General features: G+C 32.9%; 55 protein-coding genes (2 of these 55 cut by a window edge). 34 read left to right on the forward strand and 21 right to left on the reverse strand.

Annotated elements, in window-relative coordinates; genetic code table 11:
* A protein-coding gene (locus QO190_RS03195; RefSeq protein ID WP_371461150.1) for a DUF2891 domain-containing protein crosses the window boundary here: on the forward strand, window positions 1-472 show its end. The gene continues 593 nt to the left of window position 1, outside the view; 472 of the gene's 1,065 nt are visible here — the last part of the coding sequence; its start codon lies off the left edge, out of view; the stop codon is at window positions 470-472.
* A 487-nt stretch (window positions 473-959) separates the two neighbouring features.
* Here QO190_RS03195 and QO190_RS03200 read toward each other — a convergent pair whose 3' ends face one another.
* Together QO190_RS03200 and QO190_RS03205 are read right to left on the reverse strand one after the other, a co-directional pair.
* Window positions 960-2,126, reverse strand: a complete 1,167-nt coding sequence (locus tag QO190_RS03200) for a DUF4349 domain-containing protein (protein ID WP_371461149.1) — start codon at window positions 2,124-2,126, stop codon at window positions 960-962.
* A gap of 182 nt (window positions 2,127-2,308) precedes the next feature.
* Complete coding sequence (locus QO190_RS03205) at window positions 2,309-3,904, reverse strand: peptide chain release factor 3 (RefSeq protein WP_371461148.1); 1,596 nt, start codon at window positions 3,902-3,904, stop codon at window positions 2,309-2,311.
* Between the two features lie 196 nt (window positions 3,905-4,100).
* Here QO190_RS03205 and QO190_RS03210 point away from each other — a divergent pair, with 196 nt between their 5' ends.
* The 4 genes from QO190_RS03210 (at window position 4,101) to QO190_RS03225 (ending at window position 7,475) form a co-directional block, all read left to right on the forward strand.
* Window positions 4,101-4,940, forward strand: coding sequence for a lysostaphin resistance A-like protein (locus QO190_RS03210; protein ID WP_371461147.1), 840 nt, complete (start codon window positions 4,101-4,103; stop codon window positions 4,938-4,940).
* Window positions 4,941-4,986: 46 nt separating this feature from the next.
* Window positions 4,987-5,556, forward strand: a complete 570-nt coding sequence (rdgB, locus tag QO190_RS03215) for an RdgB/HAM1 family non-canonical purine NTP pyrophosphatase (protein WP_371461145.1) — start codon at window positions 4,987-4,989, stop codon at window positions 5,554-5,556.
* Between the two features lie 132 nt (window positions 5,557-5,688).
* Window positions 5,689-6,603, forward strand: coding sequence for a ribonuclease Z (locus QO190_RS03220; RefSeq protein WP_371461143.1), 915 nt, complete (start codon window positions 5,689-5,691; stop codon window positions 6,601-6,603).
* 104 nt (window positions 6,604-6,707) lie between these two features.
* Window positions 6,708-7,475, forward strand: coding sequence for a TIGR02757 family protein (locus QO190_RS03225; RefSeq protein ID WP_371461427.1), 768 nt, complete (start codon window positions 6,708-6,710; stop codon window positions 7,473-7,475).
* 9 nt (window positions 7,476-7,484) lie between these two features.
* Here the strand turns inward: QO190_RS03225 and mgtE are convergent, their stop codons facing one another.
* Entirely contained in the window at window positions 7,485-8,834 is a 1,350-nt protein-coding gene (gene mgtE / locus QO190_RS03230; RefSeq protein ID WP_371461142.1) for a magnesium transporter, read from the reverse strand.
* Between the two features lie 133 nt (window positions 8,835-8,967).
* On the opposite strand from mgtE, the gene QO190_RS03235 reads away from it, so the two are divergent.
* Window positions 8,968-9,495 (forward strand): coiled-coil domain-containing protein, encoded by a 528-nt coding sequence (locus QO190_RS03235; RefSeq protein WP_371461141.1) that lies wholly within the window; start codon window positions 8,968-8,970, stop codon window positions 9,493-9,495.
* Here QO190_RS03235 and rsmA read toward each other — a convergent pair.
* Window positions 9,492-10,265: a 16S rRNA (adenine(1518)-N(6)/adenine(1519)-N(6))-dimethyltransferase RsmA gene (rsmA, locus tag QO190_RS03240; protein WP_371461139.1), complete on the reverse strand. Its 774-nt coding sequence runs from the start codon at window positions 10,263-10,265 to the stop codon at window positions 9,492-9,494. The genes QO190_RS03235 and rsmA overlap by 4 nt on opposite strands.
* An 89-nt stretch (window positions 10,266-10,354) precedes the next feature.
* On the opposite strand from rsmA, the gene QO190_RS03245 reads away from it, so the two are divergent.
* The 6 genes from QO190_RS03245 (at window position 10,355) to rluF (ending at window position 14,447) form a co-directional block, all read left to right on the forward strand.
* Window positions 10,355-11,254 carry a cell division protein FtsX gene (locus QO190_RS03245; RefSeq protein ID WP_371461138.1) on the forward strand — a complete coding sequence of 300 codons (900 nt, stop codon included), beginning with the start codon at window positions 10,355-10,357 and terminating at the stop codon, window positions 11,252-11,254.
* Between the two features lie 12 nt (window positions 11,255-11,266).
* On the forward strand, window positions 11,267-11,542 hold the full coding sequence (locus QO190_RS03250; RefSeq protein ID WP_371461137.1) for a DUF3098 domain-containing protein: 276 nt from the start codon (window positions 11,267-11,269) through the stop codon (window positions 11,540-11,542).
* Window positions 11,543-11,620: 78 nt separating this feature from the next.
* Entirely contained in the window at window positions 11,621-12,436 is an 816-nt protein-coding gene (locus tag QO190_RS03255) for an undecaprenyl-diphosphate phosphatase (RefSeq protein WP_371461136.1), read from the forward strand.
* Window positions 12,437-12,457: 21 nt separating this feature from the next.
* Window positions 12,458-13,156, forward strand: a complete 699-nt coding sequence (truB, locus tag QO190_RS03260) for a tRNA pseudouridine(55) synthase TruB (RefSeq protein ID WP_371461135.1) — start codon at window positions 12,458-12,460, stop codon at window positions 13,154-13,156.
* 2 nt (window positions 13,157-13,158) lie between these two features.
* Window positions 13,159-13,713, forward strand: a complete 555-nt coding sequence (locus QO190_RS03265) for a hypothetical protein (RefSeq protein ID WP_371461134.1) — start codon at window positions 13,159-13,161, stop codon at window positions 13,711-13,713.
* A gap of 14 nt (window positions 13,714-13,727) precedes the next feature.
* On the forward strand, window positions 13,728-14,447 hold the full coding sequence (gene rluF / locus QO190_RS03270) for a 23S rRNA pseudouridine(2604) synthase RluF (RefSeq protein ID WP_371461133.1): 720 nt from the start codon (window positions 13,728-13,730) through the stop codon (window positions 14,445-14,447).
* Between the two features lie 2 nt (window positions 14,448-14,449).
* Here rluF and QO190_RS03275 read toward each other — a convergent pair whose 3' ends face one another.
* The 3 genes from QO190_RS03275 to QO190_RS03285 all read right to left on the reverse strand — a co-directional run bounded on the left by QO190_RS03275 (window position 14,450) and on the right by QO190_RS03285 (window position 19,347).
* Window positions 14,450-16,498: a M48 family metalloprotease gene (locus tag QO190_RS03275; protein WP_371461132.1), complete on the reverse strand. Its 2,049-nt coding sequence runs from the start codon at window positions 16,496-16,498 to the stop codon at window positions 14,450-14,452.
* A gap of 892 nt (window positions 16,499-17,390) precedes the next feature.
* Window positions 17,391-17,765, reverse strand: a complete 375-nt coding sequence (locus QO190_RS03280; protein WP_371461130.1) for a DUF779 domain-containing protein — start codon at window positions 17,763-17,765, stop codon at window positions 17,391-17,393.
* Between the two features lie 76 nt (window positions 17,766-17,841).
* Entirely contained in the window at window positions 17,842-19,347 is a 1,506-nt protein-coding gene (locus QO190_RS03285) for an aldehyde dehydrogenase family protein (RefSeq protein WP_371461129.1), read from the reverse strand.
* Window positions 19,348-19,542: 195 nt separating this feature from the next.
* Between QO190_RS03285 and QO190_RS03290 the strand changes: the two genes are divergently transcribed.
* Window positions 19,543-20,487: a helix-turn-helix domain-containing protein gene (locus QO190_RS03290; protein WP_371461128.1), complete on the forward strand. Its 945-nt coding sequence runs from the start codon at window positions 19,543-19,545 to the stop codon at window positions 20,485-20,487.
* A 63-nt stretch (window positions 20,488-20,550) separates the two neighbouring features.
* Here the strand turns inward: QO190_RS03290 and QO190_RS03295 are convergent, their stop codons facing one another.
* The 9 genes from QO190_RS03295 to QO190_RS03335 all read right to left on the reverse strand — a co-directional run bounded on the left by QO190_RS03295 (window position 20,551) and on the right by QO190_RS03335 (window position 30,259).
* Window positions 20,551-22,326, reverse strand: coding sequence for an acyl-CoA dehydrogenase family protein (locus QO190_RS03295; protein WP_371461127.1), 1,776 nt, complete (start codon window positions 22,324-22,326; stop codon window positions 20,551-20,553).
* 59 nt (window positions 22,327-22,385) lie between these two features.
* Window positions 22,386-22,742, reverse strand: coding sequence for a four helix bundle protein (locus QO190_RS03300; RefSeq protein WP_371461125.1), 357 nt, complete (start codon window positions 22,740-22,742; stop codon window positions 22,386-22,388).
* Between the two features lie 34 nt (window positions 22,743-22,776).
* Window positions 22,777-23,961: an acetyl-CoA C-acyltransferase gene (locus QO190_RS03305; protein WP_213189153.1), complete on the reverse strand. Its 1,185-nt coding sequence runs from the start codon at window positions 23,959-23,961 to the stop codon at window positions 22,777-22,779.
* Window positions 23,962-24,092: 131 nt separating this feature from the next.
* Window positions 24,093-26,486, reverse strand: coding sequence for a 3-hydroxyacyl-CoA dehydrogenase/enoyl-CoA hydratase family protein (locus QO190_RS03310; RefSeq protein WP_371461123.1), 2,394 nt, complete (start codon window positions 26,484-26,486; stop codon window positions 24,093-24,095).
* Window positions 26,487-26,499: 13 nt separating this feature from the next.
* On the reverse strand, window positions 26,500-26,952 hold the full coding sequence (locus tag QO190_RS03315; RefSeq protein ID WP_069798987.1) for a MarR family winged helix-turn-helix transcriptional regulator: 453 nt from the start codon (window positions 26,950-26,952) through the stop codon (window positions 26,500-26,502).
* Between the two features lie 165 nt (window positions 26,953-27,117).
* Window positions 27,118-28,041, reverse strand: a complete 924-nt coding sequence (locus QO190_RS03320; RefSeq protein WP_371461121.1) for an ABC transporter ATP-binding protein — start codon at window positions 28,039-28,041, stop codon at window positions 27,118-27,120.
* 81 nt (window positions 28,042-28,122) lie between these two features.
* Window positions 28,123-28,500, reverse strand: coding sequence for a GxxExxY protein (locus QO190_RS03325; protein ID WP_371461119.1), 378 nt, complete (start codon window positions 28,498-28,500; stop codon window positions 28,123-28,125).
* 92 nt (window positions 28,501-28,592) lie between these two features.
* The gene (locus tag QO190_RS03330) at window positions 28,593-29,567 is read right to left on the reverse strand and encodes an iron chelate uptake ABC transporter family permease subunit (protein ID WP_371461118.1); all 975 of its coding nucleotides are present in this window, start codon (window positions 29,565-29,567) and stop codon (window positions 28,593-28,595) included.
* 137 nt (window positions 29,568-29,704) lie between these two features.
* A complete protein-coding gene (locus QO190_RS03335; protein WP_371461117.1) occupies window positions 29,705-30,259 on the reverse strand; it encodes a TlpA family protein disulfide reductase in 555 nt (184 codons plus the stop codon).
* A 180-nt stretch (window positions 30,260-30,439) separates the two neighbouring features.
* On the opposite strand from QO190_RS03335, the gene QO190_RS03340 reads away from it, so the two are divergent.
* The 17 genes from QO190_RS03340 (at window position 30,440) to QO190_RS03420 (ending at window position 47,843) form a co-directional block, all read left to right on the forward strand.
* On the forward strand, window positions 30,440-31,012 hold the full coding sequence (locus tag QO190_RS03340) for a vancomycin high temperature exclusion protein (protein ID WP_104794104.1): 573 nt from the start codon (window positions 30,440-30,442) through the stop codon (window positions 31,010-31,012).
* 78 nt (window positions 31,013-31,090) lie between these two features.
* Window positions 31,091-31,708 carry a uridine kinase gene (gene udk, locus QO190_RS03345; protein WP_213189146.1) on the forward strand — a complete coding sequence of 206 codons (618 nt, stop codon included), beginning with the start codon at window positions 31,091-31,093 and terminating at the stop codon, window positions 31,706-31,708.
* Window positions 31,708-32,067, forward strand: coding sequence for a septum formation initiator family protein (locus QO190_RS03350; protein ID WP_069798999.1), 360 nt, complete (start codon window positions 31,708-31,710; stop codon window positions 32,065-32,067). The genes udk and QO190_RS03350 overlap by 1 nt, the downstream gene beginning before the upstream one ends.
* 63 nt (window positions 32,068-32,130) lie before the next feature.
* Window positions 32,131-33,288 carry a methylmalonyl-CoA mutase family protein gene (locus QO190_RS03355; protein ID WP_371461114.1) on the forward strand — a complete coding sequence of 386 codons (1,158 nt, stop codon included), beginning with the start codon at window positions 32,131-32,133 and terminating at the stop codon, window positions 33,286-33,288.
* A 142-nt stretch (window positions 33,289-33,430) separates the two neighbouring features.
* On the forward strand, window positions 33,431-33,697 hold the full coding sequence (locus QO190_RS03360) for a hypothetical protein (protein ID WP_371461113.1): 267 nt from the start codon (window positions 33,431-33,433) through the stop codon (window positions 33,695-33,697).
* A complete protein-coding gene (locus QO190_RS03365; protein WP_371461112.1) occupies window positions 33,694-34,845 on the forward strand; it encodes an RsmD family RNA methyltransferase in 1,152 nt (383 codons plus the stop codon). Before QO190_RS03360 ends, QO190_RS03365 begins: the two co-directional genes overlap by 4 nt.
* A 77-nt stretch (window positions 34,846-34,922) precedes the next feature.
* Window positions 34,923-35,141, forward strand: a complete 219-nt coding sequence (locus QO190_RS03370; RefSeq protein WP_371461111.1) for a hypothetical protein — start codon at window positions 34,923-34,925, stop codon at window positions 35,139-35,141.
* A 72-nt stretch (window positions 35,142-35,213) separates the two neighbouring features.
* Window positions 35,214-36,596: a dipeptidase gene (locus QO190_RS03375; protein WP_371461110.1), complete on the forward strand. Its 1,383-nt coding sequence runs from the start codon at window positions 35,214-35,216 to the stop codon at window positions 36,594-36,596.
* Between the two features lie 364 nt (window positions 36,597-36,960).
* Entirely contained in the window at window positions 36,961-37,707 is a 747-nt protein-coding gene (locus QO190_RS03380) for an electron transfer flavoprotein beta subunit/FixA family protein (protein WP_371461108.1), read from the forward strand.
* Window positions 37,708-37,745: 38 nt separating this feature from the next.
* On the forward strand, window positions 37,746-38,693 hold the full coding sequence (locus QO190_RS03385) for an electron transfer flavoprotein subunit alpha/FixB family protein (RefSeq protein WP_371461106.1): 948 nt from the start codon (window positions 37,746-37,748) through the stop codon (window positions 38,691-38,693).
* Window positions 38,694-38,920: 227 nt separating this feature from the next.
* Window positions 38,921-39,520, forward strand: coding sequence for a bifunctional nuclease family protein (locus tag QO190_RS03390; protein WP_069799021.1), 600 nt, complete (start codon window positions 38,921-38,923; stop codon window positions 39,518-39,520).
* A 79-nt stretch (window positions 39,521-39,599) separates the two neighbouring features.
* Window positions 39,600-40,973, forward strand: coding sequence for a nucleoside permease (locus tag QO190_RS03395; protein WP_371461105.1), 1,374 nt, complete (start codon window positions 39,600-39,602; stop codon window positions 40,971-40,973).
* 103 nt (window positions 40,974-41,076) lie between these two features.
* A complete protein-coding gene (locus tag QO190_RS03400; protein ID WP_371461104.1) occupies window positions 41,077-42,255 on the forward strand; it encodes an acetyl-CoA C-acyltransferase in 1,179 nt (392 codons plus the stop codon).
* Window positions 42,256-42,362: 107 nt separating this feature from the next.
* The gene (locus QO190_RS03405) at window positions 42,363-43,886 is read left to right on the forward strand and encodes an MFS transporter (protein WP_371461102.1); all 1,524 of its coding nucleotides are present in this window, start codon (window positions 42,363-42,365) and stop codon (window positions 43,884-43,886) included.
* Between the two features lie 136 nt (window positions 43,887-44,022).
* Window positions 44,023-46,854: an excinuclease ABC subunit UvrA gene (gene uvrA / locus QO190_RS03410; protein WP_371461101.1), complete on the forward strand. Its 2,832-nt coding sequence runs from the start codon at window positions 44,023-44,025 to the stop codon at window positions 46,852-46,854.
* Window positions 46,855-46,897: 43 nt separating this feature from the next.
* On the forward strand, window positions 46,898-47,389 hold the full coding sequence (locus QO190_RS03415) for an N-acetyltransferase family protein (RefSeq protein ID WP_371461100.1): 492 nt from the start codon (window positions 46,898-46,900) through the stop codon (window positions 47,387-47,389).
* A gap of 82 nt (window positions 47,390-47,471) precedes the next feature.
* A complete protein-coding gene (locus QO190_RS03420; protein ID WP_371461098.1) occupies window positions 47,472-47,843 on the forward strand; it encodes a hypothetical protein in 372 nt (123 codons plus the stop codon).
* A 48-nt stretch (window positions 47,844-47,891) separates the two neighbouring features.
* Here the strand turns inward: QO190_RS03420 and QO190_RS03425 are convergent, their stop codons facing one another.
* From QO190_RS03425 to QO190_RS03435, 3 genes are all read right to left on the reverse strand, one after another.
* Window positions 47,892-48,371: a methylglyoxal synthase gene (locus QO190_RS03425; RefSeq protein WP_371481250.1), complete on the reverse strand. Its 480-nt coding sequence runs from the start codon at window positions 48,369-48,371 to the stop codon at window positions 47,892-47,894.
* Window positions 48,372-48,443: 72 nt separating this feature from the next.
* Window positions 48,444-49,076 carry a peroxiredoxin gene (locus tag QO190_RS03430; protein ID WP_213195948.1) on the reverse strand — a complete coding sequence of 211 codons (633 nt, stop codon included), beginning with the start codon at window positions 49,074-49,076 and terminating at the stop codon, window positions 48,444-48,446.
* Between the two features lie 157 nt (window positions 49,077-49,233).
* A complete protein-coding gene (locus QO190_RS03435; RefSeq protein WP_371481252.1) occupies window positions 49,234-50,433 on the reverse strand; it encodes a pyridoxal phosphate-dependent aminotransferase in 1,200 nt (399 codons plus the stop codon).
* Between the two features lie 94 nt (window positions 50,434-50,527).
* On the opposite strand from QO190_RS03435, the gene rsmG reads away from it, so the two are divergent.
* The 4 genes from rsmG to QO190_RS03455 all read left to right on the forward strand — a co-directional run bounded on the left by rsmG (window position 50,528) and on the right by QO190_RS03455 (window position 54,826).
* Window positions 50,528-51,163, forward strand: coding sequence for a 16S rRNA (guanine(527)-N(7))-methyltransferase RsmG (gene rsmG / locus QO190_RS03440; RefSeq protein WP_371461095.1), 636 nt, complete (start codon window positions 50,528-50,530; stop codon window positions 51,161-51,163).
* 12 nt (window positions 51,164-51,175) lie between these two features.
* Window positions 51,176-51,592 carry a hypothetical protein gene (locus tag QO190_RS03445; RefSeq protein ID WP_371461094.1) on the forward strand — a complete coding sequence of 139 codons (417 nt, stop codon included), beginning with the start codon at window positions 51,176-51,178 and terminating at the stop codon, window positions 51,590-51,592.
* A gap of 121 nt (window positions 51,593-51,713) precedes the next feature.
* Window positions 51,714-52,130: a DUF922 domain-containing protein gene (locus QO190_RS03450; protein ID WP_213195945.1), complete on the forward strand. Its 417-nt coding sequence runs from the start codon at window positions 51,714-51,716 to the stop codon at window positions 52,128-52,130.
* Window positions 52,130-54,826: a PD-(D/E)XK nuclease family protein gene (locus QO190_RS03455; RefSeq protein ID WP_371461092.1), complete on the forward strand. Its 2,697-nt coding sequence runs from the start codon at window positions 52,130-52,132 to the stop codon at window positions 54,824-54,826. The genes QO190_RS03450 and QO190_RS03455 overlap by 1 nt, the downstream gene beginning before the upstream one ends.
* 34 nt (window positions 54,827-54,860) lie before the next feature.
* Here the strand turns inward: QO190_RS03455 and QO190_RS03460 are convergent, their stop codons facing one another.
* Both QO190_RS03460 and QO190_RS03465 read right to left on the reverse strand, forming a co-directional pair.
* Window positions 54,861-56,135: a dihydrolipoamide acetyltransferase family protein gene (locus tag QO190_RS03460; protein ID WP_371461091.1), complete on the reverse strand. Its 1,275-nt coding sequence runs from the start codon at window positions 56,133-56,135 to the stop codon at window positions 54,861-54,863.
* A 504-nt stretch (window positions 56,136-56,639) separates the two neighbouring features.
* On the reverse strand, window positions 56,640-57,671 hold the 3' portion of the coding sequence (locus tag QO190_RS03465; RefSeq protein WP_371461090.1) for an acyl-CoA dehydrogenase family protein. The gene runs 150 nt beyond the window's last position; 1,032 of the gene's 1,182 nt are visible here — the last part of the coding sequence; the start codon falls outside the window, past its right edge; it ends in the stop codon at window positions 56,640-56,642.

Below are 57,671 nucleotides of genomic sequence, written 5' to 3' on the forward strand. Positions count from 1 at the left end.
TTGGGCAAGAACGGTTGGCGAAAAAGATTTTGAAAACCAACTCATCGAAAAAGCAAAATATTTCTATCTAAAAGACGAAAAAACGCCTGCATATCTGGAACCAGACGGAAGTGATTTCTTCTCGCCAAGTTTAGAAATCGCTGATTTGATGACCAGAATTCTTCCGCAAGATGAATATGTAAAATGGTTTAATAAATTCTACGAAAAGAGAAGTATTGAGAATATTTCACAGATTCCTGTAATTTCGGATATTAATGATTATCAAACCGTTCATTTGGTTGGTTTAAGTTTTACTAGAAGTTGGTGTATGAAAAATATTGCTCAAGTTTTACCTAAAAATCACCGACACAAAAAGCATTTCGAGGAAACTTCCGCTAAATTTTTAGAAAATGCTTTACCATTGGTTTTTAAAGGAAATTATGGTGGCGACCATTGGTTGGCTAGTTTTGCGGTGTATGCTTTGAGTAAGTAATTTAATTTTAAAATAATGAATAAATCTATCTTTAATAATGAATATTTTTATAAAGGAATTTTATTAATTCCGATTTTTATATATTTTATTCTGAGAAAACATCTCACAATAGAAATAATATTTCCATTATTTATTATTTCTTCAATTATCAGCTCTTTTTTTGCTTATAAAAAAGGCAAAGGTGAGTTTTATCTCTCTTTATTTCCTCTAGCCGTAATTATTGTGGTTTATATTATGATACTTATTAACTAAAAAACCCTTCAGAACATTCTGGAGGATTTTGTTATAAATTTTTAGAGGGTATAAGATAAATTCATGTAAAATTTAAATCTGCTAATCAAAAAATTTAAAAAATACACACATAGTTTGTCATGCTGGAAGCATCTCAACAAAGAAAATTTAGATTCCTTCGGAATGACAAACTTTATGTTTAATTGGGATTACATAAATGTGAAAATATGTAAATAAATTGTGAACTCAATAAATTTTACTCTTTCGGCATATATTTAGAAATATCGTCATCGTTTTTATTTTCCTCAGCATTTGTTGGTTGTGCATTTTGAGGCGTTTCTGCTGATGGTTTTAATGCTTCCGCTGCTTTTATTTTTTCTCTTTCTAAAGCCAATTGTCTTTGGAATTCTTCTTCGCGTTTTTTCTTATTTCTTTTTACCACGAAATACCAAACAATCCCGCCGATTAAAAATATTGGCCAAAACGGAATAAGCGCTAAAAATAATCCACTCAAAACCGCAAATCCTTTCATAAATGCATTAGAAGATTTATCCCCGAAAGTTTCGTCTTTTTGTTCATCATTCAGAATGTTTAAATCCTCAGCATTATTGGTTTCTGGAGTATTGTCTACCAAAGTGAGTTCCACATCACACATTTGGCTTCCTACATAATCATTGCCTTGCACTTCTGTATTTTTAGATTCTACATTTCCCAGACTGCTCATTTTATTCACCAATTCATTAAAATTACTCAATGGTACTTTTACGGTCAAATATTGTTTGGCAATTCCTTCGTTTTCGGTATAATTTTCTGTGATAATATCTGCATTGTAAGTGCTCAATTCTTGATTTAACAGGGCTTTTGCAGCAGCCAAATCTTCTACCGAAACTTGCAATCTCGTTGTTTTCGCAATAGGGTAGAGTTCACGTTGAGGAATAGGTTGATTCTGAACTTGATTTTGATTTTGAACCTCTGGTTCAGATTGGTTTTGTGTATTATTTTTAGAAGTTTGTTTCAAAATTTTATTGGCCGTTTCAGCAATAACTACAGCAGCGTTGTCACCGCTTTTTATGGCATTATTTGCCGAATCAATCGCTTTTCTAATGTCTTGTGCTTGTTGGCTTTTGTTATCTAATTTTTTAAATTCCTTGTTGAGGGAATCTATGTTTACATTTCCTTTTTTAATGGCGTCTTCTATGATTTCTTTATGCTTATTGATTTCTGGAAGGATTATTTTTCCTACCGTACTGTTAGAATCATTGACGATTTTAGAAATAGAATCGAGGGTTTGATAACTTTCTTTTGCTTGGTTAAAAAGGCTATCTGCAGTTTTAAAGGAGTCAGCCGTTTGTTGAATATCGGTTTTATTACAAGCCACCAATAATAGAGTAGCGGTAAAAAGACTAAAAATTGTTTTCTTCATTTTAATAGTTTTGTTGATGCCAAACTTAATACAAAAAATGTTCCCTAAAAATAGGTAAAAAATCGTATTTGTATTAAAATTTTGAAAATCAATGAATTGTAAAATAATTTTCAAAATTTTTACAAAAAAAATCTCCAAGTTTCCTTGAAGATCATTTATAATCTAAAATTTATAATTTAAAATTATTTCGCGTGATTCCATTCACTGATGAAGTGTAATTTTACATTCGGGAATTTTTCTTGAGTCATGTGAATCGTGAAAGCAGAATCTGCTAAAAACACCAACTGACCATGATTATCTCTCGCCATAAAACGCTGTTTTAATCTTGCAAATTCTTTGAATTCATCAGATTTTTCATCGGCTTCTATCCAACACGCTTTATGAATTCCAATCGGTTCATACGTACATTTTGCGCCGTATTCATGCTCCAATCTGTATTGAATAACTTCGTACTGAAGCGCACCCACTGTTCCAATAATTTTTCTGCCGTTCATTTCCAATGTGAACAATTGCGCCACACCTTCATCCATTAATTGGTCAATACCTTTCGCTAATTGTTTTGCTTTTAATGGATCATCATTATTGATATAACGGAAATGTTCTGGTGAGAAACTCGGGATTCCTTTGAACTGTAATTTTTCACCAGCAGTTAAAGTATCTCCAATTCTGAAACTTCCAGTATCGTGTAAACCTACAATATCTCCAGGGAAACTTTCGTCTACCACTTCTTTTTTATCTGCAAAGAAAGCATTCGGCGAGGAAAACTTCATTTTTTTACCTTCTCTTACGAGAAGATAGTTTTCATTTCTCTTAAAAGTTCCAGAAACAATTTTCACGAAAGCCAATCTATCACGATGTTTTGGATCCATATTGGCGTGAATTTTAAAGACAAATCCTGTAAAATTTTTCTCTTCTGGTTTTACCAATCTAAGGTCAGATTCTTTGGGTTGAGGCATTGGTGCAATTTCTACAAACGCATCTAGCAATTCTCTTACCCCAAAATTATTCAAAGCTGAACCAAAAAACACGGGTTGCTGTTCACCAGTAAGATATTGTTCTCTGTCAAATTCTGGATAAACTGATTCTATAAGTTCTAGTTCATCTCTTAAAGTAGCTGCAGCTTTTTCACCGATGATTTCATCTACTGAACTGTCATTAATATCATTGATAACGATGCTTTCGCCTACTTTTTGTTTCTTTTCTTCAAGAAACAACTGAATGTTTTTCTCCCAAATATTATAAATTCCTTGGAAATCACTTCCCATACCAATCGGAAGTGAAAGCGGAACTACTTTTAAGCCTAATTTTTGTTCAACTTCATCCAGCAAATCAAATGCATCTTTTCCTTCACGGTCTAATTTATTGATGAAGACCAACATTGGGATTTTACGCATCCTACAAACTTCTACCAATTTTTCAGTTTGCTCTTCCACACCTTTTGCTACGTCTATTACTACAATTACAGAATCTACCGCAGTAAGCGTTCTATAAGTATCTTCCGCAAAATCTTTGTGACCAGGTGTATCGAGAATGTTGATTTTCTTTCCTTTATATTCAAATGCTAAAACCGAAGTCGCCACCGAAATCCCTCTTTGTCTTTCGATTTCCATAAAATCGGAAGTTGCTCCTTTTTTAATTTTATTCGATTTTACAGCACCTGCTTCCTGAATTGCTCCCCCGAAAAGAAGTAATTTCTCCGTCAAAGTAGTTTTTCCAGCATCTGGGTGAGAGATAATCCCGAAAGTTTTACGTTTTGATATTTCTTGTAATAAACTCATTTGTAAATTTTGAAGTTGCAAAAATCGTTATTTTTATCGAGATTTGAAAATGATAGATGTATTTCAACGCAAAGGCGCAAAAATCTTCCAGCTTCTGACATCTAGCTTCCCGCATTTTTCTATCTTTGAAAAAAAATAAGTTTTTAGAAATTTTTCTTTAGATTTTTTTTGAACACCCATCAACTTATCATCCTTTATGAGTATAGACAATACAAAATACAGAAATTACATATTTGATTTCAAAGCGGCGGCAGCTTTATTTGCTGGACTATTTATTGGAATCATGGTCTTAGGGTTATATACGCTTTTTGCTTATTTTATTCTTAAACAAGGCTATGCAGAAATCCAAAGCAGTATGGTATTTTTCATCGTGAGCTATCTCTGTACAGTGCTTTTTCCGATTATAGGTTTTGATGTTTTTGTGATGAAAAGTCAAGGAAAAAAGCTCAATTTTAACATGCAAACCAGACCTTTTCATGTTTATCTTATGATTTTTCCTATGATGCTGGGAATGATGTTGGTTTCTGAGTTTTTAGTTTCAAGAATTCCTATTGAAGGAGAGTTTTTTGGCCCTTTGTACGATCAAATGTCTGATGCTTTTAGCACCATCGCTACAGATACTGCGGGAATTTATCTTCTTACGGTGCTTTTTGCGCCCTTTTTAGAAGAAATCCTCTTTAGAGGCATCATTCAAAAAGGATTGATTAATAAAGGTGTAAAACCAGCAAAAGCGATTATTTTTTCAGCTTTAGCCTTTGGAATTTTTCATCTTAATCCTTGGCAAACAGTCAATGCATTTTTATTAGGATTGGTTTTAGGCGTAGTTTATTACAAGACTAAATCCTTATTAATGCCCATTTTATTACATGCTTTTAATAATTTTATTTCTGCCTATTTATTACTGAATGGCAATTCAGAAAGCGTGACTGAAAACTTACATCTTTCTGAATATTACGGCCTTATAGTAGGAATTGTACTTTTATCTGTTTCTTATTATTTATTCATGTACCGAAATAGAATTTATTACAGAGAATAAGCGCTAAAAATTTAAAAATTATAAATCTTATATTTAATATTACATAATGGAAATCCTCGTTGCCACGCACAACTTACACAAGAAAGAAGAAATTCAACAGATTTTAGGCGAAAAATACCACATTACTTCACTTACTGATTATCATATTCACGACGAAATTATAGAAGACGGAAATTCTTTCCACGAAAACGCTTTCATTAAAGCCAAATTCTGCTTCGAAAAAACTGGAAAACCCAGTTTAGGAGACGATTCTGGATTGGTGGTTCCTGCACTTGATGGAAGACCGGGAATCTATTCTGCACGTTATGCAGGGAATCATGATTTTGATAAAAACATGACCAAAGTTCTTGAAGAAATGCAAGACAAAAATGATAGAGAAGCTTATTTCATCACCGTTTTATGCTTGTATAATGAACATGGAGTAGAATACTTTGAAGGTAGAGTTTATGGAGATTTAAGCACCGAAAGAAGTGGAAACAAAGGTTTCGGTTATGACCCGATTTTCATTCCCAAAAATCATGAAATTTCTTTTGCAGATATGCCTGCAGAACAAAAAAATGCCATGAGTCACCGCAAAAATGCTTTAGATAAATTTCTTGCATTTTTAGAAAAATAATTTTTTTATAAAAAATATCCCACAGATTCCACAGATTTCACAGATTAATAAATAGTTTTCTACTTTTGATATTAGAATAATTTTCACGAAATTTGCAGACTTTAAACCTCTAAAAATCATCATTTAAGCATTTTGAGCACCTATTTAACAATTCTCGGCTATAACTCAGCAATTCCTACCGTGAAATCTGCACCTACTGCGCAATTTCTAGAAATGGAAGAGCGTTGTTTCCTCATCGATTGCGGCGAAGGAACACAAGTTCAATTGAGAAAAGCTAAAGCCAAATTTTCTAAAATTAATCACATTTTTATCTCGCACCTTCATGGTGACCATGTTTTTGGTTTGCCGGGATTGATTTCTAGTTTTAGACTTTTGGGTAGAGAAACTCCACTTCATGTGTACGGTCCGAAAGGAATTAAAGAAATGATGGAAACTATTTTTAGAATTACCGAAACGCACCAAGGCTTCGAAGTGGTTTTCCATGAACTTTCTTCTAAAAAATCAGAAAAAGTTTTTGAGGATAATCGAGTAGAGGTTTTCACTATTCCGTTAGACCATAGAATTTACTGTAACGGCTATCTTTTTAAGGAAAAACCAAAAGAAAGACACCTCAATATGCAGGAAATTTCTAAATATCCTGAAATTGAAATCTGTGATTATCACAATTTAAAACGTGGCAAAAATATTCAGTTGAGCGATGGTTATATTCTCAAAAATGAAAATTTAACGAAACCTGCAGAACCTTCTGTTTCTTATGCTTTTTGTAGTGATACTCGATATTTAGAGAGCATTATTCCTATTATTAAAAATGTAGATGTTTTGTATCACGAAGCAACTTTTTTACATGATTTAAAGAAAATGGCAGATTATACCGGTCATTCTACTGCTCTAGAAGCTGCTAAAATTGCCAGAAAAGCCAATGTTAAAAAATTGATTTTAGGTCATTTTTCTAATCGCTACAATGATTTGTCGGTTTTTCTCAATGAAGCGTGTGAAATTTTCCCTGAAACTTATCTTCCGAAGCAATTGGAAGCCGTTAAAATTTAAGATTTACGATTTTTGATTTATCATTTTTATTTCGCAGTTAGAACTTCAGTCTAGTCAGCCAGTAAAATTTAAAACATCAAACATCCATCATCCCACAAATTATGATGAACGAGCAAGAAATCTTTGAATTTCTAAACCAAAAAGCCGAACAATACAATCATGTAGATTTTATTGAATTAGACCCTATTTCTATTCCGCATCAGTTTTCTTTGAAACAAGACATAGAAATTTCAGGATTTTTCGCGGCTACAATCGCTTGGGGAAATAGAAAATCCATCATTACATCTGCTCAAAAAATCATTCAATTCATGGGAAATTCTCCGTATGATTTTGTAATGAATGCGAGCCAAAAAGATTTCAAAAAATTAGAAAATAAAGCCGTTCACAGAACTTTTTCAGCCGAAGATTTTCAACAGTTCATTTTAAATTTAAAAAGCGTTTACACTGAATTTGAAAGTTTAGAAAACTTATTTCTTTTAAAAGAAAACGAAAAAAATTATTACCATGCCATCGAAAGATTTAGAACTCGTTTTTTAGGAGAAATTCCGCACAGAAGCCATAAACATGTGAGTTCGCCTTATAAAAATTCTGCTTCAAAAAGATTGGTCATGTTTCTGCGATGGATGGTTCGCCAAGATAAAAAAGGCGTAGATTTTGGCATTTGGAAAAACCTTTCTCCTCAATATTTATCCATTCCATTGGATGTTCACACTGCGAATATTTCCAGAAAATTAGGGATTCTCACCAGAACTCAAAACGATTGGAAAGCCGTAGAAGAACTCGACCAAATCATCAGAAAATACAATCCAGAAGATCCTGCTGTATACGATTATGCGCTTTTTGGGATTGGTGTTTCTAAAGAATTATTATAGAAAACTTTTCTAAATGTGGAGGAGTGCTTTTGCGATGGCAAAGTAGATTAACACACCTAAAATATCATTAGAAGTCGTGATAAACGGACCTGTAGCAATTGCGGGGTCTATTTTATTTTTCTCCAGAACAATAGGAACAATGGTTCCAATAATCGCCGCTACCATAATTACTGCTAAAAGAGAAATAGAGATGGTCACAGAAACCATCAAATCATTATGGTTAATCAATAAATTGAATCCAAAAATAATTAAAGAAAGTATCATTCCTGAAGCTGCAGAAACGCTTACTTCTTTGAATAAAGTTTTAAAAGTATCTTTTCCTAAAGTGTTATTTGCTAAACCTTGTACGATAATCGCCGAAGCTTGAACTCCAATATTTCCCGCAGTTGCCGCAATCAGCGGCACGAAAAACATCAATGCAGGAATGTCGTGCATCGCATTTTGATTGCTTTGCAAAACTCTAGAACCAATTAAACCACCTACCATTCCAATGAATAGCCAAGGTAATCTCGCTTTGGTTAAATGAAAAATGGTGTCACTAGAGTCAACGTCTTGAGAAATCCCCGATGCTAACTGGTAATCTTTTTCTGCTTCTTCGGTAATAAAGTCGATAACATCATCCACGGTAATTCTTCCGACTAATTTTCCTAATTTATCTACAACAGGAACTTCGAACAAGTCATATTTTTGCATGAAACGCGCTACTTCTTCAGCAGATTCTGTATCTTTAACATATTGAATTTTAGAGTTATAAACATCAGAAACTCGAGTAGAAGATGAAGTAGTTAATAATTTTTTGAGACTTAACAACCCGAGTAATTTTTCGGAATCATCTACTACATAAATAGAGTAAACTTCTTCCATTTCTTCGGCTTGTTTACGCATCTCTTTGACCGCAGAAATGATAGAAAGATTTTGATTCACTTTTACCAATTCGGTTGCCATCAAACCACCTGCAACATCTTCATCATAACGCAAAAGTTCTACAATATTCTGTGCGTGTTCCTCGTCATTTAAGTGCTGAATAATTTCATCTTGTTGATATTCAGGTAATTCTGCAATAATATCTGCCGCATCATCGGAATCAATTTCGTTGATGATATTATCTGCAATCTCTTTGGTAGAGAAGTTTTTTAGGAATTTTTTACGCTCGTCTTCGTCTATGTAGAGTAGTACTTCTGCAGAGCGCTCATTATCCATAATTTCGTAAAGAAATTTTTGATCTTCTTCTTCTAGAATTTCAAAAATATTGGCAATATCTACCGCTTCCACTTCCGAAATAGCTTCAGAAACAGCTTTTACATTTCTTTCTTCGATGAGAAATTGTAAGGTGTGAGATATTTTTTGCTCTTCAATCACAGAAATTAATAGGGATAAAAAGTTAGAATTTTTGCAAAAATACAAAATAAGAGTTCAAAAATTCGCATTAATAATCATTAAAGTCAAATTTTAGTCGATTTTTAATCGTAATTTTGTCAAAAAATTAAGCAAAATGAAGTTTAGAGAACTTAAAACAGAAAATATTACGATGCTCGATAAAATGGCAGACAGCGTTATCAGTTGGATTGGTTCTACCTCTTCATTGGTCTTTCACACTTTGCTATTTATCACCAGTTTTTTACTTCCGTTATTTAAAGTGGTGGAATTCGAAGAAATGCTTTTGGTTCTCACTACCATTGTTTCTTTGGAAGCCATTTACTTGTCGATTTTCATTCAAATGTCTGTGAACAAGAGCAATAAACACATCGAAGTGATTAAAGAAGATGTAAACGAAATTCAGGAAGACATTGATGAAATCCAAGAAGACATCGATGAAATTCAGGAAGATATTGACGAAATTCAGGAAGACATCGACGAGATTGCTGATGATGAAGACGAAGATGAACACAAAGAAAAAGCTCAAAAAGTAATTCTCAAGAGCAATGTTTCTAATAACAAGCAAGAAATCAAGGAATTAAAAGCGAAAATTCACGATTTACAAGCAAAACTTGAAGATTTAATTCAGAAAGATTTTAATTAATTTTTTGCAGCTTTCCATTCTTTCGTGAAGTTGATGAAATCTTCTACACTCAGTTCTTCTGCACGTTTATCCATAAATGCATGAGATTTTAACACTTCTGGAATATCTAGAGATTTCAGTGCATTACTCAGTTTTTTTCTTCTTTGGCCAAAACCCGTTTTTACAATCTGTTTGAAAAGAACTTCATTACCTTCTAAACCTTCTTTTCTGTTTCTGGTAAGTTTGATGACTCCAGATTTTACTTTTGGAGGTGGATTAAAAACGTTTTCGTGAACGGTAAACAGATATTTTACATCATAATACGCTTGAACCAAAACCGACAAAATTCCATAATCTTTGGTTCTAGGAACCGCAGCTGTACGTTCTGCCACTTCCTTTTGGAACATTCCCACCATTTCTGGAATCTGCTGATAATTTTCTATAATCTTAAAAAGAATCTGAGACGAAATATTGTAAGGAAAATTGCCAATTACCGCCACTTCTCCAGAGAAAACATCACTTAAATTAATTTTGAGAAAATCACCTGTAAAATGTTTATTTTCAAGTTTTTGATAATGTAATTTTAGGTATTCTATGGATTCTGTGTCTATTTCTGCAACGTAAGTTTCCGTAGGTTTTTCGAGGAGATATTTGGTTAAAACACCAGTTCCAGGACCTACTTCTAATACATATTGATATGGTTGAAAGTCAAGACCTTCTACAATTTTTTTGGCAATATTTTCGTCAGTTAAAAAATGCTGACCAAGATGTTTTTTTGCTTTTACGTTCAAAATTTTTAAGATTTTTTAACACAGTTTTGTGTTTGTTCAGGGGCAAATTTCGGAGTTTTTTTTCTATTTTAGCAGAAAATTTTTTATTGATGGCAAAATTAGCAGAAGATTTAAACAAGAAAAGGCTCCGTTCTAGCAACATTACCGTATCCATTAGTATTGCATTGGTATTATTTTTAGTAGGACTTTTTGGGTTGATATTGATAAATGCTCAAAAATATTCGGATTATATCAAAGAGCAATTGGTGGTAGAAGCTTATTTTGATGACTATATAGACCCTAGAGATTCTGCCAAAGCAGAGCAGTTGCAAAAATTAACTTACGAAAGAATAAAATTACAGCCTTTTGTGAAAAAAGCTAAATTTATTTCTAAGCAAGAAGCTACTGAACTTGCCAAAAAACAATTGGGTATAGAAACAGATGCTCTTTTTGAAGGAGATATTTTTCCTCCATCTGTGGAAGTTACTTTGAAACCAGAATACGTAGATCCTGCAAAAATAAGTGACGTTGTAAAAAAACTGAATGAAGTAGAAGGCGTAAAAGAAGTGAAAAACGATAGTAAATTAACGATTGAAGTTTACAATAACCTCAATAGAATTTTGACTTGGATTTTGGCATTTTCTATCTTATTCTTAATCGTAGCAATGGTGTTGATTAACAATTCTATCCGTTTAAAAATATTCTCTAAACGTTTCATTATCAAGACTATGCAATTGGTAGGTGCAAAACGCAGATTCATCTTAAAACCATTTGTAAAAGAAGCGGTAATTTTAGGAATTATAGGTGCTATTATTGGCTTAACTGCCTTATTTACAGGTTGGTATTTCTTTACCAGCGAAATCGGGACTCCATTTGTACAAGACACCAATCAATACATTTGGTTAGTTGCAATCGTTTTTGGAGTGGGAATTCTTATTACCGTCATCAGTACAGTTTTTGCAACTTGGAGATTCTTAGCATCTAGCGTAGATGATTTATATTACTCATAGAAAATTTTAAAAATGTCTAAAAAACAAACTATAGAAAAGTCTGAATCACAGCACAATCCTTTTTATTTTGGCAAAAAAAACTATCAACTGATGTTGGTGGGATTGGCTTTAATTTTAGCAGGATTTCTTTTAATGCTCGGTCCAGATGCAAATACAGTCGACGGAAAACTAGATCCTAATGCTTGGAATGAAGACATTTTTTCCATCAGAAGAATCAGAATAGCGCCGTTATTGGTGATTTCTGGATTTGTAGTTCAGGTTTTCGCGATTCTTAAAAGAAACAAATAAAAACATTTTAAAAACTAAAGAATTAAAAGATTTGAATTGGTATTTGAATCTTTTAATTTTTTTATCACAATACAGTTTATGGATTTAATCAGAGCAATTATCATTGCAATCGTAGAAGGACTTACCGAATATTTACCCGTTTCTTCTACCGCACACATGATTTTCACGAGTTCATTTTTTGGAATTCAAGAAGATGAATTTGTTAAAATGTTTCAAGTTTCTATTCAGTTTGGAGCTATTTTGGCGGTAGTATTTTTGTATTGGAAGAAATTTTTTGATTTTAAAAACATCAAATTCTATTTAAAATTGGCAGTTGCCGTTTTACCAGCTTTGGTTCTAGGAAAATTATTTGATGATAAAATAGAAACAGTATTAGAAAAACCAATTCCCATTGCAGTTGTTCTGATTGTAGGTGGTATTATTTTACTTTTTATCGACCAGATTTTCACCAAACATACGATAGATGATGAAAAAGATATTACTTTCAAAAAAGCATTAACGATTGGTTTTTGGCAATGTCTTGCGATGATGCCAGGAACGAGTAGAAGTGCGGCTTCTATTATTGGTGGAATGCAACAAAACCTTACCAGAAAAGCTGCCGCAGAGTTTTCATTCTTTTTGGCAGTTCCTACTATGTTAGCGGTTACCTTTTATTCGATTTTTGTAAAAGATTGGAATCATAATGGAGTGGAGCAAAAAGGTTACGAAATGATATTTGCGACTCCAGAAAACACGATGAGTTTTTTCGTGGGGAATTTGGTAGCCTTTGTAGTAGCAGTTATTGCGATTAAGTTTTTCATTGGTGTTTTGACCAAATACGGCTTCAAACCTTGGGGTTGGTATAGAATTATCGCAGGGATTTTATTGCTGATTTATTTTGGTTGGGTGAAGTAATTTCATATTATACTTTTTACTTTGAACGCAGAAGATTTTTTAAACGGACAAGTACTTTTGGTGGACAAGCCTTTGGATTGGACCAGTTTTCAGGCTGTTAATAAATTGAAGTACAAACTCAAAAGAGAGTTCCATCTTCCTAAAAAATTTAAAATCGGTCATGCTGGAACTCTTGATCCTAGAGCAACAGGCTTATTGATTGTATGCACCGGAAAATTCACCAAGAAAATTCCGGAAATTCAAGATGCGCCAAAAGAATACATCGCCGAAATAAAAATTGGCGTACAAACCGAATCTTATGATACCGAAAAACCAGAAATACTTAATACCGATTATTCACACATTACAGAAGATTTCATCCAAGAAACTTTGGCAAAATTTGTAGGAGAAATTGAGCAAAAACCGCCTGTTTTTTCAGCCATAAAAATAGATGGAAACCGCGCTTATGATTTAGCAAGAGCTGGTCAAGAAGTAGAAATGAAATCTAGAAAAACGACTATTCATTATCTCAATAACATCGAAATTCATATTCCTCTTGTTACTTTTACCGTAGGTTGCAGCAAAGGAACGTACATCAGAAGTTTAGCGCATGATATTGGTCAAAGTTTAGGAGTTGGTGCTTATCTTACTCAACTCAGAAGAACCAAAATAGGAGAGTACCATGTAGAAAATGCACATGCAGAAATTTTGGAAAATGAGTTTAGATTTGAAAATTTCTAACCATGAAAAACTATTACTTTTTATTCATTTTTATTAGTTTTTTAGGATATTCACAACAAAAAGAAAATCTTAATCAAGGAATTTATTGGAGCACAGATGCGCAAGTTGCCTATGGATTAGCAAAAGCAGTTGCAGATATCGTGAATGAAGATAATAATGTAGATTTTAATGTCAATGCAGGAATCACTTCTGTTATTGGTTTTCAACCGATTCATAAAATAGGTTTAGGCGCTGGTTTTCGATACAATTACATTTATGATAATATCCATAATTTGTATTTCTTGGTTCAGCCAAAAATTTATTTAGACAATGCCGCAGATTCTGGATACATTTATCTCAATGCTGGATTTGCCCTTACTAAAAGTGATGTGAAAAAAGCCAGAGTATATACTTTAGGCATTGGTGACCAAAACCCAATTAATGTGAGAATGAATTATTATTACTCCTTTTTTCTGGAAAATCACAGCATGAATTTCGGAGATGGACTAAAGAGTAACTTTTATATTGGGTTAAATCTTGGAATTACTTTTCACTCCAATAAAGTGAGAGAAGAATAAAAAAAATAAAATTTGTGGAAACGCGTATCAATAAATATTTATCAGAAGTAGGTTTTTGTTCGAGAAGAGAAGCTGATAAACTTTTGGAACAAGGAAGAATTACCATCAATGGCAAAAAGCCAGAATTAGGAACTAAAGTTTCTGATGCTGATGAAATTTGCGTAGATGGCAAAAACATCAAAAAAACAGAAAAAAAACACGTTTATATCGCCTTTAACAAACCCATCGGAATTGTTTGTACCACAGATACCAAGCGTGAGAAAAATAACATCATAGATTACATCAATCACCCGAAAAGAATTTTCCCCATCGGTAGACTTGATAAACCTAGTGAAGGATTGATTTTATTGACTTCTGACGGTGATATTGTGAATAAAATTTTACGCGCAAGAAACAACCACGAAAAAGAATACATTGTACGTGTAGACAAACCCATTACACCCAAATTTCTAGAAAAAATGCGCAATGGTGTTCCGATTTTAGACACTGTAACCAAAAAATGTGAAGTAGAACAAATTGATACTTTGCAATTTAGAATTGTTCTTACCCAAGGTTTAAACCGCCAAATTCGTAGAATGTGCGAATACCTAGGTTACGAAGTAAAAAAACTGAAGCGCATTAGAATCATGAACATCAAACTGGATCTACCCATAGGAAAATGGAGAGATTTAACCGATGCTGAAATGAAAGAACTGGCTCAACTTCTCCAAGATTCTAGTAAAACGGTGGATTAAAATTATTCTAAAATTTCTACCATGAGTTCTAATAATTCTTTTTTCAATTTGAAATAAGATTTGCTCATGGTTTCTTGGTATTTCCCTAGAGCTTTGTCTAAAATCTGTATTTCTGAATCGTTATACTTATTGTTTTCGAAGTAGATAAAATCTGCATCCACATATTCTCTTAGCACTTCTTGGTCTTCTTCTTCCATATACATGGCAAAAGTAGAAGATAAAAGCTCTGTAACTTTCTTTTTGAAAATCTTTTCTTTAGAAACCATAATGTTTCTGTTTCTCATAATCGTTTCGAAATCAAGCCTTTGAGACATGAAATTGATATATGGAACAAACTCTTGGAAAGCATTGTAATACTCATCAAAATCTTTATCTGTCTGTGTAAAACGGTTAGCCAATTCAGAAAATTTTTCTTTCTGTTCATGCGAAGCTTTATGCAAAAGATACTTTAAAATAGCATCATCATTTTCTTTGATTTTTTGGTCAACTTGTTCTTCTCTTTGTTTTAGAATTTTCAGGACTTTTGGTGTTTGACTTTTGGTGAATTTTGCACCGTCATAATCAAAGGTTTTCAATTTATACGTTCCATTTTGAATCATTTCTAAGACTTTAGCATCGTTTTCTAATGCATTTTTTTCAAAGACAAGGCTTACTTTTTCGTCTGAGAAAAAATCTTGAGCTATGACATCATCTACAGTAGAAGTTTCATTTTCAATATTTTCGAAAATTGGATTTTTAAAATCATAATAAGAATTAAAAATCTTATGGAAGGACTTTTCATTCACTATGCTTTTATATTGCTCTCTGAATTCTTCCTCGGAAAGAAATTCTTCTGTATGCGTAAGCATATTATACTCGAAGAGTTTATTGGTAAATTTCTCTGCGTATTTATCAAAATGCTTCAAAATGTTTTTAGAAATCCTATTGTCTACCTTTTCAGAAGGAATATTGAGTTTTTTGATGGCTTCAATTCTTTGTTTTATGGTTGGGTGAGAAGCCCATTGATCTTCAATTTGAAGCTTAGATTTATTATACCTTTCTATTTCATTTATATTGATATACGGCAAATCATTTTTAATTTCATGGTTATTTTCTTGAGCAAAATAATGCAACAAGGTAGTCTGATTTTGGTAGATATTTTTGGTGTCGGCTTTTACATTTTTGTCAAGGTAAAAATTCATCGCATTAGAAAGCGCCGATTCTGAAAGGTCTAATCTTAGAAGAGCAGAGGTTTTAACATCGGCACCTACCACATACGTAGCGATTGCATCTGCATTAAATTCCATCTGTCTGCTTAGCGACATGTGTTTCAGATATAAAAAATCATAAAACTTAGTCAACACCCATTGAATTCCTTCAATAATCCACGCTGCCAATCTTGTAAAAAGTGCAATGATAGCATGAGTACTCGCAAAACTTTCCATAGAATCTGCAAAACCTTTGTTATTGTACAGCATGTCGTAAATCATTTTATTGGCTTGATTTACATAGCTTCCTACCTTCATGCTTTTTTGAGAAAAATGTCCAAATTCGTGTGCAAGAATCGCTTTTAATTCACTTACCGTAGTGGTATTGATTAAACCCATTCCTATAGTAAGATTTTTTCTTACTGGGAAAAACATGCTCCAAAAAGGAGAGTTGTAGTTTACAAAAGCATTTACATCATCAGATAAAAACAGCTTTTTAGGTTGATCTGTTCCTACTTCTTGAACTACTTCATCTATTAATTTAAAAAGTTCGGGTTCTTGATTTCTTTTGATTTCGATAAATGCGCTGGTATCATTTTTCTGAAAATTAAAAATAAATTTAACCAAGAAAATCAATATAAAAACCGCCATTCCTATTAGACCACCAGAAAGCAAAATAACCAAATAATTGAATCTAAAATTTGCAATGATTTCAAATACTAAATAGCCAATAGCAGCGACTAATATTAGTGCCAAAGTGATTAATACTAAATAAACTAAAAAGAATAAAATGATGTAGAGAATAGCCTTGGTTACTTGTTTTTTATACTCCGAAGAGATAGGAGGTAATGTTTTTTTAGACATTGGTTTAATGATTATTTTTTTGTTTTTTTACTAAAGGAACATAAAATCAAATTCTAGAAAAGATTTTTTTGAAAAAAGAGTAGAGTACTCTGAGGAATTATGTGGTATTTCCCATTTTTAAAAATTTTTAAGAAATCTTAAAAATAAGAAAGGAGAATTTCTAAGATCTCATGGTTATTGTTTTACAGAGTAAAAATAATAAAAAAGTGGAAAATAAAAAAGACTGATGGCAAAACTTCTTTGCTTTTCTCAAAGCATTGTCGTTTCTGTCATCAGTCCGGAAACATTGCCTCTGCAATCTTTATTGCTTCAACTCCCGAAAAATGTTTAATTGCATCTTTTTAAATTCTATCCGCAGATATTTCTAAAAATTTTGCCATTTTTCATTAAAACATATTCCATTGCTCGGGCAATTTTATCAACTTGAATTTGGGTTGAGCTATTTTCTTGTCAAACACTTCTGTATTCTTCTGAAAAACAACCAAAGTCTACGTTGACTATTTTTAAGTCTTACTTTAAGAATCTAAGTTTCTTTATCTCTTTGTTTCAAAATTCTTGTGAGAAAATTTTAAAAACTATTTATTAATAAATTAAACTTTGTTCTTTTTTTGGTATTAAAATCAAGTTTGAAGAAACTTCACAACTTTCAATTTTCAACCTAAAAGTTTGACTTGTTTATTGATGTAAAGATAGCGTAGAAATTTACTTTTTATAGACTAATTTGCTTTCTGTTTACTCACTTTAAGATATGATTTATGCACAATCCTTTTCCTCTAAAAGTCTTTATTGATGGAAGGTTACAATTTTATTCACAAAATAAACACTTAGGAAGCCTCATAAAAATGTATTAGTTTTTAATTTTCAATAGATTGAAAAGTTATCAATTACCAGATTACTCCATTCTTTTTACAGGCTCTAGATGTTTTAATTCCTCTTCAGTAAAAAGTCTGTAAATAATTTTAAAAGTTATTCCTAATGGTGTTTCCAGAGAAAAACCGCCTGGTCCGAAACCGTCTGTAACATCTAACGTGAAATGTGAAAATTTCCAGTATTCAAATAAATCTCTATCAATCCAAAATTCAAAACCATCTACCAAACCAATCATAGCATCATTGGTTCTTACGTAGAAACCTCCTTTTTCAAAACATTGAGGCTGGGTTCCTTCGCAGCAACCCCCAGCTTGGTAAAACATTAAATCACCGTGTTTTTCTTTTAGCGTTTTAATGACTTCCAACGCTTTTGCTGTTACGTCTAACCTTTTTACCATTTCTAAAATTTTTTTATAAAATTAAAAAAAGGAATGCTGATGAACAACATTCCTTAAAGTTTAAAACACAATTGATTTAGAAAAATCCTAGTTTATTTTTGTTATAAGAAATCAACATGTTTTTTGATTGTCTGTAATGATCAAGCATCATTTTGTGGTTTTCTCTACCAATACCAGATTGTTTGTAACCTCCAAAAGGTGCGCCAGCTGGATATGCGTGATATTGGTTTACCCAAACTCTACCTGCTTTTATCGCTCTAGGAACTCTGTATAATTCATGTGCATCTCTAGTCCAAACTCCAGCCCCAAGTCCATACATAGTATCGTTCGCTATTTCTATCGCTTCTTCTGTAGATTTAAAAGTAGTTACTGCTAACACTGGCCCGAAAATCTCTTCTTGGAAGATTCTCATCTTGTTGTGCCCTTTAAAAATGGTTGGCTGAATGTAATATCCACCTTCTAAATCTCCACCTAGATGATTCACTTCTCCTCCGCAAAGCAATTCCGCACCTTCTTCTTTGCCTAATTTGATGTAAGAAAGGATTTTATCTTTTTGAATTTGTGAAGCTTGAGCACCCATCATTACGGTTGGGTCAAGAGGATTTCCTGTTTTGATGGCTTTAGTTCTTTCTACCACTCTTTCTAAGAATTTATCAGCAATAGATTCATGAACCAATAATCTAGAAGGACAAGTACAAATTTCACCTTGATTTAAAGCAAATAATACCGCTCCTTCAATGGCTTTGTCAAAAAATTCGTCATCTGCATCCATCACAGAAGGGAAGAAGATGTTTGGAGACTTACCTCCCAATTCTAAAGTCACTGGAATAATATTTTCTGTAGCATATTGCATTACCATTCTACCTGTAGCTGTAGAACCTGTAAACGCTGCTTTAGACACTTTTGGATTGGTCACTAAAGTTCTTCCTAACTCCGCGCCAAAACCATTGACAATATTCACCACACCTGCAGGAAGTAAATCTTCAATTAGCTCCATTAAAACCATAATAGAAACAGGCGTACTTTCTGCTGGTTTCAAAACTACGCAGTTTCCTGCAGCTAGAGCAGGAGCTAGTTTCCAAACTGCCATTAGAATAGGGAAGTTCCAAGGAATAATTTGTGCAATTACGCCGATAGGTTCGTGTACAATGATAGAAACGGTGTCTTTGTCTAATTCAGAAATAGTACCTTCTTCAGCTCTTATTACACTTGCAAAATATCTAAAATGATCTACTGCCAAAGGTAAATCTGCCGCCATAGTTTCTCTAATTGCTTTACCATTATCTACGGTTTCTACAGCAGCTATATAAGGTAGATTTTCCTCAATTCTATCTGCAATTTTATTCAAAATAATGCTGCGTTCTGTAGCAGAAGTTTCGCTCCATGTTTTGAAAGCTTCAGAAGCAGCATCTACAGCCATTTCTATGTCTTGTTTCGCAGAGTGTGCAGCTTTTGCCATAACTTTTCCATCAAGTGGAGATAGCACTTCGAAATACTGTCCTGTAGAAGGAGCAGTCCATTTTCCGTTAATGTAATTGTCGTATTTTTCTTTTAAAACCGGACGATTGATGTGTGTTGACATAATTTGTTGAATTTTTAATTTTCAGCCAAATTATCTTAAACATGACAAATGTCATGGTAAAATCGTCTCAAATGATAGTATAATAGTGTTTTGAAAATATTGATTATAATACTTTAATATAAATCTTGTTTGATTGAAAAATTATTATATATTTAGCCAAATTGATTATTTTATCAAAAATATCATTCATAGTTTATGATACGAGAAGACAAACATTTGCTCTATACGCCTGAATTAACGGGACATGAGCAATTACAAAATATAATAGAAAACAAGACTACTTTCACCTTAAATAATTGTGAATTTTCTTTGTATGAAACGCACAAGAAGACAGAAGATGTTAAACTAAAGTTTAATGATTTGACATTTACAGCGATGTTACGAGGGAAAAAGCACATGAAATTGGAAAATAAATCTGAGTATTTTGATTATTTTCCTGGTGAAACGGTTTTAGTTTCTCCCGGCGAAACAATGGTCATCGATTTTCCAGAGGCAGACGAAACTCCTTCACAATGTATTGCACTAAGTTTCAGTCCAGATTTTGTAGAAGAATCTTTGCATTATCTCAATACCAAATTGATGAAAGTAGATGAAAGCACTTACTGGAGAATTTCTAGCGAACAATTTTATCTGTTTAACAGTTTACCACTGGCTTCTGCAACCAATAATCTGATGAGAATTGCCATGGAAGATAACATGAATAAGGATATTATGGCAGATTTGGCGTTGAAAGAATTATTGGTAAGATTGATGCAAACTCAAGCAGGAAAACTCATTGAAAACGATTACAAAACCCTGAAAACTTCAAACCGATTGGCTTTTATCATAGATTATATTAAAAACAATCTGCATCAAAAATTAAGTATTGAACATTTGGCCAAATTGGCTTTCGTAAGTAAATCTAATTTTTTTAAACTCTTTAAATACGAACTCGGAACATCACCCAATGAATATATTCTTCAGCAAAGAATAAAACGTGCAAAAGAACTCCTCAAAGAAAACCAAAGCATCAAAGAAGTAGCTTTTGCGACTGGTTTTTCTGACACCAATCACCTCATCAAAACCTTTAAAACTTTTGAAGGTATTACTCCGAAAAATTATCAACGAAATTTATTTTCAGAATATAAAATCGTTTCTTAAATAAATAAAAACCGCCTCAATAATTTGAAGCGGTTTTTTTGAATATAATTGAATTAACAAATTTTAGTAAGAATTTTTCTCTACAAAATGCTTAGCAATTTTCTCAGTTAACGCGATTACGTTTGGCTGATTGGTATATTTTGTAAATCTTCTAAGACCAGAAAGCATCATTCTTTGCTCATCTCCATCTGCAAAAGAAACAATTCCTTCTTTAGCAGCTGCAATTACAGCTTCTACCGCTTTGTAAAGGTTTAATTGTGCCATTGCTGCTTCTATAGAATCTGGACCGAAGTTTTTCTCAACTCTTAGAATTGCAGATTCTGCCATATAGATTTGGTTCAAGATTTCTGAAGCATTGATTAACAAGTGTTGTTGTTTTTCAATTTCCATCATGTATTTCTGAAGAGCAGCACCAGAAACCATTAAGAATACTTTCTTAAGATTAGCGATGATTGCTTTTTCTTCTGACATAAATTCTGAATAATCAGGCGTTTCAAAAGAAGGAATGCCCATTAATTCTTTACCAACTGCCATTGCAGGAGACATTAAATCGATTTCGCCTTTGAAAGCTCTCTTCACCAACATTCCTACAGAAAGAAGTCTGTTGATTTCGTTAGTACCTTCATAAATTCTAGAAATTCTAGCATCTCTCCACGCTGCTTCCATTGGTGTGTCTTCAGAGAATCCCATACCTCCAAAAATCTGAATTCCTTCATCAGCTGCTTTTTGAGCGATGTCTGAAACATATACTTTAAGGATAGAACATTCTACCGCGAATTCTTCTACACCTTTTAACTCAGCTTCTTGATGAGACATTCCACCTGCAACAAGTGCATCAATTTTATCTTGAATATCTTGAGCAGCTCTATAAGATCCAGCTTCTGAAACGAAAGTAGCAGTAGCCATTTCCGCTAATTTTTTTCTAATGGCTCCGAAAGTAGAAATAGGAGTGTTGAATTGTTTTCTTTCGTTTGAATATTGAACAGAAAGGTTGAAAATTCTTCTTTGTGCATCTAAACAAGCAGCAGCCAATTTAATTCTACCAACGTTTAATGCATTTAAAGCGATTTTGAAACCATTGTTTCTTTCACCCAAAAGACATTCTACAGGAACTTTCATATCATTGAAGAAAACCTGACGAGTAGAAGAAGCTCTAATCCCTAATTTGTGCTCTTCTTCACCGAAAGTAAGGCTTTCAGGATTTTCTAATTCACTTCTGTTTACTACGAAACCAGTGATGTTTTTATCATCATCAATTTTAGCAAAGAATGTGAATGTATCTGCAAAGCCTGCGTTAGAAATCCACATTTTTTGTCCGTTAATGATGTAATGTTTACCATCTTCAGACAATTTAGCTCTTGTTTTTCCAGAGTTTGCATCAGAACCAGCATCAGGCTCAGTTAAACAGTATGCTCCGAATTTAGTTCCAGCTGCTAAATCCGGTAAATATTTTTGCTTTTGAGCTTCAGTTCCGTATAATAGGATAGGAAGTGTACCAATACCTGTATGCGCTCCATAAGCAGTTGCCAATGAACCAGTTGCGCCAGAAATGTAATCACAAGCAATCATAGTAGATACAAAACCAAGACCAAGACCACCGTAATTTTCAGGAACTGCGATTCCTAAGAATCCCATTTCACCGATTTGTTTCATACACTCTTCAGTAAATGCGTAGTCTTTTTTCTCGAAACGCTCTTTGTTAGGAACTACAACTTTGTCAATAAATTCTCTTGCAGAGTCGCGAAGCATTTTTTGTTCCTCAGAAAAATCTTCCATCGTGAAGATATTCTTAGCTTCTATTTCTTTTATTAGGAATTCTCCTCCTTTTAATGTGCTCATATTATTATTTTTTTAATTTTAAATTTTAGATTATAAATTTTAAATTTTTTGATTCTCAACTATAAATTTTCAGATGATGTTTTGATGATTTTAGTCAAAATATTGATAATACTTTCAATCTCTTTTAAATATAGTTCAACATCTACTTGAACGAGATTAGAAGATTGATATAGCTTTAACCAATATTTTGTTTCTCTTGCTTCTTTATTCGCAATAGAAAGTTTTGAAATAAAATCTTTTTTAGATTGAGCAGCAATTGCTTCTTCTACGTTTGCACCAATTGAAGTACCACAACGAAGAATTTGTTTAGATAATATAAATTCATTTTGAGACTTACAATCTGAATAAAATTGTATAATTTTTAGGGCAAAATCAAAAGTCTTTTTCTGAATTAAATTATCTTCTTTGAAACTCATTTCATCTAAAATTTATAATTTAAAATCTATAATTTTAAAGAAGTTCAATTACAGAAGCAGCGCCTTGTCCTGTTCCTACACACATAGAAACCATTCCGTATTTCACACCTCTTAATTTCATTTCGTCAAGAAGCTGAACCGTTAATTTTGTACCTGTACAACCTAGAGGGTGACCAAGAGCAATTGCTCCACCATTTACATTTAAAATTTCTGGGTTTAAATCCAATTCTTTTTTAATGGCAACTGACTGAGAAGCAAAGGCTTCGTTCAATTCAATTAAACCAATATCTTGAAGAGAAAGCCCAGCTTGTTTTAACGCTTTTGGAATGGCGTAAATTGGTCCAACTCCCATAATTCTTGGCTCTAAACCAACAGCTGCATAAGAAACTAATCTTGCAATAGGCTCAAGGTTTAATTCTTTTACCATTTCTTCTGACATTACTACTACGAAAGCAGCACCATCAGACATTTGAGAAGAGTTTCCTGCGGTAACTGAACCTCCAGCTGCAAAAACTGGTCTTAATTTTGCCAAACCTTCAACAGAAGTGTCTGCTCTAGGACCTTCGTCTACAGAGAAATCAAATTTTTTGGTTTGAACTTTTTGATTTTCGTCTAAGAAATTATATTCTACAGGAATTGGAACGATTTGTTTTGCAAATTTTCCTTCAGCAATAGCTTTCAAAGCTTTTTGATGAGATTCAAAAGCAAATTGATCTTGTTCTTCTCTTGTAATTTTATATTGCTTAGCAACTTCTTCAGCAGTATAACCCATTCCCCAATAATAATCTGGGTTAGATTTTGCGTAATGACTTTCCGGAACTGGTTTATAACCGCCCATTGGAATGAAAGACATACTTTCTGCACCTCCTGCAATAATACAATCTGCCATTCCTGCCTGAATTTTAGCAGATGCAATCGCAATCGCTTCAGAACCAGATGCACAATATCTGTTTACGGTAACTCCTGGAACTTTATCGGTATTTAATCCCATTAAAGAAATCAAACGTGCCACGTTTAAGCCTTGTTCTGCTTCTGGCATTGCATTACCAACGATTAAATCGTCGATTCTATCTTTATCTAATTGTGGCAAATCTGCCATCAATTTTTCTATCACTTTTGCAGCCATTACATCTGGTCTGGTAAATCTTAAACTTCCTTTCGGAGCTTTACCCACCGCTGTTCTGTAACCTGCTACTATATATGCTGTTTTATTTGACATATTTTTTAAATTTTAAATTTTGATTTCGCCACTTCGTGGCTTTTTTATTTATGGCTTTTAATTTCATCGGGCTTTACCCGATGCTATTTTATTTCGCCACTTCGTGGCTCAAAACTTGATTTTTAATATTTTTAGTTTCTTAGCGGTTTACCTTTTTGTAACATGAACTGAATTCTCTCTAGTGTTTTTCTTTCACCACATAATTGTAAGAAAGCTTCTCTTTCAAGATTCAATAAATATTGTTCTGTAACTACAGTTGGCTCAGAAAGATTACCACCTACCATTACATAAGCTAATTTATCTGCAATTTTCTTGTCGTGTTCAGAAATGTAATTTCCAGTTAACATTTGGTCAGTTCCTACATAGAACATACCTAATGCACCTTGACCCAAAACTTTCACTTTTTGCTGAATTGGTTGAGTATAACCTTGTTCTGCCATTAATTTAGCTACTTTCTTCGCTTCAGCAATCTGACGGTTTTTGTTTACCACCACGATGTCTTTATGATTTTGAAGAATTCCCATATCATAAGCTTCGTGAGCAGAAGTTGCAACTTTACCCATTGCGATATTCATGAAAGCTTCACGCATTCTGTTGTTTTTAACGTCATCAGCAGCGAATTCTTTAGAAGTTCTCAAAGCGAATTCTTTAGTACCACCACCACCAGGAATTACACCAACTCCAGTTTCTACTAAACCGATGTAAGTTTCTGCAGCAGCAACTACTTTATCAGCGTGCATGGTCATTTCGCAACCACCACCCAAAGTTAATCCGTGAGGAGCAACTACAACAGGAACAGAAGAGTAGCGAACTCTCATCATCGATTTTTGGAAATAAGCAATTGCCATGTTCAGATCATCCCAATCTTGTTCGATAGCCATCATCAAAATCATCGCTAAATTAGCTCCAACAGAGAAATTAGCACCTTGATTTCCGATTACTAAACCGTCGTATTCTTTTTCTGCTAAATCAATCGCTCTGTTTAAACCATCTAAAACTTCACCACCTAGAGAATTCATTTTTGAACGAATCTCGAAGTTGATGATTCCGTCTCCTAAATCTTGGATTGCAGAACCAGAATTGCTCCACAATGTTTTATTTTTTCTAATATTGTCAAGAATAATGAAAGCTTCTTGACCAGGAATATTATTGTAATTTCCGGAATTTTTGTCGAAGAAAATGCTTTGACCTTCTTCATTTACTTTGTAGAAAGATTCTACTGATTTTACCCATTCTGAAACAGTGAAACCTGCTTCTGTAGCCAATTCAATACCTTTTTGAATACCTACAGCATCCCAAATTTCGAAAGGACCGTTTTCCCAACCGAAACCAGCTTTCATCGCATCGTCTACTTTGTAAAGCTCGTCTGAAATTTCAGGAATTTTGTGAGAAACATAAGCGAAAAGAGCTCCAAGAGATTTTCTGTATAATTCTCCTGCTTTGTCTTTCCCACCAATTAAAACTTTGAATCTATCAATTGGTTTATCGATATTTTTAGTGAGTTCAAGCGTTGCAAAATTTGCTTTTCCTTGATTTTCGTATTGATAAGAATCTAAATTAAGACCGTGAATTTCTGATTTCCCATCAGCATTTTTCACTTTTTTGTAGAAACCTTGTTCCGTTTTAGAACCTAACCATTTGTTTTCCATCATCATATTGATGTAATCTGGAAGAACAAAAGTTCCTTTGAATTGTTCATCTTCTACACCAGAAGCGTGAACTCCGTTTGCTACGTGAACCAAAGTATCTAAACCTACCACATCAGCAGTTCTGAAAGTTGCAGATTTTGGACGACCAATAACTGGACCAGTTAATTTATCTACTTCAGTTACATTAAGACCAATAGATTTTACATTGTGAAGTAAATTCATCATCGAGAAAACTCCAATTCTGTTTGCGATGAACGCTGGAGTATCTTTTGCTAAAACCGTAGTTTTTCCTAAGAATTTAGCGCCATATTCCATGTAGAATTTCACGATTTCAGCATCGGTATCATTGGTAGGAATAATTTCTAAAAGCGGTAAATATCTTACCGGGTTAAAGAAGTGCGTTCCTGCAAAATATTTTTTGAAATCATCACTTCTTCCTTCTACCAACATATTAATTGGAATACCAGAAGTATTAGAAGATACCAAAGTTCCAGGTTTACGGAATTGTACGATTTTTTCGTAAACAGACTTTTTAATGTCTAATCTTTCTACTACCACCTCGATAATCCAATCTGTATTTTTGATTTTCTGCAAATCGTCATCAAAATTTCCTACAGAGATTCTTTCTGCAAACTCCTTTTTATAAAGTAGAGCAGGGCTGGCTTTTACTAATTTAGCCAAACTTTCTGTAGCAATTCTGTTTCGTACTGCTTTGTCTTCTTTGGTAAGACCTTTTTTCTGTTCAGCTTCTGTTAATTCAAACGGAACAATATCAAGAAGGAGAACTTCTACGCCAATGTTTGCAAAGTGCGCAGCAATTCCGCTTCCCATAATTCCTGAACCAAGAACTGTAACGTGTTTAATTCGTCTTTTCATTATAAATATAGGTTTATTTTTTATTGTTCATATCATTAGCAATTTTCAAAATATCTCCCATGACTTCTTTGAAAACAGCGAATTTCTCTGGGTCTATTTTTTCAACCACTTTTTTATTAAATCCTACAACTACCTCTTTTGAAAGGTTTCTAGATTTAAGTCCTTTGTCTGTCAATTTAATAATTACTTCTCTTTTATCAGAAGTTGTTTTTTCTTTGTAGATATAACCATTATCTTCTAAAAGCTTAATTATTCTCGTCAAAGAAGTGGGTTCAATAGCCATTTTAGGACCAAGATTAGTACTTCTTGTTCCTTCTTTAGGATCGATTTTAAGTAGTGTTAAAGCTTGTACAGCCGTAGAATTATGCATAGAAGCTTGTTCGGAGTACATTTTACTCACTGCCAACCAAACTGATTTAAGCATTAAGTCTACATTTTCTACTTTTTCTTTAGTCTTAGTTTCCATTTTTAAAAAATGTTATGCGTGCATAGCAAATATAAAAAAAATACTATGCGTGCATAGTATTTTTTATTACAAACAGATAACTGATTGATATTCTGACAATTATTTATTATGTAAAGAATAAGAGAAAGAAATTGAAAATGAGAAATTTCAAACGAAAAACGCTGATTATAAGCAATTTCTAATTGATAACAGTATTTCGTCAATAGATTGACAAGAAAACCTATTATTTTGGTAAAAAATCTCCCAAAATGCACCCTGAAATTCTATTTTAAAACCAGAAAGGTCTCTTTTAAAGTTTTTTTGCAAAGCAGAGTACAACATTTCTTTTTCTAAAAAAGGAGCTGTAATTTCAGGTGAAACAAACTCTTCATTGATGGTAAAAAGTCGAGGATTAGTCAATAAATCATTCTTCAAGAGAATGTCTTCCGCTAAACCTTCTTGGAGATTTTGGTCATTAATAAACCAAATTTTATCAGCAAATTCTTTAGCCAATCGCCAATCATGAGAAGAAAAAAGAATGATTTTATTGTGGTTTTTAGCCAAATCTCTCAACAATTTTAAGATGATAATTTTATTTTCTTCGTCTAAATGAGTTGTAGGTTCATCTAAAATAATCATAGGAGAATTCTGTGCTAAAGCTCTTCCAATAAAGGCTTTTTGAAGATTGCCGTCTGACAATTTCTGCAACTGAATATTTCTATATTCTTCCAGCTTTAACTGTGAAATAATGCTGTTGACATGTTCTATATCTTCATTTTCTAACTGATAATAAAAAGGCAAATGAATGAATTTTCCAAGGGAAATTAAATCTTCTGTGGTGTAATTTGCGGGAATTTGAGATTTTGCAAAAACCACTGCTATTTGTTCTGCAATTTCTTTATCTGTAAGTTTTTCTATATTTTTTTGATGTATCAAAATCTCACCATTTAATGTGGAAATTTGATGAAGAATACTTTTAATCAGTGTAGTTTTACCAACGCCGTTATTACCAATCAACAAACAAACATCACCGTAATCCAATGACGCATTAACCTCTGAAATAAGAGGTTTTTGGTAACCAATTGTTGTATTTTTTATTTGTAAAAACATTTTTTTTAACGCAAAGGCGCAATTCAATTTTTTATAAGTGTTACGTTTTTAAGGCGCAAGAAAATCAAAGATTTTCATTTTTTATAAACCATTAACAACTCTTTTTACTCCGTCTTTAAATATATCTGTTCTAAAATTAAGAATTAATCCTAATTTGCAATTTGTCAATTTTAAATAAGTCAATATCTGTGCTTTATGAACATCATTTATGAAGTCAACCGTTTTTATTTCTAGTATAAGTTTATCCTCAATAATAATATCAATTCTATAGGCATTTTCAATTCTTAATTCTTCATAGATGATGGGAAGTATTTTTTGTTTTTCTACCTTTAATCCAGTTTTTTTCAATTCATAAAACAAACATTCTTCATAAACATTTTCAAATAATCCTGCTCCAAATCTCCTGTGAATTTTTAATCCTAAATCAAAAACAATTTTTGATAATTCATTTTCTGTCATAGTTTTGTTATTAGTTTTTATTGAATTGTCATCTTAGATGACTTGCGTCTTAAATGCGCTTTGCAGATAAAACTTATTTTGCGCCTTTGCGTTTAATTTTTATTTTTAAGGATCATCATCAAAATTACAGGTACTCCAAACAAACTCGTAATGACATTTATAGGAAATTGTGAAAGTTCTGAAATTACAGAAAAAAATTCCATGATGAAAACTCCCAAAATCATGTTCAAAATCCACTGTTGCCACAATTTCGCTGGCGAATAAATCATTCTGCTAAAATGAGGAACTACAATTCCTATAAACAAAATTGGGCCTAAAAATGCTGTAACAGAAGCAGAAAGTAGGGAAGAAGCAATGATGACAAAATATTTCAGTTGCTCTAAATTTACACCTAAACTTTTAGCATATTGATTTCCTAAACTATTCCCGATGAGCGGTTTTATGCTTTTAAAACTTAAAAACAATCCAATTAATACTACAATAAATAGCACCCAAAGTTGATTTCTGGTCACTTGATTATTCGCACCAAAACTCCATAAAATATAGTTTTTCAGACTTTGATTTTCTGCATATAACTGTAGAATAGAAACCACTGCTCCTGCTAAAGCAGAAACCAAGAAACCAAAAATAATCAGATATGATTTATCTTGAAATTTTCTAGAAAAAACCAATAAAATAGTCATTAAAAGTAGGCTTCCAAGAATTGCAGAAATACTGATGAAACCATTTTGCAAAAACTCTGGCAAAATAAAATCTTGAGAAAAAAATATGTAAAAAGCAACACTTAAACTCGCAACAGAAGTAATCCCAAGAACCGAAGGTCCAGCTAAAGGATTTTGAAAATATTCTTGCAAAAGAAAACCAGAAGTAGGAATAGAAACGCCTGCTAGAAACATCGCTAAAACACGATTCATTCTGAGTTCTGCAATTTGTGAGTTCTGAGCATTTGCGTCAATAAAATCTGCTAAACCTAGTTTTATAAAGCCTATATTTAAATTGATGAGAATCGTAATCACCACCAATGAAAACAGGAAAATTAGAATGGTTTTGAAGGTTTTATTGTTCACAGATTTTATTTAAAAACTTCACAAATTTAATTTAAAAAAATCTATGAAAAAGAAAACTCTCGCTGATTTTGCAAATTTTGCAGATTTTTTTGAGTCTATACATCTGCTTAATCAGCCCCATCTGCGAGAGAAATATTTTATTTAAAAGAATTCAGTTTTGCGTCTAAATCTTCTTTGCTCATCATTCCTACTGTTTCTATTTCTTTATCACCTTTTTTAATCACGGTAAAAGGAATAGAACCACCGTCCCAAGTCTTGGTAATCGTAGTAAAATAATCTGGTGCAATCATAGAAGCATCAAAAAGAACTACATTTTTTCTGATATCATATTCATCTGCAAAATCACTTACCGCGGTGTTCCAATCTTCTTTAGCATCTACACTTACAAAAGTAAATTTCACTGGTTTTCCTTTTAGTTCTTCCATTTTTTCTTTGAAATGCGGAATCTCTTTCATACAAGGTCCACACCAAGTTGCAAAGAAATTTGTTACATAAATGGTGTCATTTTTTTGTGGTGCAACCATTGCTTTTAATTGCTCTTGATTTACTTCAGGCAAAGCATTTGCAGGATTTACAGCTGAGCTATCTACTGTTTCAGTGGTTGTTTCTTCTGTTAATTGATCTGGAGCTTCGTTCTTTTTACAAGAAAATAGTGCGGTTAATATAAGTGTGGAAAAGATTAATTTTTTCATAAATATTAATTGTTTATTTTTGTTATGGAATTGATTATTGAGTCGATTTTACAAATATAATAAAATCAAAATGCTTCTTTTGATATATTTGTTACCAACGAATTTAGAATTATTTTATTGAGAATCCTTTTAGACATATTTAAAAAATTTTTCTTGTTGATAGAAATAGGATTTTTGCTGATGATATTGGCAAACTTCTGGGTATTTTCTCTCACCGAAGGAAGAACGTATACTAAAATTTCTAAAATTCCGCCAAGAGAAGTAGCACTGGTTCTGGGAACTTCTCCCAAAACGATGGCAGGAAATGCCAATCCATATTTCATTTCTAGAATGGATGCTACTGCGCTGCTTTATCATCATGGAAAAATCAAAAAAATCATTGTAAGTGGCGAAAAAAGTAAAGGCTATAACGAACCAAAAGCCATGAAAAACTTCTTGATTTATCAAGGTGGAGTTCCCGAAAACATTATTCTAGAAGATCCAAAAGGTTTTAATACCCGCGAAAGCATTCTAAGATGCAAAAATGAATACCAACAAAAAAACGTAATCATTGTTTCACAAGGATTTCATAACCTTAGAGCTTTATTTTTTGCAAGAAACATTGGTATGAACGCATTAGGATTTGATGCCCAAGACGTTACTAAATATCAGAGTTATTATAGAAATCACTTTAGAGAATTTCTCGCAAGAGTACAAGCTGTAGTATATTATATTTTTGGAATTTCCAATGAAGAAGAACATCTGAAAAAATAGGATTTCTGACCAAAAAAGAACGCATCAATCAACCAATTATTTAGGAATTTAGCTAAATTTGTAAAAAATATATTTTTAATGTTAGTAATAGGTATTGCAGGTGGAACTGGTTCTGGTAAAACCACCGTAGTGAATAATATTTTGCAACAATTGAATGCAGAAGGTGTAAATGTACTTTCTCAAGACAATTATTACCATGATAATCACCAATTATCGCTCTCAGAAAGAGAAGCGCTGAATTATGACCACCCAAAATCAATAGATTTTGAATTATTGGTAAAACATGTAAAAGCACTTAAAAGAGGAGAAAACATAGAACAGCCTTTGTATTCTTTCGTAACGCATTCTAGAACTGGAGATCACGTAACTGTAGAACCTAAAAACGTTTTAATTGTAGAAGGAATTTTGGTTTTGACCAATCAGGAACTTTTAAAAGAATTCGATCTTAAAGTATTTGTACATGCAGATTCAGACGAAAGATTAATCAGAAGAATTAAGCGTGATACACAAGAGCGCGGAAGAGATTTACACGAAGTTCTTCACCGTTATCAAACTACGCTGAAACCGATGCACCAAGAGTTTATAGAACCTTCTAAAAACGAAGCAGACCTTATTGTTCCTAACATGAGAAAAAATTCTGTAGCTATTGATTTTCTTTCTACAGTCATTAACAATTCTCTTAAAAAAGCCTATTAATGAAGGAACTGATTAAAGATATTCAGAAAAAATCTCCGAGTTGGCGTTTCGTGCAGAAATACCTTCTCAATAAATATTTTATCACTATTTTTCTTTTTTTGGTATGGATGATTTTTTTTGATTCTACATCTTGGTTAGTCATCAAAGACTTAAATAAAGAAATAGACAAATACGAAGAACAACTCTCGTATTACAAGTCAGAATATCATAAAAATGATGCTTTCTATAAAAAGCTCATGAACAACAAAGCAGAAAAAGAAAAGTTTGCGCGAGAAAATTATTTCATGAAAAAGAAAAATGAAGAAATTTTCATTCTCGTGGTAGACAGTTCTGCCATTAAGCAAAAAGAAGAAGAATAAACAAATTATCTTGAATTTCGAATGTCGAAAAACATTTGAACATAAAACAAAAAACCATACATTATGTTTGCTCAAGTTACACTTCAGGATTGGGAAAATCTGGTCAAAAAACAATTGAAAACAGAAGATATTTATGCCGTTCTTACCAAAGAAAACTTGGAAGGCATTTCTGTAAAACCTTATTATGCCGATACTGATTTTGTCTTAAAAAACCTGCCAAAAGTAGAAGAATCTACGCATTTGGTTGCTAAATATCAAGATAATTTAGAAGAACATGCTTATGCCTTTTTACTAGAGCATAATGTAGAACATTTGACCGAAAAATCGCTTTTCGTAGCCAATAAAGATTTGGCAGGACACATTTCTCTTGCAGATGATAATCAATATATTTCTTTGATAGATGTTTTTGAAAATCAAGAAATTAACACGCAATTAGCAGAGGAATTATTGTCTAAAAATTTCAAAAGAAATATTGCGGTAGATACTACTTTCTATCAAAATGCTGGAGCTTCTATCACGCAACAATTGGCTTTAGCATTAGCAAAAGCAAAAGATTTGGCAGAAGTTTTCGGGGCTGAAATTTTAGAAAAATTGGTTTTCAAATTTGCAGTAGGCGGGAATTATTTCTTTGAAATTGCAAAAATCAGAGCATTTAAAATCCTTTTCAATCAACTTTCTAAAGAATTCGGACTAGACAGCATTCCTTACATTTTCACAGAAACTTCTCTTAGAAATAAAGCTAAAAACGACGAAGAAAATAACCTTATTCGTTCTACGCTAGAACTTTCCGCTGCCATGATTGCTGGTTCTGATGCGGTTTATAGCAATGATTTTAAAGTACAAAATTCCAATTCACTTTCAGAAGAAATTTCGTTTAAACAACAAATTGTTTTGGCATACGAAAGTATTATTAATGTCTTTGACGATGCTGCCAACGGAAGTTATTATATTGAAGAAATTACCCATCAATTCGCAGAAAACGCTTGGAAATTATTCTTAGAAATCGAAAATTCTGGTGGTTTTGTAGAAAATCTAAAATCTGGAAAAATTGCTGAAATGATCTATCAACAGGCAATTGCAGAACAAAATTGGGTAGAAGAAGGCAAAATAAAACTCATTGGTGTAAATCTTTACCCAAAACTAGAAAAAACTAAATCTGTAGAACAACTTTATAACGCTCAGGAAATAAAACCAGTAAGATGGGCTGAAATGTTTGAGTAAAGTCGGAAGTCAGAAGACGGAGGTCGGAAGTTTTACGAGGTTATAATTACGAAGTTTTTGTTTTAATTTTAGATTTTTTAATTAGACTATTTTCAAGATTTACCACAAAGTTTGTCATTCCGAAGGAATCTAAATTTATATTATGAGATATTTTAAAAAAAAATGGGAAGAAACTACTGGTGATGAATTGACTGATGATTGGGGAGTTTCAATATTTTATTTTGAAACTGATGATTCTTTAAATGTTTTAAAACAAATTCAAATATTTGAAAATGGTAACATTTTAAAATATGACGAATTGAATAATGAAAATGAATTTGGCGCAATGGCAGATCAATCATTGGAAGAAAAAGAGTTTTTAGACTGCGAAATTACAAAAGAAGAATTTTATAATATTTGGAATAAGTGATTAAATTACTAAACCAAGAAATACAAAAATATATCAATGCAAATCTAAACGCGGATTTGCATTCTTTGTTATTGAAAAAATCTCCATTTCCGGAGGTTTCTATGCAAGAATTGGTTCAGCAAATCAAAGGTAGAAAAGTAGCTGAAAAAAAGTTTCCTTTTTTGAATCAAGAAAACATTATTTTTCCGCCCAATCTTAATTTAGAACAGGCTTCATCACAAGACACCGCAGACTTCAAAAAACAGTTTTTTAAAGGAAGAAAATTCATTGATTTAACTTGTGGTTTTGGAATTGACGCTTATTTTATTTCTCAGAATTTTGAAGAAATTACTTTAATAGAGCAGAATGCAGAGCTTTTAGACATCGTAAAACACAATTGGGAAGTTCTCGGAAGAAAAGCGAATTTCATCAACAAAAAATTAGAAGATTTTCTCACAAACAATAAAGAAAAATTCGATTTAATTTATCTAGATCCTGCAAGAAGAGATAACCATAACAGAAAAGTATTTCTTTTGGAGGATTTGTCGCCTAATATTATTGAAATTCAAGAGCAATTAAGTGACATTTCACCTGAAATTTTAATAAAACTGTCACCGCTGATTGATATTCAGCATTTGGTTGCTTCGCTCAAAAATATTTATAAAATATGGATTATTGCGGTCAAAAATGAAGTAAAAGAAGTTTTGGTTTATCTCAAGAAAAAAGAAAATAGGCCAGAAATTTATTGCATAAATTTACAATCTACAGAACCTGAATTTCACTTTAATTTAGATGATGAAAAAAACTGTCAATCAGAATTTTCAGCTCCTAAAAAATACATTTACATTCCAAATAATTCTGTATTAAAATCTGGAGCTTTTAATTTAGTTTCAGAGAAATTTGGTTTGATAAAATTACATCAGAACACACATATTTATACTTCCGAAGAAAAGATAGAACATTTCCCAGGAAGAATTTTTGAAACTGAAGAAATCAATTCAAAAGCGATAAAAAAGGGTGAACAATTTAATATCATCACCAAAAATTTTCCTTTAAAACCTGAAGAGATCAAGAAAAAATACAAAATAAAAGACGGCGGAAACCAATACCTTATCGCGGTAAAATCTCTTTCTGGTAATCATTTCCTAGTAGGAAAACTTCTTGATTAAGAAAATTTTAAGTTTTTTTTGTGGTAAACTCAATATTTCTTACTTTTGGAAAAATTTATAAACGTAATAATTTAGATATGAAAAAATTGGTATTTGCTGTAGCTGCAGCGTCTTTTTTAGTTTCTTGTGGTTTACCTGAAGGAGGAAACAAGGGAGTTTTGAAAAAAACTGAAGATGTAGTAAGATATGACGATGAAAATGCTGAAGCGCCTACTTACAAAGAAAAAACAGACTCTGCTACTGTAGAACAACCAGCTGCTGCAGATGTTAAGGTAGATAGCACTGCAAAAAAATAAGATATTTTCTCATACAAAATAGATGTCTTGCAATTGCGAGACATTTTTTATATTTACTAAAATTTTAAAACAATGTCGGACACACAAAGTTATATCCAACAAAACAAGCAACGTTTTCTAGACGAATTGATAGAATTATTGAAGATTGCTTCTATTTCTGCAGACCCAGCTTACAATCAAGATGTGCTCAATTGTGCTGATGCTGTGGCAAAACACCTTGCCAATGCAGGAGCAGATCAAGTAGAAATCTGCGAAACCAAAGGTTATCCTGTGGTTTATGGTGAAAAAATCATCAATCCAGAATTACCAACCGTTTTAGTTTATGGTCACTATGATGTTCAACCTGCAGATCCATTAGAATTGTGGGAAAGCGGACCATTTGAACCTGTGGTTAAAAAGACAGAACTTCATCCAGAAGGTGCGATTTTTGCAAGAGGAAGTGCGGATGATAAAGGCCAATTCTTCATGCACGTAAAAGCTTTTGAAGCCATGATGAAAACCAATTCTCTACCTTGTAATATTAAGTTCATTATTGAAGGAGAAGAAGAAGTAGGTTCTGTAAGTTTAGCTGGATTTTTAGAAGAAAATAAAGAAAAACTTTCTTGTGATGTTATTTTAATTTCAGACACGCATATTTATTCTAACGAACAACCAACGGTGACTACTGGTCTTAGAGGTTTAAGTTATATGGAAGTAGAAGTAGAAGGTCCGAACAGAGATTTACACTCAGGATTATATGGTGGCGCTGTTCCTAATCCAATTAATGTTTTAGCAGAAATGATTGCTAAACTTCATGATGAAGAAGGAAGAATTACTATTGATGGTTTTTATGATAATGTAGAAATCGTTTCTGTGGAAGACAGAGCAGAAATGAATAAATTAAAAGACAACCCAGAAGAATTTAAAAAATCAATTGGTTTAAGCGGGGTAGAAGGCGAAACAGGTTATACTACCTTAGAAAGAACTTCTATCAGACCAACTCTTGATGTAAACGGAATTTGGGGAGGATATACAGGTGAAGGCGCTAAAACCGTGATTCCTAGTAAAGCATTTGCTAAAATTTCTATGAGATTGGTTCCTTATCAAACTGACGAAGAAATTACTGAAAAATTCACGAAATATTTTGAAAAAATAGCTCCTGCTTCTGTTAAGGTAAAAGTTACGCCTCATCACGGTGGAATGCCTTACGTTTTACAAAGCAACACTAAAGAATTCCAAGCGGCTAAAAAAGCGATGGAAAAAGCCTTTGGTAAAGAAGTTTTACCATATAGAAGTGGCGGAAGTATTCCTATTACTTCTCTTTTTGAGAAAATTTTGGGAGCTAAATCAGTTTTAATGGGCTTCGGTTTAGATTCTGATGCGATTCACTCGCCAAATGAACACTACGGATTATATAATTTCTACAAAGGAATAGAAAGTATTCCATATTTCTTTGAATTTTATACTCAACAATAAATTTTAAGTTAATCCTCAGTCGAAAAGATTGAGGATTTTTTATTTCTGCTTAAAAATTGAGAATTAACTCCATATTTTTGGGAAAGAAAAAACCATTAATTTGTGGTAATTTTTAATGATTTCAAAAATTATTTCCGAAATAAAATCTCAAAATTTCCTTTGTTTCAGGCAATTATCGTATATTTATGCATTGAATATAAATATTTTTAGAGTATTATGCATGCATAATATTTTTTTATTTAAATTAGCACACATTCAAATAAGAAAAATTGAACCTTATGAAATCGCCGTGTTTACCAAAACTAATTATAATGATGAATGAGCGATTGCATATGACCTTTAAAAAAACAATAAAATTCTACATATGAAAATATTAGTTTGTATTAGTAGTGTTCCAGATACTACTTCTAAAATTAACTTTACTGCAGATAAATCTGCTTTTGACAAAAACGGAATTCAGTGGGTAATTAATCCTTACGACGAATTTGCTCTTACAAAAGCTGTAAAATTACAAGAATCTCAAGGCGCTACAGTGACCATCGCTACTGTAGGTGACGCTGCTACTGAAGCTGTAATGAGAAAAGCTCTTGCAATTGGTGCAAATGACGCAATAAGAGTAAACGCTGAACCACAAGACAGTATTACCGTAGCTAAAGAATTGGCTAAAATTGTAGAAGAAGGTGGTTATGACTTGGTACTTTGCGGTAAAGAATCTATTGATTATAATGGTGCTGCAGTTCCAGCAATGATAGCTCAATTACTTAATAGACCTTTCGTAAACGCTTGCGTAGGTTTAGAAGTAAACGGTGCAGAAGCTACTGCAGTAAGAGAAATTGAAGGAGGAAAAGAAACTTTATCTGTTAAACTTCCTGCTGTAATCGCTGGTCAAAAAGGTATGGTAGAAGAAAAAGACCTTATCATTCCTAACATGAGAGGAATTATGTCTGCTAGAACTAAACCTTTAACAGTAAAAGAACCAACTGAAACAGATGTTAAAGTAAGTGCAGTATCTTTTGATGCTGTTCCGGCAAGAGCTCAAGTAAAACTAGTTTCTGCGGATAATCTAGATGAATTGGTAAGATTACTTCACGAAGAAGCAAAAGTTATCTAATTCTAATCTTTAATTTTAACTCTCAAATTTTAAAAATTATGTCAATTTTTGTATATACCGAAAATATTTCAGGAGCATATAAAAAAGCAGCTCTAGAAGCTGTTTCTTACGCAAAAACAGTTGCAGATATGTCTGGAACTGATGTAGTAGCGGTAAGCATTAATCCTACAGATGCTGCAGATGTTCTTTACAAATACGGAGCTTCTAAAGTAGTTACTCTAAAAAGTGACGCGCTTAAAAGTTTCAACCCAAAAGCTTATGCAGAAGCTCTTGCTACTGTAGTAGATGGAGTGGTAGTTTTCCCGCATTCTACAGATGCTAGTTCTGTAGCTCCTATGCTTGCTGTGATTAAAAACGCTTCATTATTAACCAATGTAGTTTCTGCTCCAGTTGCTGTTTCTCCATTCGAAGCGAAGAGAAAATCTTTCTCTGGAAAAGCTTTTATGGACGCTAAAGCTCATGGTGAAAATGTAGTGGTTACTGTTTCTCAAAATTCTTTTGGAGTAAAAGAAAATCCAGTAGCAGGTTCTGAAGAAGTAAAAGAAGTTTCTGTTTCTGCAGATGGTCTTACAGTAGTGAACCAAGAAAAATCTTCAGGAAAATTAGACCTTAAAGAAGCTGAAGTGGTAGTTTCTGCAGGTAGAGGGATGAAAGGTCCTGAAAACTGGGGAATGATCGAAGATTTAGCTAATGTTTTAGGTGCAGCTACTGCTTGTTCTAAACCAGTTTCTGATATCGGTTGGAGATCTCACTCAGAACACGTAGGACAGACCGGTAAAGCCATCGCTCCTAATTTATACATAGCAGTAGGTATTTCTGGTGCTATTCAGCACTTGGCTGGTGTAAACTCTTCTAAAACCATCGTAGTGATTAATAATGATGCAGAAGCACCATTCTTTAAATCTGCTGATTATGGAGTAGTAGGAGATGCTTTCCAAATTATTCCTGCGCTAACAGAAAAAATTAAAGCATTAAAAGGACACTAAAACATCATCCTTTTTAAAAATATCAATCCGAGATTTTTATCTCGGATTTTTTTGTCGTTGCAGAAGCCAAAATTTTTTATTTCTTTTGAAGAATAAATGAATTTCTCATTATATAAAAAGTAAAACCAATTTTATCATCAAAACTTGTGAAATAAATCATCTGAAAGCAGTGATAAAATTTTAAATATCAAATGTTAAATTTTAAAAATTAAAGTATATTTGTATTCATGGATTATAAACAACTAATCATACGCGGAATATCTTATAGCCAAACTCAATCTGGAGCTTATGCACTGCTTCTAGAACATGAAGAAACTGGCGTAAAACTACCTGTAGTAATTGGTAATTTTGAGGCTCAATCTATTTCTTTAGGTTTAGAAAAAGACTTGCGACCACCTCGTCCACTCACACATGATTTATTTACCAAATTTGTAAATTCTACGCATTACACCCTAGAATCGGTAATTATTTATCAAATTATTGACGGTGTTTTCTTTTCTAATCTCAATTTTAAAAATACAGAAAACGGAGAAGAACTTATTTTAGATGCCAGAACTTCTGATGCAGTAGCAATGGCAGTTCGTTTTGACGCCCCAATCTATACAACAGAACAAGTACTGAACGAAGCTGGAATTCTTCTAGAAATTGACAATAACAATGAATTGCCCGAACCTGAAACTGCTTCAGAAAGCGAAACTTCTGACCTCAGAAAACTCAGCACAGAAGAATTACAAATTTTATTAGACGATGCAGTGAGAGAAGAAGATTATGATACCGCTATGGAAATCCAAGAAGAACTCAAAAGACGAAATAAAAAAATTGACTAGCGCTAAAAATTAAAATTAAATAATAAACTCTGAAAACACTCAACGGTCTAAAATACCGTAAAAGAAAAAATTACTACTTATGAATATTAAATTTAGATTGACACTGCTCAGTTTTCTACAATTTTTTGTTTGGGGAGCTTGGCTAATCACCATCGCCAATTATTGGTTTGGAACCAAACAATGGGATGGAACAAAGTTTGGCGCTGTTTTTAGCACTATGGGAATTGCTTCTGTATTCATGCCTACTTTAGTAGGAATTATCGCAGATAGATGGATTAATGCTGAGAGAATTTATGGAATGTTGCATATTTTATACGCTGCGGTTCTGTTTTATTTACCTCAAGTAACCACACCAGATACATTTTTTGTAGTGATGCTTCTAGCGATGGTATTTTACATGCCTACAATTGCACTAGCCAACTCTATTTCTTATACTTTACTTAAAAACAATAATTATGATGTGGTAAAAGATTTCCCACCGATTAGAGTTTGGGGAACAATTGGATTTATCGTAGCGATGTGGATTACGAATTTATCTGGAAATAAAGCTTCAGAATTTCAATTTTACATTGCAGGTGCAGCAGCAGTTTTACTTGGTTTATATTCATTTGCATTACCTGCTTGTAAACCTCAAAAATTGATTTCTAAAGACTCTTCGCTAGTTGAAGTTTTAGGTCTAAATGCATTCAAACTTTTTGGAAACTATAAAATGGCTCTTTTCTTCATATTCTCTATGTTTTTAGGAGGCGCTTTGCAGTTAACCAATGCTTATGGAGATGTATTTTTAAGTGAATTCGAGAATTTTCCAAAATACGCTGATTCATTCGTAGTGAAATATTCTACCATTATCATGTCTATTTCTCAAGTTTCTGAAACATTATTTATCCTTGCTATTCCTTTCTTTTTAAGAAAATATGGAATCAAAAGCGTAATGTTAATGAGTATGTTTGCTTGGGTATTAAGATTTGGTTTATTCAGTTTTGGTAATCCTACTTCAGGCCTTTGGATGATTATTTTATCATGTATTATCTACGGAATGGCCTTTGATTTCTTCAATATTTCTGGTTCACTTTTCGTAGAAACCAACACCAATTCTAAAATTCGTTCATCAGCTCAAGGTTTATTTATGATGATGACCAATGGTTTCGGAGCGATTATCGGAAGCGTTTCAGCTGGTTGGGCGATTGATAAATTCTTTACTCAAAAATTCTCTACCGCAGATTCTTTAGCAGGATTTTTAGATACTACAGTAGACAATTCTAAATTTGTAGAATTTATAGGAAAACAAGGTTCTTCCATTGTAAATGGTACTTTGACTAAAGAGATTGCGATGAAAGATTGGCCACACATTTGGTTAGCTTTCGCTGCTTACGCTTTAGTGATTGCTGTTCTTTTCGCTTTGATGTTTAAACACAAGCACAATCCAGAAGCAATAGGAAACGTATCTCATTAATCTAAATCATTGATTATAAACGTAAAACACACTTTTTAAAAAGTGTGTTTTTTTTTGTACTTTGGCGAAAAGAATTTTAAAATTTAAATCTCTATTAAATATCATGAAAGAAGTATTTATCGTTTCAGCAGCAAGAACACCTATGGGAAGTTTTTTAGGAAGTTTATCTAGCATTCCTGCCCCTAAATTAGGTTCAATTGCCATCAAAGGAGCGTTAGACAAAATTAATCTTGACGCAAATCACGTTCAAGAAGTTTATATGGGTAATGTTTTACAAGCTGGAGAAGGTCAAGCTCCTGCTCGTCAAGCTGCATTAGGCGCTGGTTTATCAAACGAAACACCTTCTACCACAATCAATAAAGTATGTGCTTCTGGGATGAAAGCCGTAATGATGGCTTCACAATCAATTAAATCTGGCGACCAAGACGTAATCGTAGCTGGCGGAATGGAAAACATGAGCCAAGTTCCGCATTATTATAGCGCGAGAAATGCTGTAAAATTGGGGGATGTAAAAATGCAAGACGGAATGTTAGTTGACGGTTTGACTGATGTTTACAACAAAATTCACATGGGAGTTTGTGCAGAAAAATGTGCAGCAGAATATGAATTCTCAAGAGAAGACCAAGACAACTTCGCAATTCAGTCTTATAAAAGAAGTGCAGAAGCTTGGGCTTCTGGTAAATTTAAAGAGGAAATCGTACCTGTAGAAATTCCACAGAGAAAAGGAGAACCTATTATTTTCGCAGAAGACGAAGAATATAAAAATGTAAATTTTGATAGAATTGGAACTTTGCCTACTGTTTTCCAAAAAGAAAATGGAACGGTAACGGCTGCTAATGCTTCTACCTTAAATGACGGCGCTTCTGCATTGGTTTTAATGTCAAAAGAAAAAATGGAAGAATTGGGCTTAAAACCTTTGGCAAAAATCGTTTCTTATGCAGATGCTGCTCACGAACCTGAATGGTTTACAACAGCTCCTGCAAAAGCATTACCAATCGCTCTTAAAAAAGCTGGTTTAGAAGTTTCTGACATTGATTTCTTCGAATTTAATGAAGCTTTTTCAGTAGTTGGTTTGGCCAACAATAAAATTTTAGGTTTAGACGAATCTAAGGTAAATGTAAATGGTGGTGCCGTTTCATTAGGACATCCTCTAGGAAGTTCTGGTGCTAGAATTATCGTTACACTCATTAATGTTTTAAAACAAAACAATGGCAAATATGGCGCTGCTGCAATCTGTAATGGAGGTGGTGGTGCTTCTGCAATTGTGATTGAGAATTTATAATTTTCTCATCTTACAAATGATTAACCATTAAGATTTATTGATTTTTTAGTCAATTTCTTAATGGTTTTTTTATTTTTGTGTAATAATTCCCTTTTACGGAAAAAACTATGAAACAAAATATCAAAAATAACCCTAAAATCATGAAAGCTTGGGCTTTCTACGATTGGGCGAATTCTGTTTATTCACTGGTAATTACCTCTACCATTTTTCCTATTTACTATTCTATTATTACTACTGCTTATGAAAAAAGCGAGTACGTAACCGAAACTGGAAAATGGATAAAAGTTCCTGTGAGGAATATGATTAATATTTTCGGAAAAGATTATCAACCAGATGCAGTTTATGGCTATTCGCTTACCATTTCGTTTTTGATTGTGGTCATTCTTTCGCCGATTTTATCATCTTTAGCAGACACCATTGGAAATAAAAAGTCTTTCTTACAATTTTTCGCTTATTTAGGAGCAACTTCTTGTATGGGATTGGCAATGTTTACCAATATGAATAACGTCTTCTTAGGATTGCTATTTAGTATTACTGCGAGTGTAGGATTCTGGGGAAGTTTGGTTTTCTACAATTCCTTTTTACCAGATATTGCTACGCCAGATAAACAAGATGCACTTTCTGCAAAAGGTTACGTTTATGGTTACATTGGCTCCGTAATTTTAGTGGTGATTTGTTTGGCATTAATTATGTTTTTTGCGGATACTCCAAAAGAAGCACTTTTATACACTAGAATTTCATTCTTATTTACAGGAGCTTGGTGGTTTGGATTTTCTCAATACACCTTCAAACATTTACCTCAATTTGGTGAAGTAAAAGACCAATTACCAAAAGATTTAGTGTTATTGAACCTTAAAAATATTTTCAAAAGTCATAAATCGAATGGAGGTTTTTTCGAAGTTTTAAAAGACAATATTATCTTCTATATTGAAATCGTGAAAGAGAGTTTTAGAGAATTGTATAAAGTTGGTAAACAATTATTTAGAACCGCTAATCTCAAGTATTTTTTAGCAAGTTTCTTCTTTTACAGTGTAGGAATGCAGACCATTTTCCTAATGGCCACATTATTTGGAAAGAGTGAAATCAACCTAGACCAAGGAAAACTAATTATGACCTTGTTATTGATTCAAATAGAAGCCATTATTGGTGCTATTTTCTTCTCGAGATTATCCAAAAGAATAGGCAATAAAAATGTGATTAGCATTACTATTATTTTATGGATTTTTGCTTGTCTTTCTGCTTATTTCCTCAAAAAAGAAAATCCAAATGTAGAGTATCAATTTTACGGAATTGCAGCCATCATCGGTTTGGTAATGGGCGGAATTCAGTCGATGTCTCGTTCTACCTACAGTAGACTTTTACCAAAAGATTCTATGGATAACACTACATATTTCAGCTTTTATGATGTATTAGAAAAGATAGCAATTATTTTAGGAACATTTATTTTTGCTCTATTGATTGATAATTATGATGCAATAAGATTGTTCTTCTTACAAGAAACTTCATTCCAATTGCCTACCACTTCAGGAATGAGATTTGCAGCACTTTCCATGTCTGTTTTCTTTGCATTAGGATTGTTCTTCATTAGATTTTTGAAATTCAACAAAATATCAGACAAAGAAACTTTGTAAATCTTTAGATAATATATTCACAAGAACCTCAAATTTGAGGTTCTTTTTTTATGCGGAAATCTTACGATTGATAAACTTTTTCAGAGAATAATTCCGTATTTTTGTAAGTCTTGATTTTTTTGACGAGATTGACATTATGAGTACAGAAAAAGAATACATCGAAATATACGGAGCCAGAGAACACAATCTTAAAAACATCAATGTTAAAATTCCTAGAAATGAATTGGTTACCATTACGGGACTTTCAGGTTCTGGGAAATCTTCTTTGGCTTTTGACACCATTTTTGCAGAAGGACAAAGACGTTATATCGAAACTTTCTCTGCATATGCTCGTCAGTTTTTGGGCGGTTTAGAGCGTCCAGATGTGGACAAAATCGAAGGACTTTCTCCTGTAATTGCCATCGAACAAAAGACTACCAATAAAAATCCACGTTCAACGGTAGGAACCGTTACAGAATTATATGACTTTCTGCGTTTGCTTTTCGCTAGAGTTTCAGATGCTTATTCTTTGGAAACTGGTCAAAAAATGGTGAGCTACACAGAAGAACAAATTCTAGAAACCATCAAAGAAAATTATAAAGGCGAAAAAGTATTGCTTCTCGCTCCAGTTGTACGTTCCAGGAAAGGACATTATCACGAACTTTTTGTACAATTGGCTAAAAAAGGGTATTCACAAGCCAGAATTGATGGAGAATTACAAGATATAGAATATGATTTAAAGTTAGACCGTTATAAAACTCACGATATAGAAGTGGTAATAGACCGATGGATTATCGGCGAAAATGCCACGGAAACCAGAATGGCAAAATCGCTGAAAACGGCATTGCAAATGGGAGAAGGAGTAGTGATGGTTCAGAAATTAGGCGCAACAGACTATCAATATTTTTCTAAAAATTTGATGGATGCACACAGCGGAAATGCTTTGCCTATTCCAGAGCCAAACACGTTTTCTTTCAACTCACCAAAGGGAAGTTGCCCAACTTGTAAAGGTCTCGGAACCATCAAAAAAATCAATGAAGAATTTTTGGTAGAAAACCCTAATTTTTCCATCAATCAAGGCGCTTTATTACCTCTAGAAGTTTTGAAAGGAAACAAATGGCTTCTCACTCAAATTAAAAACATTTTAGAGATTTTCGGGCTAGGTTTAAATACTTCTTTCAATGAAATTCCTCGTGAAGCTGTAGATTATATTTACTACGGTTGCCAAAAAGAATTCACTGCTGACTTGAAATACGCGGGAATTTCTAAGAAAATAAAAATCAATTTTGAAGGGTTGGTTCCTTATCTCAGTCAAGTAATTGAAGATAAAGAAAACTACGACGCAGTAGTGCTTGAAAGACAATTTACCACCGAAGAAACTTGTCCAGAATGTAACGGAGCAAGACTTCAAAAAAGCAGTTTAGCTTTTAAAGTTGATGGAAAAAACATTGCTGAAATCAATGCTTTGAGTTTGTTGGATTTGAAAGATTGGATTCAAGAAGTTAAAGAAAAATTCAGCGAAAAAAATAAAATTATTGCCAACGAAATTCTAAAAGAAATAGAAACCAGATTGAAGTTTTTATTAGACGTCGGTTTAGATTATTTAAGCTTGAGTAGAAGTTCTAGAACGCTTTCTGGTGGAGAATCTCAGAGAATTAGACTCGCTACGCAAATTGGTTCTCAACTCGTAAATGTATTGTATATTTTAGATGAACCAAGCATTGGTTTACATCAAAGAGACAACGAAAGACTCATCAATTCATTGAAAAATCTTCGTGATATTGGCAATTCTGTTCTCGTAGTAGAACATGATAAAGACATGATTCTAGAAGCCGATTACGTTCTCGATATCGGTCCTAGAGCTGGAAAACACGGCGGTGAAATTCTTTGGCAAGGAAAACCTAAAGATTTAATCAAAGCCAATACAATCACGGCAGATTATCTCACGGGAAAAAGAAGCATAGAAATCCCTAAAGAAAGAAGAAAAGGAAATGGAAAATTTCTAAAATTAAAAGGCGCAACAGGAAATAACCTGAAAAACGTAAACCTAGAAGTTCCTTTAGGAAAATTGGTAGTAGTAACAGGAATTTCAGGAAGTGGAAAATCTTCTTTGATTAATGGAACGCTTTATCCAATTCTCAATAAACATTTTTACAGAGCGGTTCAAGAACCTTTGCCTTACAAAAAATTTGAAGGTATCGAAAATATCGACAAAATTGTAGATGTAGACCAAACTCCTATTGGAAGAACACCACGTTCTAATCCTGCAACTTACACCGGAATGTTCACCGATATTAGAAATCTTTTTGCAGAATTGCCAGAATCTAAAATTCGTGGTTATAAAGCAGGAAGATTCTCTTTCAACGTAAAAGGTGGAAGATGCGAAACGTGTCAAGGTGGTGGTTTAAAAGTCATAGAAATGAACTTTTTGCCCGATGTTTACGTGCATTGCGAAACCTGTAACGGAAAACGTTTCAACAGAGAAACTTTGGAAGTTCGCTACAAAGGAAAATCAATTTCTGATGTTTTGGAAATGACCATTGATGAAGCGGTAGATTTCTTCCAACCGATTCCTAAAATTTATGCTAAAGTGAAGACTTTGCAAGATGTTGGTTTAGGATATATTACACTTGGCCAACAATCTACCACATTAAGTGGAGGAGAAGCGCAACGTATAAAACTGGCAACCGAACTTGCCAAAAAACAAACAGGAAACACGCTTTATATTCTGGATGAACCTACAACAGGTTTGCACTTTGAAGATGTAAAAATCTTGATGGAAGCCATCAATCAGTTGGTAGAATTAGGCAATTCTTTTATTATTATTGAACATAATTTAGATGTCATTAAATTAGCAGATCACATTATAGACATCGGTCCAGAAGGTGGAAAACACGGTGGCGAAATCATCGCAATAGGAACTCCTGAAGAATTGATAAAATCAAAAAAATCTTTGACTGCTAAATTTTTAAAAAAGGAAATGGAATAAAATTTCACCTTTAAAATAAAATAAACCTAATCGTAGATAAAAAATGAACTACCAAATCCGTGAAATGCTTCCAGAAGATGGAACGAGAGTTTTAGAAATTTTAAAACAAGGAATCGAAGGCGGCAATGCTACTTTTGACAAAGAAGTTCCAAGTTGGGAAACTTGGGACAATAAATATTTCAAAGTTTGTAGATTGATTTTAGAAGACGAAAATGGAGTAGTGCAAGGTTGGGCTGCCATTCAACCTATTTCTGCAAGAGTTTGCTATAAAGGAGTAGCAGAAGTAAGCATTTATCTCGATAATTCAGTTCATGGAAAAGGTTTCGGCGAAATGTTGCTCCATAAATTAATAGAAGAAACTGAGGAACATGATTTTTGGACTTTACAATCTGGGATTTTTCCAGAAAATGTAGCGAGTATTAAAATTCACGAAAAATTAGGCTTCAGAATCATTGGAAGAAGAGAAAAAATCGCTGAAATGAACGGTGTTTGGAGAGATGTAATTCTTTTAGAAAGAAGAACTCATAAATTCTAAAAACGTTAAAGTTTTCATAAGAAATAAGATTTTGGCAAAGCTTTTGTTTTAAAGAAATCATCAACCCCAAAATCTTAAAAAAATGAAAAATATATTTAAAATATTCGGCGCTTTAGCACTCACGATAACTGTAGTTTCTTGTGGTTCTAGTAATGTTTACGGAGATAATGGAAGAGTTTATAGAGCTCCAGATGGTAGAATTTACAGACAAGGCGAAATTTATAGAGCACCCAATGGTGATGTTTACCGAAATGGTGTTTTAATCAGAAGTGGTTCTTCTACGGTAATCATCGTAGATGACAGACCGCAAAATTTACCTCCTGGACAAATGAAAAAAGTCTATGGAACCAAATCTGCTAAAGTTTTCGCGCCTGGTCAACAAAAAAATGATCGTTATTACTATGATGAACACGGCAAAAAAAGAAAAATGAAGCACAAAAAGAATCACCGATAAAAACAGAGATTAAATATTGATAATGAGAGCCCGAATTTTCGGGCTTTTTTATGAAATTCCTTTTTCTATATTTCTATTTAAATATACTTTATAATCAGGAGTTTCCACAGCATATTCTGTATGCATGAAAGGCGAAGTTAGAATAAAATCTGCGGTAGAGGCATCACATGCTACGATAATATTCCAAACGGCACAAATTCTTAAAAAAGCCTTTACATCTGGATCATGAGGCTGCGCTTCCATAGGATCCCAAAAGAAAATAACAATATCTATTTTTCCTTCGGCAATCATTGCACCGAGTTGTTGATCTCCACCAAGTGGGCCACTCATTACTCTGTGAACAAGAACGCCCAATTCATTTTCTATCAATTTTCCCGTGGTTCCTGTAGCAATTAATTGATGTTGTTGAATCACTTCACTGTGTTTTTTTACCCATTCAAGTAATTCATCTTTTTTATGGTCGTGAGCAATAAGCGCTATTGTTTTTTGAGGAGAAAGCAATCTTACATTTTTAGTCATTTCATTCATTTTTGAACAAGTAAATTTACAAAAAAAGCAGAACAAAATGTTCTGCTTTGGTATTAATTGTATTTTAATATTTTAGTTTTGGCTAAGATATTCTGCAGTTGCAGTTCTAGTAGCATTCATTGCTGCTTTACCTTCTTGCCAGTTTGCTGGACAAACTTCTCCGTATTTTTGAACGTGAGTGTAAGCATCAATTAATCTTAAATATTCTGCTACATTTCTTCCAAGAGGCATATCATTTACGCTTTCGTGGAAAACTTTTCCTTCTTCATCAATTAAATAAGTTGCTCTGTACGTTACGTTAGACCCAGAAAAAGTTTCGTTTCCTTCTTCATCATATTCGAAATCTTGGTCTACAATTCCTAAAATATTAGCCAATTGTCTGTGTGTATCAGCTAAAAGTGGATAAGTCACTCCTTCTATTCCTCCCATATTTTTTGGAGTAGATAACCATGCGAAGTGTACCTCGTTTGTGTCACAAGAAGCACCAATAACCATAGTGTTTCTGTTTTTAAATTCTTCTAAAGCAGCTTGAAAAGCGTGTAATTCTGTTGGACAAACAAAAGTAAAGTCTTTTGGATACCAAAATAATAAAACTTTTGATTGATTTTTTACTGCTTCTTCTAGTACGTTAATTCTTAAATTTTCTCCTGATTTAGAGATTGCGTCTACCGTTACATTTGGAAATTTTCTTCCTACTAATGCCATTTTTTTGTTGTTTTTAACTATTATATTTTCAGACTGCAAAATTAATCAATTTTAAAAATTTAAAAATGAGAAACCGATAATTTTTTTCTATGACTCCTAAAAAGCAAAAAATCTTCAGCTTTTGACTGAAGATTTTAAGGATATTTTTAAAAATTTGTTAATGAATTTCTGCCTCTGTTAAAACTTTTCTAATTCTACTCATCGCTTCTTTTAATTCTTCTTCAGAAGCCGCATAAGAGAATCTGATACAGTTAGCATCACCAAAACTTACACCTCCTACACAAGCTACATGTGCTTTTTCTAATAAAAACATCGCAAAATCATCAGAATTATTGATGAGAACACCGTCAATCGTTTTCCCGATGTAATAAGAAATATCTGGGAAGAAGTAGAAAGCTGCTTTTGGCAAATTAACTTTAAATCCTGGAATATCTTTTATCAATTCAAAAACCAAATTTCTTCGTTTTTCAAAACTTTCTACCATAAAATGATATTCACTCGGATCTGTTTCCAATCCTGTAATCGAAGCTCTTTGCGCAACTGTATTCGCACCAGAAGTCATTTGTCCTTGAACCTTATCACAAGCTTTTGCCAACCATTCTGGACAAGCGCTATAACCAATTCTCCAACCGGTCATTGCAAATGCTTTAGACATTCCGTTGATTACGGCAGTTTGCTCATAAACTTGTGGAAATTCTGCAATAGAAGTGTGTTTTCCATCGTAATTGATGTATTCGTAGATTTCATCAGAAATAATCGTTACATAAGGATATTTTGCTACTACATTGGCTATTTTTTCTAATTCGTCTTTCGTATAATAACTACCAGAAGGATTACAAGGCGAACTGTAAAGAATTACTTTCGTTTTTGGAGTAATTGCTGCTTCCAATTGTTCAGCCGTCATTTTAAACTCTGTGTCAATATTCGTTTCAATAAAAACAGAAGTTCCGCCCATCATTTTCACCATTTCGTCGTAAGAAACCCAATAAGGAGCTGGTAAAATAACTTCGTCACCATCATTTACTACTGCTGCTAAAACATTAAGAATAGACTGTTTTGCACCGTTTGAAACACAAATTTGAGTCGGTTTATAATCTAGATTATTATCTCTTTTCAGCTTTTTAGCAATGGCTTGCCTCAATTCTAAAAATCCTGGAACAGGCGAATAATGAGAAAAATTTTGATTAATAGCATCAAAAGCAGCTTGTTTGATATTCGCAGGAACATCAAAATCTGGCTCACCAAGAGTTAACGAAATAACATCTATTCCCGCAGCTTTCATTTCACGGGCTTTATTGCTCATTACGAAAGTTTGAGAATAACTTAATCTGTTTAATCTATCTGACAGTTTATTCATTTTTACGATTTTTAGCAAAGATAAATTTTAAAGTATAAATTCCGAAAGATTTCCGCGATAAATTCTTTATTTTTGTTGAAATATTAGAAAGCATATGTCTTCAGAAATTATTTTAAAATATTTCCCAAATTTAACAGACCAACAAAAATCTCAATTCCAACAGCTTGAAATGCTTTATAAAGATTGGAACGGAAAAATCAATGTGATTTCGAGAAAAGATATTGATGAATTCTACGAAAGACATGTTCTCCATTCATTGGGAATTGCAAAAATCATGGAATTTGCAGATGGAACCAAAGTTCTAGACATAGGAACTGGCGGTGGTTTCCCGGGAATTCCTTTGGCGATTTTATTTCCGAATGTAGAATTTACTTTGGTAGATTCTATTGGCAAAAAAATTACGGTAGTGAATGCAGTTGCTGAAAGTCTTGGATTAAAAAATGTAAAAGCCTATCACGAAAGAGCCGAAAAAATAAAAGACAAATTCCATTTTGTAGTGAGCAGAGCAGTTACACAAATGCCTGTTTTCTTGCGTTGGTTAAAAGGAAAATTCGAAAAAGAACAATTTAACCCAAAACATAATGGCGTTTTATACTTAAAAGGTGGAGATTTAGGTGAAGAACTCGCTGGAATAAAATGTGAAATTTACCATCTGAAAGACCAATTCGAAGAAGAGTTTTTTGACACTAAAAAAGTAGTATATTTATCCAAAGGAAATTTTAATTCATAAAAACTAAAATCAATGAAGAAAATTTTTAACCTCAGTGTAATCACTTTATTAGCTGGATTTTTCGCTGTTTCTTGTGATAGAAATGACGAAGATGAAATTCAAAATGTAGAATCTATCAAGATAGACAGCGTGAAAATTGCACAAGACACGATGGATGTTTTCACCATTCAAACCATCAAAACGTATTCTACTTATCCAAGTGCTTGTGATGATTTTTTTGGATATGATTACATCAGAAATGGTTTAGAAAGAAATGTGGTGGCTTATTCTTACACCATTAACGGAACTTGTACTCAAGCAACAAGAGTTGGAGTAAATGGTTTCAACTTTAGACCAGAAGAAAAAGGTATTTACACTTTCAAATTTTGGAACGGAAAAGACAGCAGCAACCAAAACATTTGGATTGAGAAAACAATTGTAGTAGAGTAGTATGAAGAAAATTCTCAGTCTTATTATATTGTTTTGTTTTTTAACTGTTTTTTCTCAAAAATTAGTCTGGAAAGAAGGAACAAAACTTAATTGGAGTCTTTTTAAATCCCCAGAAAACAAAATGAAAAGTGACAGCACCATTGTCAGTTATTCTTCTTGTGGACTAAGTTACACCGCTTTTAAAGACAAAGCCAATAATAAAATGAAGGTGAGAATAGATGCTACTTTTGACCCAAGCAAATCTTGGAAACATCCTATTAAAACCAAAAATCTCAATATCAATCATGAACAAGGCCATTTTGATATTGCCGAAATTTACGCTAGAAAACTGAGAAAAGAATTTCTAGAAAATGTAAAAACGGAGAAAGATTACCAACTGAAATTTAAGTTGATTTATCAAGTGATGTATGGTGAATTTCTCGATTATCAAAACTATTATGATAACATTACAAAACGAGGAACCAACGCCGAAAAACAAAATGAGCTAGATGCAGAAATTAAAGCTCAACTCAAAAAACTAGAACGCTATAAAAACTAATGTTACACCAAAAATTTTTACAAAAAGTCATCTCAGAAATACTCGAAAAATCTTCGGATTTATCGGGTTTTTCATTTATAATTCCAGGAAAAAGACCCGTAGTTTTTATTAAAGAAATTTTAAAAGAAAAAAACTATAACGGGATTCTTCCAGAGTTTTTTACGATTGATGAATTAGTCCACAAAATCAGTCAAAAACAAGAAATCAAAGGCATTGCACTTTGGCTTTTTGCCTATCAAACCTATACTCAACTTTATCAAGATGAAGATCTTGCTACATTTCTAAAATGGTTCCCTACACTACAAAAAGATTGGGATGATATGCTAAAATTCCATGGAAATGATAAAGAAATTCTGGAATGGATGCTTGCTGAAGAACGCATCAAAAACTGGGGCGAAAATCTGGGCGATGAAGAAGGCGCTAGAAAGAGAAATCTCAATTTTTGGAGAAAAATGAATGCTTTTCTTCCTTTTTTACAAGAAAAATTAGAGGAACAGCAATTGGCTACTTCGGGAATGATTCATCTTTACACCAAAGAAAATTTAGAAAATTATTGCAAAAATTTCAATCTTAGAGCCGTTTTTATTGGGTTTAACGCTTTTACTCCCGTTGAAGAAAAATTAGTCAGAACGCTTTTACAATGGGACAAAGCAGATATTTTCTTTCATGCAGATGAATACTATTTCCATGACGAAAGACAAGAAGCAGGAAAATTTCTCCGCGAATACAAAACTTGGAAAGAATTTAATGATTCTAGAGATTTCAACTGGATTGAAAATGAATTTTCTGTAGACAAAAACATAAAGGTTTATGAGGTTTCAGGAAATATTGCTCAAACCAAAGTTTTGCCAGAAATTCTTTCAGAAATTCACACAGAAAATTGTGATTATCAAAACACTGCAGTAGTTTTATTAGATGAAAATTTGCTTCCTGCTACGTTAGATTCTCTCGCATCTGTTGAAAAACTGAACATTACAATGGGCTTTCCGTTGAAAAATTTGGCTTTTTCAAATGCGATGAAAAAACTGTTTCATCTTCATAAACAATTAGAAAAAAACGCTTCTTCATATTATTACAATGATATTTTACCGATTTTAGATGAACTTCCAAAGAATTTTAAAGACGAAAATATCATCAAAAACTTCGTTGCAACCTTAGAAGAAAGAAACATCGTTTATATTTCTAAAAAGCAATTAAGCGAATTATTGAACGGACTTTCTTTCTATAATTTGTTTGAAAAGCAAGACGCTGAAACCTTACTCAATACTTTAATTGATTTTTGTAAAGATTTAAAATACAATGAAATAGATAATGTACAATATGAAAATATTTCTCATTTTGAGAAGAGTTTCGTCGTCATCAAGAATCAACTTTCTCCATATCAATATCAAGTAAAAATCGAAACATTGGAAGTGTTGATTAATCAACTCATTAACTCTGAATCAATAGATTTTGTGGGAGAACCTTTAGAAGGTTTACAATTGATGGGACTTTTGGAAACACGATTGTTGAATTTTGAAAACATTATTCTTCTTTCTGCCAACGAAGGAAAATTACCGCTGGGAAATTCGCAAAATACTTATCTTCCATTTGATGTAAGAAAGCAGTTTAATCTACATACTTTCTTAGAAAACGACGGAATTTATGCCTATCACTTTTACCGATTTTTACAGAATGCCAAGAATATTTATTTGCTTTACAATGCCCTCGGTTCTGGCGTAAATACAGGCGAAAAAACGAGATTCATTACCCAAATTGAAATGGAATCTCAGCATAAAATAGAGCATATCATCATCGAAAATACTTCTGAACCGATTAATCAAGAACCGATTACGATTGAAAAAACACCTTCAGTTCTTGAAAAATTAGAAGAATGGAAACAGAAGGTTTCGCCATCACATTTGGTGACCTATCTTTATAATCCTATTGATTTTTATTTGGATAAAATTCTCAACACCAGAGAAACCACAGAAATTGAAGAAGAACTTTCTCAACGAAATTATGGAACTTTAGTGCACAATGCATTAGAATATTTATACGGAAAAATAATCGGTAAAATATTAAAAGTTAATGATTTAGAAAATTTACTTCAACAAGTAGATGAATCAATTGACAAAGCGATTGAACGACTAAAACATCAACCAGAATTCTACGAAAAAGGAATGAATTTTGTTCACAAACAAATAGCCAAAAGAGTAGTAGAATCTGTTTTGAATTATGATTTAGAGTTGGTTAAAAAAGGGAATGCTTTGGAAATTGTAGCTTTAGAAAGAAAAATTGAGAATATCCCTTTCAAAATTGATGAAAATAATCAAGTGATTTTCTACGGATTTATTGATAGAATTGATATTTTGAACGGAACTTTAAGAATCATTGATTATAAAACGGCAAAGCCTAAAAACCTGAAAATCAAAATAAAAGAAGACAAAATTGAAAATCTTTTCTTTGATGACAAATACAAACAAGCGATGCAATTGTGCATATATCAATATTGTATTTCTCAAATAGATGAGTTTAAAAATCGGGAATTAGAAACGGGAATTTGGAGTTTTGCAGAAGTGAATAATGGAGTACAAAAAGTAGAATTTACCGAGGATAATTTTGAAGATTCTTTAGTTTCTGTGAAAAACTTAATTCTAGAAATCCTGAATCCAGAAATTCCATTTACAGAAAAAGTTCACGAAAACTGGAATTGATAAAAAAATATAATCAACAAATAAAATGGAGCGTTTAATAACGCTCCATATTTTTTTTAATCTCTGTTAAGAATGTCGAGGCAAGAGCGCCATCTACAATTCTGTGGTCATAACTTAAAGACAAAGTCATCACCGATTGAGGTAATATCTTTTCTTCGCCGTTTTCTTCTATAATCCAAGCTCTTCTCAAAATATTTCCCAAAGCGAGAACTGCAACTTGCGGTCTGGAAATAATAGGCGTTCCGCTTTCTGAACCGAACATTCCTGTATTAGAAACCGTGAAAGTAGTATCTTGAATATCGTCTGGTTTTAGTTTTCCGTTTTTAGCTCTGGTTCCTATTTCTGAAACTTGTTGAGCAATTTCTATAACCGATAAATTCTGTGCATTTTTAATATTCGGAACGATGAGATTACCGTCAGGAAGTGCTGCTGCAAAACCTAAATTAATGTTTTTCTTTTCTAACAATTCTTCATTATTAAACCAAGAATTTAGAGTAGGATAGACCTTAATTGCATCTACTACGGCTTTCATTATCAAATGCGTATAAGTGAGTTTTACCGCATTTTCTTGTAGAAATTTCTCCTTATTTTCTTCACGATAAGCCACTAATTTTGTCACATTTACATCCATAAAAGTAGTAACATGTGGAATGCTTCGCCAAGATTTTTCCATATTTTCGGCGATGAGTTTACGCATTTTAGAAAGTGGCTCTAAAGTTTCGCCGAGTTCTACTTTAAGTTGAATTTTTTCTTCAACAAATGGAGTAGAAGTATTTTGTTTTCTTGGTTTTAAGAAATTTTCTACATCTTGTTTTCTGATTCTACCGTTTTCACCAGTTCCATTAATTTTCTGCAAATCTTCTAAACTCAATCCGTTTTCTGCAGCCATTTTTCTTACCACTGGAGAAAGGAAAGATACGAGTTCTGAGTTCCGATAGCTATCGGAACGAGGTGTGAGTTGAATTTTGTCGTTTTGAGCGGAATGTAATGAAGTCGAAAAATCTTTTAAAGATTCTTCATTACGCTTTGCATCAATCAGATTGACACCCGAATTTTCTTCAACAGAATCATCAACTTCCATTGTACAAATAGGAGTTCCTACAGAAACTTCTTCGCCTTCTTTTACAAGAATTTCTTTAAGCGTTCCTTCGTATTCTGAGAAAATCTCCGAATCTACCTTATCTGTTCCGATCACGGCAAAAAGTTCATCTCGTTTGATGAAATCTCCTGGTTTTTTAAGCCATTCTACAATTTTGGCTTCGATGGTAGATTCTCCTATTTTAGGTAATGGTATGTTGATGGTTTTCATTGTTTTTCTCTCGCTGATTTTGCTGATTGAGCAGATTTTTTTTCTTTCAAATCTCCTTGATAATCTTTTTTTTTAGTCTTCCTCCTTTGAAAATAATTAAATATAATACAATAAATGGTATAAATGGAATTAATAAAAATCCAAAAAACTCTTCTTTTATTCTGAAGTAAATCGTCGAAAATAAATCTCTAATAATAATTCTTGGTTCTTTAAGAAATGTATAAATAATTGCAATGATGCCAATTGCAAAAATCAAAGGAACAATTATTTGTATAATTTTAATTTCCAATATTTTAATATTTCTATATCATTCATTTTTCGCGTGAGCGATTGCAGTGGAAATCTTTTATTTTGTCAGTCTGAGCGGAGTCGAAGACTGACAAAATAAAAGATTGCAACGGAAAGCGCGACTTTTTTGCATGGCAATAGCAGTGGAAAAAAGGCACGCCAAAATCAAAAAAAAAACTTTGTCAAAGATTTAAAAGCTTTGACAAAGTATAATTTTTATGAAAATGCGTTGATTCCTGTAATATCAAGACCTGTAATAAGTAAGTGAACATCTTCTGTTCCTTCGTAAGTGATTACAGATTCTAAGTTGGCAGCGTGACGCATCATTGGGAATTCTCCCATAATTCCCATTCCGCCAAGAATTTGACGAGATTCTCTTGCTACATTAATCGCCATTCTTACGTTGTTTCTTTTTGCCATAGAAATTTGAGCAGGAGTAGCTTTATGGTCATTCTTCAAGGTTCCTAATCTCCAACAAAGCAATTGAGCTTTTGTAATTTCTGTTAAAAATTCGGCTAATTTTTTCTGTTGAAGTTGGAAACTTGCAATTGGTTTTCCGAACTGTGTTCTTTCTTTAGAATACTGAACAGCAGTGCAATAACAATCAATTGCTGCACCAATTACGCCCCACGAAATTCCGTAACGTGCTGAATTTAAACAAGAAAGAGGACCTTTTAAACCTTCTACATTTGGTAAAAGATTTTCTTTAGGAACTTTTACGTTATTAAAAACCAATTCACCCGTTTTAGAAGCTCTCAAACTCCATTTATTGGTAGTTTCTGGAGTGGTAAAACCTTCATAACCGCGTTCAACAATCATTCCGCGAACTTTTCCGTCTTCACCTTTTGCCCAAACTACAGCAATATCACAAAGTGGAGCATTGGTAATCCACATTTTAGCACCGTTAAGCAAATAATGATCACCCATATCTTTGTAATGCGTTTCCATTCCGCCAGGATTAGAACCGTGATTAGGCTCTGTTAAACCAAATGCACCGATAAATTCGCCAGAAGCTAATTTTGGAAGATATTTGCGTTTTTGTTCTTCTGAACCAAACTCATAAATAGGGAACATGACTAAAGAAGATTGTACAGAAGCCGCAGAACGAACGGCAGAATCACCACGTTCTAACTCTTGCATAATGAGTCCGTAAGAAATTTGGTCTAAACCAGCACCTCCATATTCTTCTGGAATATAAGGACCGAGAGCGCCAATTGCTCCTAATTCTTTCATGAGATTAGGAATGTC

This window comes from Cloacibacterium sp. Arc13 (genome assembly GCF_041431305.1).
Taxonomy (GTDB): Bacteria; Bacteroidota; Bacteroidia; order Flavobacteriales; family Weeksellaceae; genus Cloacibacterium; species Cloacibacterium caeni_B.

Bases quoted from the DNA above. Each gene is read 5' to 3' on its own strand.
- QO190_RS03200 (WP_371461149.1), bottom strand. From the start codon at position 2,126: ATGAAGAAAACAATTTTTAGTCTTTTTACCGCTACTCTATTATTGGTG.
- QO190_RS03205 (WP_371461148.1), bottom strand. From the start codon at position 3,904: ATGAGTTTATTACAAGAAATATCAAAACGTAAAACTTTCGGGATTATC.
- QO190_RS03210 (WP_371461147.1), top strand. From the start codon at position 4,101: ATGAGTATAGACAATACAAAATACAGAAATTACATATTTGATTTCAAA.
- rdgB (WP_371461145.1), top strand. From the start codon at position 4,987: ATGGAAATCCTCGTTGCCACGCACAACTTACACAAGAAAGAAGAAATT.
- QO190_RS03225 (WP_371461427.1), top strand. From the start codon at position 6,708: ATGAACGAGCAAGAAATCTTTGAATTTCTAAACCAAAAAGCCGAACAA.
- QO190_RS03235 (WP_371461141.1), top strand. From the start codon at position 8,968: ATGAAGTTTAGAGAACTTAAAACAGAAAATATTACGATGCTCGATAAA.
- QO190_RS03245 (WP_371461138.1), top strand. From the start codon at position 10,355: ATGGCAAAATTAGCAGAAGATTTAAACAAGAAAAGGCTCCGTTCTAGC.
- QO190_RS03250 (WP_371461137.1), top strand. From the start codon at position 11,267: ATGTCTAAAAAACAAACTATAGAAAAGTCTGAATCACAGCACAATCCT.
- QO190_RS03255 (WP_371461136.1), top strand. From the start codon at position 11,621: ATGGATTTAATCAGAGCAATTATCATTGCAATCGTAGAAGGACTTACC.
- QO190_RS03265 (WP_371461134.1), top strand. From the start codon at position 13,159: ATGAAAAACTATTACTTTTTATTCATTTTTATTAGTTTTTTAGGATAT.
- QO190_RS03275 (WP_371461132.1), bottom strand. From the start codon at position 16,498: ATGTCTAAAAAAACATTACCTCCTATCTCTTCGGAGTATAAAAAACAA.
- QO190_RS03280 (WP_371461130.1), bottom strand. From the start codon at position 17,765: ATGGTAAAAAGGTTAGACGTAACAGCAAAAGCGTTGGAAGTCATTAAA.
- QO190_RS03285 (WP_371461129.1), bottom strand. From the start codon at position 19,347: ATGTCAACACACATCAATCGTCCGGTTTTAAAAGAAAAATACGACAAT.
- QO190_RS03290 (WP_371461128.1), top strand. From the start codon at position 19,543: ATGATACGAGAAGACAAACATTTGCTCTATACGCCTGAATTAACGGGA.
- QO190_RS03295 (WP_371461127.1), bottom strand. From the start codon at position 22,326: ATGAGCACATTAAAAGGAGGAGAATTCCTAATAAAAGAAATAGAAGCT.
- QO190_RS03300 (WP_371461125.1), bottom strand. From the start codon at position 22,742: ATGAGTTTCAAAGAAGATAATTTAATTCAGAAAAAGACTTTTGATTTT.
- QO190_RS03305 (WP_213189153.1), bottom strand. From the start codon at position 23,961: ATGTCAAATAAAACAGCATATATAGTAGCAGGTTACAGAACAGCGGTG.
- QO190_RS03310 (WP_371461123.1), bottom strand. From the start codon at position 26,486: ATGAAAAGACGAATTAAACACGTTACAGTTCTTGGTTCAGGAATTATG.
- QO190_RS03315 (WP_069798987.1), bottom strand. From the start codon at position 26,952: ATGGAAACTAAGACTAAAGAAAAAGTAGAAAATGTAGACTTAATGCTT.
- QO190_RS03320 (WP_371461121.1), bottom strand. From the start codon at position 28,041: ATGTTTTTACAAATAAAAAATACAACAATTGGTTACCAAAAACCTCTT.
- QO190_RS03325 (WP_371461119.1), bottom strand. From the start codon at position 28,500: ATGACAGAAAATGAATTATCAAAAATTGTTTTTGATTTAGGATTAAAA.
- QO190_RS03335 (WP_371461117.1), bottom strand. From the start codon at position 30,259: ATGAAAAAATTAATCTTTTCCACACTTATATTAACCGCACTATTTTCT.
- QO190_RS03340 (WP_104794104.1), top strand. From the start codon at position 30,440: ATGATATTGGCAAACTTCTGGGTATTTTCTCTCACCGAAGGAAGAACG.
- udk (WP_213189146.1), top strand. From the start codon at position 31,091: ATGTTAGTAATAGGTATTGCAGGTGGAACTGGTTCTGGTAAAACCACC.
- QO190_RS03350 (WP_069798999.1), top strand. From the start codon at position 31,708: ATGAAGGAACTGATTAAAGATATTCAGAAAAAATCTCCGAGTTGGCGT.
- QO190_RS03355 (WP_371461114.1), top strand. From the start codon at position 32,131: ATGTTTGCTCAAGTTACACTTCAGGATTGGGAAAATCTGGTCAAAAAA.
- QO190_RS03360 (WP_371461113.1), top strand. From the start codon at position 33,431: ATGAGATATTTTAAAAAAAAATGGGAAGAAACTACTGGTGATGAATTG.
- QO190_RS03370 (WP_371461111.1), top strand. From the start codon at position 34,923: ATGAAAAAATTGGTATTTGCTGTAGCTGCAGCGTCTTTTTTAGTTTCT.
- QO190_RS03375 (WP_371461110.1), top strand. From the start codon at position 35,214: ATGTCGGACACACAAAGTTATATCCAACAAAACAAGCAACGTTTTCTA.
- QO190_RS03380 (WP_371461108.1), top strand. From the start codon at position 36,961: ATGAAAATATTAGTTTGTATTAGTAGTGTTCCAGATACTACTTCTAAA.
- QO190_RS03385 (WP_371461106.1), top strand. From the start codon at position 37,746: ATGTCAATTTTTGTATATACCGAAAATATTTCAGGAGCATATAAAAAA.
- QO190_RS03390 (WP_069799021.1), top strand. From the start codon at position 38,921: ATGGATTATAAACAACTAATCATACGCGGAATATCTTATAGCCAAACT.
- QO190_RS03395 (WP_371461105.1), top strand. From the start codon at position 39,600: ATGAATATTAAATTTAGATTGACACTGCTCAGTTTTCTACAATTTTTT.
- QO190_RS03400 (WP_371461104.1), top strand. From the start codon at position 41,077: ATGAAAGAAGTATTTATCGTTTCAGCAGCAAGAACACCTATGGGAAGT.
- QO190_RS03405 (WP_371461102.1), top strand. From the start codon at position 42,363: ATGAAACAAAATATCAAAAATAACCCTAAAATCATGAAAGCTTGGGCT.
- uvrA (WP_371461101.1), top strand. From the start codon at position 44,023: ATGAGTACAGAAAAAGAATACATCGAAATATACGGAGCCAGAGAACAC.
- QO190_RS03415 (WP_371461100.1), top strand. From the start codon at position 46,898: ATGAACTACCAAATCCGTGAAATGCTTCCAGAAGATGGAACGAGAGTT.
- QO190_RS03420 (WP_371461098.1), top strand. From the start codon at position 47,472: ATGAAAAATATATTTAAAATATTCGGCGCTTTAGCACTCACGATAACT.
- QO190_RS03425 (WP_371481250.1), bottom strand. From the start codon at position 48,371: ATGAATGAAATGACTAAAAATGTAAGATTGCTTTCTCCTCAAAAAACA.
- QO190_RS03430 (WP_213195948.1), bottom strand. From the start codon at position 49,076: ATGGCATTAGTAGGAAGAAAATTTCCAAATGTAACGGTAGACGCAATC.
- QO190_RS03435 (WP_371481252.1), bottom strand. From the start codon at position 50,433: ATGAATAAACTGTCAGATAGATTAAACAGATTAAGTTATTCTCAAACT.
- rsmG (WP_371461095.1), top strand. From the start codon at position 50,528: ATGTCTTCAGAAATTATTTTAAAATATTTCCCAAATTTAACAGACCAA.
- QO190_RS03445 (WP_371461094.1), top strand. From the start codon at position 51,176: ATGAAGAAAATTTTTAACCTCAGTGTAATCACTTTATTAGCTGGATTT.
- QO190_RS03450 (WP_213195945.1), top strand. From the start codon at position 51,714: ATGAAAAGTGACAGCACCATTGTCAGTTATTCTTCTTGTGGACTAAGT.
- QO190_RS03455 (WP_371461092.1), top strand. From the start codon at position 52,130: ATGTTACACCAAAAATTTTTACAAAAAGTCATCTCAGAAATACTCGAA.
- QO190_RS03460 (WP_371461091.1), bottom strand. From the start codon at position 56,135: ATGAAAACCATCAACATACCATTACCTAAAATAGGAGAATCTACCATC.